We start from the raw sequence: 56,635 nt of genomic DNA, 5'->3' as shown, positions 1-56,635 counted from the left end.
GCGTCATGTTCGGCATCTATGTCGCAGGCCGGGTGACGGGTGCTCATCTGAACCCCGCAGTGACCTTCGCCTTTGCGATCTTCCGGGGATTCTCCTGGCGCAAGGTCCTGCCCTACACGCTGGCGCAGACCGCTGGAGCCTTTGTCGCGGCCCTGATCGTCCGGTGGAATTACAACGACATGCTCAATGCCATCGATCCCGGACACACAACGGTGACTCAGACGATCTTCTCGACGATGCCCGGAAACGGAACGCTCCCGGTCAGTCTGGGATCAGCGCTGATAGATCAGATCATCGGCACGGCGATCCTGTTGTTCCTCATCGTTGCGGTGACCGATACTCGGGGAACTCCGCCGCTCGCGAATCTTGCGCCCTTCGTCGTCGGTTTGATCGTGGTGGCAATCGGATTCGCATGGGCGACCAACGCGGGTTACGCCATCAATCCGGCCCGTGACTTCGGTCCGCGGCTGGCGTCGTATCTCACCGGTTACGGCAGCGCCTGGCGAGATCAGTACGGGAGCCTGTATTTCTGGGTGCCCATCGTGGGGCCGCTGATCGGCGCTCCGATCGGGGTGTTCCTCTACGACAAGCTGATTGGTCGATTCCTGCCTGACGAGTCGGTGGAGAAGGCAGCCGAGGAGCCGGCCACGATACCGGCCTGATGGCGAATCATCATCTCTGACAGTAAATCTTTCGCACTTTCTTCGACACCAAAGGGGTAGCACGATGGCGCAGTTCGTAGCCGCGATAGACCAGGGAACCACCTCCACGCGATGCATGATCTTCGATCACAGTGGGCACGTAGTCGCTGTCGAACAGCACGAGCACACACAGATCTTTCCGCAGGCAGGCTGGGTCGAACACGATCCGATCGAAATTTGGGACAACGTCCGCAACGTCACCGCGGGCGCCTTGGCCAACGCAGATCTGACCGCGGCCGACATCGCATCCGTCGGCATCACCAATCAGCGTGAGACGGCAGTGGTCTGGGAACGAGCAACCGGAAAGCCCGTTTACAACGCCATCGTCTGGCAGGACACACGCACCGATCGAATCTGTACTGCACTCGCCGGCGAAGACGGCCCCAGGAAGTACACCGAAGTCACCGGATTGCCGTTGGCCACGTACTTTTCGGGCCCCAAGGTCAAGTGGATTCTCGACAACGTCGAGGGCGCGCGTGAGAAGGCCGAAGCAGGCGAGTTGTGTTTCGGCACGATGGACACCTGGGTGCTGTGGAACATGACCGGCGGCGTCGACGGCGGAGTGCACGCTACCGACCCCACCAACGCGTCGCGCACTCTGTTGATGGATCTCGACACTCTCGCTTGGGATTCGGCGATCTGCGCCGACATGGGCATCCCCGAATCGATGCTCCCCGAGATTCGCAGCTCGTCCGAAACTTTCGGATTCGTGCGCGAACGCGGAACGTTGTCCGGCGTGCCGATCGCCGGAATCCTCGGCGATCAGCAAGCAGCGACTTTCGGTCAGGCCTGCCTCTCGCCCGGAGAAGCGAAGAACACCTACGGAACCGGCAACTTCGTGCTCCTCAACACCGGCACCGAAAAGGTGATGAGCAAGAACGGCTTGTTGACGACGGTCTGTTACAAGATCGGTGAGCAGCCAACGGTTTACGCACTGGAAGGATCGATCGCCGTGACCGGTTCGCTGGTCCAGTGGCTTCGGGACAACCTCGGCATGATCGACAACGCGGCCGACATCGAGGTGAACGCGCGCTCTGTGGACGACAACGGTGGCGCGTACTTCGTGCCCGCGTTCTCGGGCCTGTTTGCACCGCATTGGCGCGCGGATGCACGCGGTGCGATCGTCGGTCTGACAAGGTTCGTGAACAAGGGGCACCTTGCCCGGGCGGTGCTCGAAGCGACTGCGTACCAGAGTCGTGAGGTGATCGAGGCGATGAACCTCGACTCGGGTGTCGACTTGAAGGTTCTCAAGGTCGACGGCGGAATGGTCGCGAACGAACTCCTCATGCAATTCCAGGCCGATCTGCTCGACGTCGAGGTGATCCGCCCTGTCGTTGCGGAGACCACGGCATTGGGCGCTGCGTACGCCGCTGGTCTCGCGGTCGGGTACTGGGAGAGCGAGGACGACATTCGCAGCAACTGGGCGAAGGACAAGAGCTGGACGCCGTCGATGGATTCGGCCGAGCGTGAGCGCCTGTATGCAGGCTGGCAGAAAGCCGTCACTCGGACACTCGACTGGGTCGACGCAGACTGATCGCGGCGCCCCCATTTCTACCTATTTTCAAGTGAAGGAACAGTTTTCATGAGCACAGCACAAGCATTGAGTCCATCCTCGCGGGCGGAGTCGCTGAAGAAGTTGGAAGAAACCGAACTCGACGTCCTCGTTATCGGCGGTGGCGTGGTCGGAGCGGGTAGCGCGCTCGACGCCGCAACTCGCGGTCTGAAGGTCGGCTTGGTGGAGGCTCGTGACTTCGCGTCCGGAACCTCGAGCAGGTCGAGTAAGCTGTTCCACGGCGGACTGCGTTACCTCGAGCAGTTCAATTTTGCGCTCGTGTTCGAGGCACTGCGTGAGCGGTCGCTGGTTCTGAATTCGCTGTGCCCGCATCTCGCGAAGCCGGTGCCGTTCATCTACCCACTCGAGAAGTTGATCGACCGGCCGTACGTCGGTCTGGGCATCGGCGTCTACGACGTGATGGGCGCAGGCCGCGGGGTTCCCTCACACCACAAGCATGTGGGCAAGAAGAAGACTCTCGAATCGTTCCCTTCCGGAAAGCGCTCTGCTATCCGGGGTTCGGTCAAGTTCTACGAGGGTCAGGTAGATGACGCCCGCCACACGATGATGCTGGCGCGCACAGCAGCCGAATACGGCGCACTGTGCGTGAACAGCACCCGCGTAATCGGCTTTCTCCGTGAGGAGGACCGCGTAGTCGGGGTGAAGGCCGTGGATCTGGAAACGGGTCGCGCGTTCGAGATCCGTGCTCGTCAGGTCATCAACGCCGCCGGGGTCTGGACCGACGAGATCCAGGAAATGGTCGGTGGGCGAGGGCAATTCCAGGTTCGCGCTTCGAAAGGTGTGCACCTGGTCGTCCCGCGAAACCGCATCAACTCCTCTACCGGAATCATCACGCGGACCGAGAAGAGTCTGCTGTTCGTGATCCCGTGGGGAAGCCACTGGATCATCGGTACGACGGACACCGACTGGAACCTCGACCTCGCCCATCCGGCAGCGAGCCGAAGCGATATCGACTACATCCTCGGACATGTCAACAAGCTCCTTCAGGACGAGTTGACGCACGAGGACGTCGTCGGTGTGTACGCGGGGTTGCGTCCGTTGCTGTTCGGCGAATCGGATTCGACCAGCACTCTCTCGCGTGAGCATGCGGTGTCGAGTCCGGTCCGAGGTTTGACGGTGGTCGCCGGTGGCAAGTACACCACTTACCGCGTGATGGCCAAGGACGCTGTCGATTCCGCGGTGCACGGATTGGAACAGAAGGTGCCGAAGTCCTGCACCGAGCGTATCCAACTTGTGGGTGCCGACGGCTACTTTGCCGCGCACAACAATCGGCATCTCACCGCTGAGCGCACGGGACTGCACGTTTCGACCATCGAGCACCTACTGGGTCGGTACGGCACTCTGGCTGACGAGTTGTTCGAACTCGTCGAGGCGAGGCCGGAACTGGGGCAGCCGTTGGACTCCGCCCCCGAGTACCTCAAGGCGGAGATCCACTACGCTGCGAGCCATGAGGGTGCGCAGCATCTCGACGACATCCTCACCCGTCGTACCCGCATCTCCATCGAGGTTACCGATCGCGGCGATGCGGCAGCTGCCGAAGTGGCGGAACTGGTTGCGCCGGTGCTGGGTTGGACTCCCGAGCACATTGCCGAGGAGATCGAACACTACCGGTTGCGTGTTGCAGCCGAGCGGGAATCTCAGGAGCAGCCCGATGACCTGACCGCTGATGCGGCGCGCCTCGGTGCACCGGACGTTCGAACCGGAGTCACTGTCGGACAGGTTTGAGTCCGGGACACCAATGATCGGCCGGGACGCTGTGTCCCGGCCGATCGACCGAACTGCCTCGGTGTCAATCGAACTCGTCTGCCGAACATTCGGGGAGGTCGATCGTCACCACCGCGCCCCCGTTCGGATGGTTCGCGAAGTCGATACGAGCGCCGATGACCGCCGCTTGTCCCACTACGATCGTCAAGCCGAGACCCAGGCCTGAGTTCGGGCCGCGTTCGACGGAGTTGGTCTGAAATCTCCTCGGCCCCTGGCGAAGCCACTCTTCAGTGAACCCGATGCCCCGATCCCGCACCGTGACGCGGGAGTGGTCGACGTCGACATTGATCGGCGGCTTTCCGTGATTTCGAGCATTCAAGATCAGGTTGGCGATGATCCGCTCGAGCCGACGTGCGTCGGTGTGCGACACAGGGGTCCCGTGAACTCTCACTTCGCACTCCACCCCGGTGGTGGAAATCGCGTGACGCACCACCGGTGCCAGTTCCACCGATTGGATGTCAGCCTGCTCGGACGTGGTGTCGAGGCGGGCCACTTCGATGACGTCCTCGGCGAGCCTCCTGAGTTTATGGACGCCGTCGCGCACCAATTCGGTTGGCCTACCGGGTGGCAGGAGCTCTGCGGCGCCGACCAGTCCGGAGATGGGTGTTCTGAGATCATGCGCGATGTTGGCTGTCACGCGCTTCTCGGCGTCCAATTGTCCCCGTAGAGCATCGGACATCGCGTCGACCGCATCCGCCAGCTCGGTGATCTCGTCGTCGAAAAGCGACCAGGTGACCGAGCGGACGCGGATGTCCGCTCCGGTAGACACTTTGCGAGCCGCACGGGCGGCCGAGCGCAATCGATACGACATCGCGAGTCCAAGCAGCACACCCAGGACGGCACCCGCTGCGATCACTGCGATGGTGGCGTTGCGAAGTGTCCGATCGACGCTGGCGATCGATTCCCGCTGCGCGGTGTACGGGACGCGAATCGCCACCACCTGAGTGTTGACGTCGGCAGCAGCCCAGACAAATGGCTGGTCCCCGCTGTCGACAAGGTAGGTGGCACGTTTGCCGCCCACCACGGCCTGACGCAACTCTTCCGGAACGTCGAGACCATCTGTGGTGGCGCGGAACAGCGCACGCATGCTGCCCGTTTCGTCCTGCAGCACCAGTTGGAGATTGCGATCAGCTGCCGCCCGCGCTGCATCCTCTTGGTTGTGTGAAAAGGTTTGATGCATCACGGTACTGAGCGTGATCGAGGCGACGGCGATCACGAACGTGATGGCCGCCGCGATCTTCCACTGAAACGACAACCGCCTCCCGGTGGACGGGAGCTTGGCGGCGAGATCCCGCGATCTCACCGATGGTTGTCCATCGTGTAGCCGAACCCCCGGACGGTCCGGATCTGTTCGGAGCCGATCTTCGTGCGCAATCGCTGAACGTGAACGTCGACGATGCGCGTATCGCCGCCCCAGTCGTAATCCCAGACGTCCGAGAGCAGTTCGGAGCGAGACCAGACTTTGCGCGGCACACTCACCATGACCAGGAGCAGCTTCATTTCGGTGGGCGTGAGAGCCACTTCGGCGCCCGAACGCGTGACGGTCACCAACTCGCGATCGATCTCCAGATCGCCGAGAGTCACGATGTCTTTCTCCGTACCGGAATGGGATTCGACCCGCCGGAGCACACTTCGGATACGGGCCACCAGGACACCGCTGTCGAAGGGCTTGGTGACGTAGTCGTCGGCACCGGCTTCCAATCCGAGAACGATGTCGACCGGGTCGTCGCGCGCGGACAGCATGATGACCGGCACCGACAGTTCCTCACGAATGCGCCGACACAGGCTGATTCCGTTCAGGTCGGGAAGCATCACGTCGAGGACGGCGATATCCGGCTTGGCGTCGACCGCCATATCCATTCCGGTCAACCCACCCGATGCGGTGATCACCCGAAACCCGTTGCGTTCGAGATTCAATTGCGTTGCTTCGCGGATGACAGCGTCGTCTTCGACCAGCAAAATCAACGGATCGGTCATCGGCCTTCGCTTTCATGGGAACGGAACACTCTCAAACCCTTCACCGGTCCACTTGTATGCAGTCGACGATTGACAGAACTCCGGAATGCCGGGGTCTTTGCACAGGTCGACCATGACCGACAATCCTCCGGTCGAGCCGACGACGTAGCGTCCTGGGTCTTGCACTCCGAAGACTTTGTGAGCGCCCGATTCGTCGATCTGGTAGACGAATCCGGCGACCATGAAGCTGACCGGTGGGGCCGGTCGTCCCCAGATGCCGACAGACTCGCAGGTGAAGACATTGACGACGGCATCTTGCCAAACGGCGCCTGTCACGGGGGAGTACCGGATTTCGAAGGGGAAGTTCGCATCACCGCACAGTCGGAGACTGTCCTTGACCGCATCGGACACTTCCGGGTCTGCTCTGAGGAGGGCAACAGGATCGATGCTCAAGCCCTGTGAGAGATCCGAGGGGTCGAGTGATGCTGCGATATTCGGAGTAGGTTCTGATTCAGGCTCGGTGGAACAGGAGGCGAGAGCAAACGCGACCGGCAGGCAAACACCGGCGAGCATCGCGCGCCGACGGCGATCAATCACGGATGAACTCCATTCCATCCCAGTAGAACTCGGTCCGCAGCGGTGGACGGGGGCAACATTCGAACTCCGGTGGCCGCGGATCCGTTTCCAGGACAGACAAACTCGCGGCGCGTTGACCGCTGACGATGAACTTTCCGCGCTCTTCGACGGAGAACAGGCGCTCACCTAGTTCGGGATCGCCTTCACTCGAACCGGCCTTGCCGCTGCGGTAGACGTAGCCGGCAAGGTTGACCGAAATCGACACTCCGGTCCCGGGTTGGTGGGCCGGTTGGCACGGATACACATTCATGACGACGAGTTCGGTCTCCGGCACGATACGCGGTGCGCCTGGATCGAGAAGGATGGACCCGACCGAGATCGGATACCAGTCAGGGCACGACCGAAGTTCTGTCTTCACTCCCTCGGACACCCCAGGATCGTCGAGGAGCGCCCGGCCCAACCTCGAGTTTTCGGCAACCCGTCTGGCCAGGTCTGCAGGTTGTGTGACGGGCAACCCGGTGGAAGCGACATCGCCTTCGATCACAACGCCCTGGGTGGACGCGCAGCCGGTGATCACGGACGCTCCGAGGGTTGCTGCCGCGAGCACTGTACCGAACAGGCTGCGAGTACGGTCTGATCGACCGCCGCAGATGTCACTCCGATACAACACTTTCCCCTCCCCGGCCGCTGCGAACCCTCTCATCGGCATGTGCGTTTTCATACGATCACAGGTGATCTCGATATCGGAGTTTTGCCACCCACCGTTACGTAATCGTATGAATGTCAGGACCGTCGAGAGTTGGTACGCGACCGACGGAATTCCGTTACGAAACCGATGGAATCAGGCTCCTAGAGTGAGTCACGTCGGTGTTCACCGCTTGGGTGAAACGAGCTGATCCGCGTATCGAGGAGTGTGAGAGCAAATGCCTGAACTATTGCTGACCAACAAGACTCGGCGTCCGCGAGTGCTGCTCGCCGTACTGACGATCGGGGTGGTGTGCGCGATGACAGGGTGTTCGAGTGATGACAACAGCGCTCCAGGAGACGAACCGACGACTACATCGGTGGTTGCGGCGTCTACGACCCCACCGCCGCTGACCGCAGCGACCACTACGGAGACAGTCGAAGGCTCGAACTCGGTGGGCGGCGGTACGGACGCATCCACCCCCGGAGTCCCGGCGGGCGGAGCAGCGCCGGCCTGGACCCCGGTCTCGACCAGCGCGGTTGCCCCTGCGGCCCCTGGTCCGGCAACCGAGTCGACCAAGTGCACCGATCAGATCAACTATGTGGGTGACCCTCGTTCGAATGCGGAGATCAACAGCATCGGAGAGCGGATGGGTTCGTGCCCGGCGCCGCTCCCGCCCGATGCCGTCGAGCCCTCCGAGAAGTGCACCGACCAGATCAACTACGGCGCTGACCCTCGTTCCAACGCCGAGATCAACATCATCGGGGAACAAACCGGGATCTGCCCCGAGCCGATACGCCCCTAGCGACTTCAAAACCTGAGCATTAGTCGGGAATTCGACCAAGAGCCGAACCAGGGGGAGATCGGAATGACAAGCAGGGCAGGTGGACGTTCGATCGACAGTGTTGCCGACGATGCGTCCCGAGGGGATCGGGACGCGATTGCAGAACTCCTTCAACGCATCGTGCCTCTGGTGACGCGGCGCTGCCGTGCCGAACTGCGACCGCTCGACGCTGATCGTATTGCCGTCGGTATCTGCCGATCCGTCCTGTCCGACATTCGGCGACGTAGACGTGCCGGAGAAGCGTTCCTCGCGCATCTGTACGACGCGATCAGTCGCGAAATCGATTCGCTACCTGCCTCCAGTCGACTCACTCTGCCCTTCGGTGATCTGTCGGCCGCAGAACGCAACGTCTTGGTAGCTCGCATCGTTGTCGGCTTCGACGTGCGCGAGACGGCGCTGTCACTGAGAACGACAACGAGCGCCGTCGAACTCGCCCAACACCGCGCGCTGGCCAAGATCAGACGCGACAGCCTGAGCGGCGCCTGAATCAACGCTCGAAAGTCAACAGCTGCAACCCTTCGCAACTCCCGGCAACCTCACGCAACTCTTTCCCTTCGCCCGTGACCTACACGACACTGCATGGCGACGAGTGATCGAGAACGAGGAGTGTGACTGTGGTTCAACGGACGGCGCAGAAGCCGACAACCCCAGGATCGAAAAGGACCGGCGCCAAGCCTCATTCAGGGCTGGACCGGGATGCATTGCTGAAGGCGTACGAGAAGATGTCGCGCATCCGTGCGTTCGAGGATCGACTGCACGAAGAGAATGCAACCGGTGACATCCCCGGCTTCATTCACCTCTACTCGGGCCAGGAAGCCATCGCGGTGGGAGTGTGCGAGAACCTGAGCGACGCCGATTACATCGGATCCACTCACCGCGGTCACGGGCACTGCATCGCCAAGGGCTGTGATCTGAACGGCATGATGGCCGAGATCTTCGGCAAGGACGACGGCCTGTGTCGCGGTAAGGGCGGCTCGATGCACATCGCCGACCTGTCCGTGGGAATGCTCGGCGCCAACGCGATTGTCGGCGGAGCCCCGTCGTTGGCGATCGGCGCTGCACTGAGTGGTAAGACGCTTCGAAACGGTGTCATCGCAGCGTCGTTCACGGGTGACGGTGGATCCAACCAGGGAACCGTCTTCGAGGCGATGAACATGGCTGTGGTGCTGGACCTTCCGATCGTCTTCGTGATCGAGAACAACGGATTCGGTGAGGCCACCGGAACCGACTACGCAGTTGGTGCACCCGACATCGCCGCGCGCGCCGCATCCTTCGGCATGCCTGCCGTCAAGGTGGACGGCACCGACTTCTTCGCGGTCTACGACGCAATGGCGGAAGCATCCGAGCGCGCCAGGATCGGCGGCGGCCCCACCACGATCGAGGCGGCGGCATTCCGTTGGCACGGTCACTTCGAGGGTGACGCGCAGCTGTACCGCACGGCGGAACAGGTTGCGCAACTACGGGAAACCAAGGATCCGCTCAAGAATTTCCGTAGCAGCGTGGATGTGAAGAAGGTCAGCACCGCTGATCTGGACGCGGTGGACGAGCAGTCGCGAGTGCTGGTGGACGAGGCGGTAGCGAAGGCGCGTGCCGCGGCGTATCCACCCGTCGAGAATCTGCTGACCGATGTCTACGTGTCGTACTGAGGAGCCCGAGATGACAAGCGTGGAAGCCGAGAACGTGTCGAAGAAGACCTACCGCGAGGCCGTCAAAGAGGCCATCGCCCAAGAAATGCAACGCGACCCGAGCGTCGTTCTCATCGGTGAGGACGTACGGGGTGGGCATGCCGGTACCAATCCCGATCTGGAGACGAAGAAGATCGAGGCATTTGGCGGTGTCCTGGGTGTCACCAAGGGATTGTGGACGGAGTTCGGATCGGAGCGTGTAATCGATACCCCGATCACCGAATCCGCGATCATCGGAATGGCTGCCGGAGCCGCACTGACCGGACTGAGGCCGGTCGCCGAGCTGATGTTCATGGACTTCTTCGGAGTCTCCTACGACGCGCTCTACAACCAGGCTGCCAAGTTCCGCTACATGTTCGGTGGCAAGGCCAGAACCCCACTGGTGGTGCGAGGCATGATCGGCGCAGGCTTCTCCGCCGCTGCGCAGCACTCTCAGTCTCCGTACAACGTATTTGCCGCGGTGCCTGGCCTGAAAGTGGTCGCGCCGTCCAACGCCTACGACGCCAAAGGCCTACTCATCCAGGCCATCCGGGACGACGATCCCGTTGTGTTCTGCGAGCACAAGGTGCTCTACGACCTCAAGGGCGAGGTGCCGGACGAGCCGTACGCGATTCCGTTCGGCGTCGCCAACTACACCAGGCAGGGCGACGACGTCACGATCATCGCGTTGTCCGCAATGGTGAACCGCGCCAACGACGTAGCAGACAAGCTGGCCGCCGAGGGTATTTCGGTCGAGGTTGTCGATCCTCGTACCGTCTCACCATTGGACGAGGACGGCATCCTCGAATCCGTCGCATCGACCGGACGCGTCGTGATCGTCGACGAATCCGCCGCCCGCTGCGGTTTCGGGCACGACGTGGCCGCGCTGATCGCCACCAAGGGATTCAACTACCTGAAAGCGCCGATCGAACTGATCACGCCGCCGCACACGCCGGTTCCGTTCTCACCGACCCTCGAAACTGCCTGGCTGCCTGACGCGGCGCGCATCGAAGAGTCGGTTCGCAAGCTGGTGAGAGCCTGATCATGGCTGACATCAAAGCTATCGACATCCCCAAATGGGGGCTCTCCATGGAGGAGGGGTTGGTCAACGCGTGGCTCATCGAGGAAGGTGACTCGTTCACCAAGGGCCAGTTGATCTGTGAGATCGAGACCAGCAAGATCACCAACGAGCTGGAGGCGCCGTTCGACGGTGTTCTCCGCAAGATCGTCGGCACACCGGGGCAGACTCTGCCCGTCGGCGCCGTGATCGGTGTGTCCGCCGATGCGTCCGCGACGGATGCGGAGATCGAGCAGTTCCTCGCCGCCCGCGGCGCAACCGCGCCGGCGGAAGAGCCGGCACCGTCCCCAGCTGCTGCGCCGGCGGCTCCCGTGACACCTGCGGCTTCACCGGCTGCGAAGGTGGTTGTTGCACCGAAACCTGTACCAACCGGTTCCACCGTCGTACCGAGCGTTCTGCAAGGCACGACGCAGGACGATGTGTTTGCGAGTCCTCGCGCACTCCGACGTGCGGAATCGCTCGGAATCGATCTCGCCGCCGTAGTGGGTACCGGTCCCCTCGGGCGGATCAGTGTCCGCGACATCGACGACGCGATTCGTGACGCCGGTGGCACTGTTGCGCCGGTAGTGCCGGCCGCGAGATCCGGCCTCCCGCTGCGATCGACCGCCGACGACAGTGCCGTGCCTGCCACCCCGGTCGCACGCAGAACTGCCCGATCACTGGGCGTCAACCTGCATGACTGTCGTCCGACGGGTTCGCGGGGGCGCGTCTGTGTCGCCGACGTGCACGACGCCGCTCGTTCCGCGCAGCTCCTGCCCGAGGCGGCGGCTGAGACCGAATCTGTTGCGGCCGAACCCGAGTACGACACAATTCCTTTCACCCCCATGCGATCGGCAATCGCCGGTAGGTTGCAGGCGTCCAAGCAGCAGGCACCCCATTTCCGGCTCACCGCAGACCTCGAGCTCGATGCGCTTCTCGCTCTGCGCAAGGAGATCAATTCGACCGTCCCGGCGGTCAAGCTGTCGGTCAACGACTTCATCGTGAAGGCTTGCGCCGCTGCACTGATGAAGGTGCCGGACGTGAACGTCCAGTTCGATGCCGCGAACGAATCGGTTCTTCGATTCGCGTCGGCGGATGTCTCGGTGGCAGTTGCACTTCCGACCGGGCTGATCACGCCCATCGTGCGTAGCGCGAATACCAAGTCGTTGGCGGACATCTCGGGTGAGGTGCTCTCGTTGGCCACCAAGGCGAAGACCGGCAAACTTCGTCCCGAAGAATTCCAGGGCGGAACCTTCACGGTGTCCAACCTCGGCATGTTCGGGATCAAGGCATTCGACGCGATCATCAATCCGCCCCAGGGAGCGATCCTTGCCGTAGGTGCGGGGGAGAAGCGCGCGGTGGTGGTCGGTGACAGTGTTTCTGCCCGGACCGTGATGACCGTGACCCTCTCGTGCGATCACCGGGTTATCGACGGAGCCCTGGGTGCGACCTTCCTTCGGGAGCTCCAGCGCTTTGTCGCTTCTCCCGCGCTGATGTTGGTGTAAGGGGCTGTGGTGGAAAACAATACGTCGCATAAGTACGACGTTCTTGTCATCGGTGGCGGCCCCGGTGGTTACGTGGCGGCGATCCGGGCTGCCCAGTTGGGGTTGAGCGTCGCGCTGGTAGAACGTGATCGCCTCGGAGGTATCTGCCTCAACTGGGGTTGTATCCCCACCAAGGCGATGCTGCACGGCGCGGACGTCGCGCATACCTTGAGTGAACTCGACACATACGGATTCAGTTCGGCGTCTGTCCAGTTCGACATCTCGAAGTTGGTGTCGTTCAGCCGAGGGGTTTCGGAGAGGTTGTCCGGCGGTGTTGCCTATCTGATGAAGAAGAACGGCGTCGACGTCATCTCAGGCGCCGCGAAGTTGGTGGACAAAGGCGTCGTATCCGTGGGAGGACAGACGTATCGAGCCGACCACGTGGTCATTGCAACCGGTGCCCGGCCGCGTTCGATTCCCGGCGTTGCCCCCGACGGTGATCGGGTGTGGACCTACTTCGACGCGCTCGTCCCGAAGGAACTGCCGAAGTCGCTGCTCGTGATCGGGTCCGGCGCGATCGGAGTCGAATTCGCCAGCCTGTACCGCGATCTCGGAACCGAGGTGACCATCGTCGAGATGGCACCACACATCATGCCGGTCGAGGACGAAGAGATCTCGGCCTTCGTTCGCAAGCAGTTCGAGAAGCGTGGCATCACGATTCACACCGGAGCCTCGGTGTCGGCGGTGACCGTCGGCGACGACGCCGTCCAGGTGAATGTGCAGACGAGCGACGGTGTCGAGTCGTTGACCGTGGACCGGGTGTTGGTGGCGGCCGGAATCACCGGCAACGTCGAGGATCTGGGGTTGGAGGCTCTGGGCGTCGAGATCGAGCGCGGTGCGATCGTCACCGACCAGTGGTGCCGTACCAGCGCTTTCGGGATCTATGCGATCGGTGACGTCGCGGGCGCTCCATGTCTGGCGCACAAGGCAAGTCACGAAGCTGTCCTGTGCGTCGAAAAGTTGGCAGGCGTGCCCGACGTTCATCCGCTCGATCGCGCCTACGTTCCGGGATGCACGTATGCCCGCCCCCAGGTGGCGAGCCTGGGTCTGACGGAGAAGCAGTGCGCCGGTACTGGTCGCGCGCTGCGGGTCGGACACTTCGACCTGCAGGCGAACGGCAAGGCACTGGCGATCGGCGAGGCCGAAGGCTTCGTCAAGACGATCTTCGACGCCGATACCGGGGAACTTCTCGGCGCGCACATGGTCGGTCCGGATGTGACCGAGCAGATTCAGGGTTTCGGGATCGCTCGATCCCTCGAAGCCACCGGCGAGGATCTCGCCGAGGTCGTGTTTGCTCATCCGACGCTCTCGGAGGCAATGCACGAGTCTGTGCTCTCGGCGCTGGGGAGACCCCTCAACGCGTGAGTACCGTTCGCGTGCGTGAACGCCGTCCTTTCGTTCACGCACGCGAACAACTCTGCAACCGGGTGCAACGCTCGCTTTCGAAGACCCCGTCACATAGGACTGGAGTGTGATCGGCGAAACGAATCGACTCGAACCGGCCCTGGCCAGTGGTGAAGACCCGGCGCAGTACGCACGTGTTCTCGAATCCGTGTACGAAGCAACGATGTCGGGACGCAAGCCGCCTGCGCGTCCGCGCTCCGTCATCGCGAATTCGTGGTCGCGTTTGCGTGCGCTCGGACTCGATCCGGACCGGTGCTCGATCACCGAGACGGGCCGCGAATCCGAGATCGAAGAAGGCAGACGCGCAGCCGGCATGGCGGAGATCTTCGGCGAGGCGGTGCACGGTCTGGCACCACTCGTCGGCCCGGACGACGCGAATCTGATCGTGGTGGCGGACCGCTACGGACGTATCCTCTGGCGACACGGGTCCAGTCGAATGCTGGATCGGGCCGAACGGCTCGGGATGATCGAGGGTGCGTCGTGGACCGAGGAAGCTGTTGGTACCAACGGGATCGGCACTTCCTTGGCATCAGGTTCGGCAGTGCAGGTGTTCTCGGCCGAGCACTACTCGCGCTCGCAGCATCCGTGGACCTGCTCCGGGGCGACGGTTCGAGATCCGCGTAGTCGCCGGGCCATCGCCGTCGTGAACGTCGCCGGCGCAGCAGACACGGTCCACCCGTCGACTCTCGCTCTGGTGGACAGTGTGGCCAGGCTGGCGGAATCCGCACTGCGGGAGAAGCATCGAATCGGATTGGATCAGCTCCGGATGATCTCGGCATCGACGCTGGCTCGTGCGAGTCAGCCGACAGTGGTCGTGGACCGTAGTGGCTGGGTCGCGGCGGTGGACTCGATGGCGCCGATCTACAGAATCGCACTGCCGAAAGTGATGAGCAGCGGCGAGCATTGGCTCCCGTCGCTCGGACTATGTATGTGCGAGCCGCTTCCGGGTGGTTGGCTCATCCGCCCTCAGATGGATCCGGCGTCCGGAACGGTTTGTGCCGAAGTCGAATTGGATGTGCAAGATCCGAATGCGATGGAATTGCGGTACTCCTCGGCAATGGGGAGCTGGAGCATCGACCTCAGCCCGCGCCATTCGCAGATCCTCGTGGCTCTGACACAGGCGCCCGAGGGCCTCACGGCCTCGCAGCTCGCCTCACAGTTGTTCGGCGATCCGCGCAAGACGGTGACCGTCCGGGCCGAGATGTCGAGGTTGCGTAAGCGATTGGCCGGAATCCTGTTGGCTCAGCCCTATCGCTTCGACCCGGCGGTGAGGGTAAAAACCGCCCCTGCTGTGCGCCTTTATTAACCGCGGGGGGTTAATAAAGGCGCACAGCAGAGCGGCGCGAACGCCGCACCTGCGCGTACTCGTAGCCGTTCTGCCAGGTCACGGTGGCCACCAGAACCCAGATGATCCACGTGGCGCTCATGTGCGTGCCGACGATGCCCATGACGATGGGGACGGCGGTGCACGGGAGCGCCCAGCCGAGCAGCCACCGTCGGTCCGATCGCGCGAACAGCCCTGCCACCAGGCTGATTCCGAAATAGACTGCGATGCTTCCGCACAACAACCACCGCAGGTTCGCGGGCGTGTGCTCCGCACCGTGTTCGGTTGCCGCTCCGAGCCCCGCGACCAGAACCGCGATAGCGCCGGTGGTGAAACAGTGCAGCGCCATGTCGATGCGAGCGGGAAACTTCTCGGGCTGCAGGTGCGGAACACCGGCGTGGCCGTAGAGAAGCGAGAGTGCCCACATGCCCGAGAGCAGGACAAACGATCCGACTGCGAGGCTGACCACCGTCGAGTCCCAGGTGAGCTTCGAGGCCGCAGAAATCACGAGGATCACACCCTCGCCCAGCACGATGATGACGTACAGGCCCAAGCGCTCGGCAAGGTGAGCCCGATCGGAGTGCAGGGCTTCGAGTTCGGGCATCCGGTCGTCCTTGAACCCCCGAACCTTGATGATGCGGTCGAGCTTTTCCTGCGCGTCTTCCATGATCGCGCTGCCGGAGACGACGAACATGATCAGCAGGTCGATGGTCACACCGGCGGTCCAGAGCCAGAACCGAGTTTCGCCCTCGAACCAGAACGAGACGATCCACGGGATCACACCGAGAGACATCTGGGCGATCGGCCAGTCCACGACTATCTGGCCGTTGTGCCACACCCGACTCGCCAGCAGACGTACGGCCACGTAGGCGACAGCGAAGGCCAGCGCATGGTTGTCGTGGATGCCGGCCACGGCCGCCATCATGACGGCCAGTCCGAACATGGCGATCAGCATGCTCGGGATCCGGACACGGTCACCGGCAACGTTGCCGTACATCGTGAACGTCGCCCACGCGGTCCAGAACGCGAGATAGAGCAACGCGTAGAGCGCGACATCCGACCACGACGGCGAACCGTGGAGCAGGTGAGCCAGCTGACCGATACCGGCAACCACGACGAGGTCGAAGAACAATTCGATCCATGACGCGTGTCGCTCGAGCACCGCCTTCTGCTTCGAGTCTGGTTCATTTCCGAGTTCCGACATACAGCTCAGTATCGGCTATCGGCATCAACAGTGCTGGTAGGCGGCGAAGTTGTCCGTTTTCTCGAAGTAATGCATATGCTGTCCGATGAGTGATCTGGATCATAGTTCGGGTGAGGTGGTCGACGTGCACGGTAGCGGTGACGTCGCTCTGTCCGCTGCGGACTACGACCGTGTCTTCGCTGTCTTCGACTACTGCTCGGCCGCGAGAACGCTCGATCAGCTCAAGGATCTCCTCCTGGTCGCGCTCCATGATCACTACCGCTGTCCCAACACCACCTTCCTTGCCGGCCCGACCTTCACGACGGCGTTCGCCGATCCGGATCCGGTGACGACCGGGCGGATCACGCCGATCCTCGACGAGTACCAAGCGCACTGGTACCTCGACGACGTTTTTGCGACGGCGCAATCGCGGGCAACGCTGTTGGCATCTCCCGCCATCACGCACACTCAGTTGGCCGACGTCCCTTCACAGTCGGCGACGTACCTGCGAGATTTCCTCTATCGCAAACGCCTTCACAGCGCGTCGGTGATGCATCTCCAGTTGGCCCACGGCGGTCACGGTCTGGTGGGGATTTTCGATTCAGAAGGCAAGGATCTGTCGGGGCGCGACATCGTGGGCTTGGGCATTCTGGGCAAGCAATTGTCGCTGTTGTGTCAGACGCTGCCCGGGCAACGCGAGCCGGGATGGCGAGAGAAGCTGACGCCCCGGCAGATCGATCTCGCGGAGTTGTTGGCGGACGGCCATACCAACGACGAGATCGCGGTGATCCTGTCGCTGAGTCCGGACACGGTGAAGAAGTATGTAAGCCGCATCCTTGCTCTTCTGCGCGTTCGCAACCGTGCCGAGTTCGTGAAGTTGGTCTACGCGCAGAAACTTGCCGATCAACGCGCTTGAGATTGTCCACTTTCGTGCACTGTGACCGCGGTCACGGCACGGATAGCGTTTTCGGTGCACGGCCAGGAGTTGGCCCACAGCACTAGGAGAACTCATGAGTAGGCTTCGTTTCGGGTATTTCATGGCACCGTTCCACGTCCCCGGACGCAATCCCACCGCCGCACTGCAGCGTGATCTCGAACTGGTCGAGTACCTCGACCGGTTGGGCTACGACGAGGCGTGGTTCGGTGAGCATCACTCTGCCGGAAGCGAGATCATCGCGTCGCCGGAAATCATGATCGCTGCAGCCTCGCAGCGCGCACCTCGGATTCGTTTCGGCACGGGTGTCACGTCGTTGTCGTATCACAACCCGCTGTGGGCAGCGGATCGAATCATGCAGTTGGATCACCTGACTCAGGGGCGCACCATCTTCGGAGTCGGGCCCGGTTCGTTGCCCACCGACTCGGCGATGATCGGTCTGAACCCGACGGATACCCGAGAGTTGTTGCAGGAGAACCTCGACATCGTCGTGCGCCTTCTTCGTGGCGAGACGGTTTCCGCGAAGACACGAACCCACGAGCTGTACGACGCCAAGCTGCAGCTCGCTCCATACTCGGAGAACGGCATCGAAATCACCGTGGCCGCAGTGGCCTCCCCGACAGGACCTCGCCTGGCCGGTACGCACGGTCTCGGTCTGCTCTCCATCGGAGCAACCTTGTCCGCCGACGGTTTCGACGCCTTGGCGCACCACTGGAATGTGATGGAGGAACGCGCTGAGGTCAACGGGACGACGGTGGATCGTCGGCACTGGTCTCTTGCCGGACCTTTCCACATCGCCGAAACCGAGGCGGAAGCACGCAAGCAGGTCGAGTACGGCATCGAGGAGTGGTTCGACTATTTCCAGCACGTCGCGGCCTTCCCTCAGATGGCGGTCTCCGGTGCGCGTCTGAGCGAGATGATCGACTTCATCAACGAGGCCGGGATCGGTGTCATCGGCACACCGGAGCAGGCCAGACGTCAGGTACAACGGCTGTGGGACCAGTCCGGTGGTTTCGGCTGCATGCTGCAGATGGGTCACGATTGGGCGAACCCGCAGGACACCCGACGTTCGGCAGAGTTGTTCGCGCAGGAGGTCTTTCCGCACTTCCAAGGGCAGGCGCAGGCGACGCTCGACGCGGCAGCTCACGCGCGCGCTGTCAGGGAGGGGCATGCAAAGGCGCAACTCGACGCCGTCGACCACATGACGAAGAAGTACGCACAAGAGTTGGCAGACAAGGCCTGACATCGTGAATGTCCCACAGGGCAACCGGGCGTTGCGTTTTCGAGAAGCCATGGCGCACGTGTGCTAACCGGTCGCCGTCGTCACGGCAATGGACGGCGACCGGCCGCATGGCACGACGGTCAGTGCATTCATGTCGTTGTCGATGGACCCGCCGATGACCGCGGTGGCTCTGGATCGACAGTCGGAAGTTCTCGGCCTCATCGAAGGAACGCGGAGGTTCGCGATCAATGTCCTCGGGACCGCGCAAAGCTCACTGGCGGTTGCCTTTGCGAGGAAGGGCCGTGCGAAGTTCGACGGTGTCGAGTGGGCGGAGCATCTCGGTGTTCCGAGACTGCCGGACGTATCCATCTGGATCGCGTGCACCGTTGATGCCGTCGTGGACGGTGGTGATCACAAGATCGTGACAGGATCGGTGGACGAGGTCGAGCACCGCGAGTCGAATCCACTGACCTACCACCGGCGTGTATTCGGTACGCACGCACCGACGTCAGTGCTCTAGGAAGGAGAGCCATGTATGTACTGGTGGACGACGGCCGCGTCAGCATCCACGATGTGGACAACCTGAAGGCCTTTCACGTCGAGGTGAGTGCCGACATCTCCGAAGCCGAACTGGACGAACTCTTGCGCCTTCAGGATTACGGATACGTCAGCGGTGGTAGTGCATTCGTCTCGGTAGCCCGCGTTCGCGAGAGCACCACGGACGTCGAAGGTGTTGCCGCGATGGTCGACTACGCCCAGAGCAAAGGCTGGGTGGACGAGGACGGCGAAGCACTGCAGGCTCACGTCGTTCGCCAGAAGTAGCGGAACGGCTCAGACCATGTCGTTCTTCTGCAGCCATCGCAGCGTCGGCCAACCGCAGAACACCGGGAGCCAGCAGGTCAGCACTCGGTAGAGCAGGACCGACGGGACCGCGATGCTTGCCGGCAGTCCGAATGCGGACAGACCACCGATGAGGGCGGCCTCGACGGCTCCGACGCCACCCGGTGTCGGAGCCGCCGAGGCGAGCGTCCCACCGATCATCGTCACGATGGTGACGGTGATGAACGTCGTTCCGCCGCCGAATGCTTCGACGCTCGCCCACAGAGCCAGGGCGGCACCCAGAGTTGTTGCGGCGCTGCCGCCCACGATGATGAGGAAGCGGGTCGGGTTTCGCGCGAGTTGGCTCAGTTCACCCAACACCTCGGTGATCTGAGGACGCAGATCGTCGCGCAGCCACCCACGGAGTTTCGGAATGAACATGAATGCACCGAGAACTCCGAGCGCTACGCCGCCCGCCAGGTACAGAACAGTGGATCCCGGGATGAAGTGCGAGAGGTTCGTATCACGTCCGGCGACGATCGAGAAGAAGATCAGCAAGCCGACGTGGGTGACCACCTGAACCGTCTGTTGCAGCGCGACTGCGGCCGTTGCGCGGACGGTACCGAGCCCGCCCTTCTGCAGGAACCGCACGCTCAGCGCGAGCCCGCCGACTCCGGCCGGAGTTGTCGTCGCCGCAAAGGTGTTGGCCACCTGCATGATCAAGAGGTTGCGGTAACTGACCATCGACGACGCACAGGCCCACAGGGCCGCTGCCGCGCCGACGTACGTCAGTGCGGAGACGCCGAGGCCGAGCAGTGCCCACCACCAGTTGGCCGTCTTCAGTTCGGTGATGAACGCGGGGACCTGGCTGATGAAGGGGTAGGCGACGTAGACCAGACCGATGAGCAGAACGAGCTGGATCAGCTGGTTGCGACTGAATCGGGTGACCTGTGCGGGAGCGACCTTTTCGATCCCGTTCTTGGCACCGACCTCGTCTCGGATCTCGGTCATCAGTTTCGCGGAATCCGTGACCGTCCGCCGAATTCGGTTGGGCAATGCAGCGGTGGTCAATCGGCCGGAGGCGGCGAGAATCGTGTCTGCGCCTTGCGCTCGAATCGCGGCGTCCACCGCTGCATCGACCCCGAACAATGATGCGGTGGCGAAGAGAAGTTGTGCGTTGTCGGACTGCATCTGAACTTCGGTGGCGCCGAATTCGGAGTACGCGTACCCGCCGAAGAGGATGGTTCCGCCTTCGACACGAATTTCGGAAGCGCGCAGGTCGCCGTGCGCCATCTGGTGCACGTGAGCGGTATGCAGTGTTTGCCACAGCGCGTCGATCAGTTTGGTGGATTCTTCCTCGCCCGCCTGGTTCTCGACGGCGACGGCAAGGGGGATGCCACGAGGACTCGGGCGCGCGTACATCTCCCACCCGCGATCGAGTACCGAGATTGCGACGGCCTTGGAACTGGCCAGACCGATGTCGGCGAACGCGATACCCATGAGCGCTCGGTGTTCGACGGCGCGACGAAGTGATCCGTAGGGCGGCGGAGTTTCACGGTTCCGGAACGAGATCCAACGGAACGTCTGTCGAATTGCTCCGCTGCTTCGCTGGTTCTGTCCGTACAACTCGACGACGAGTTCGTCGAAAGGTTCGTCGTCCGGTGCTTGGTCGATGGCTGCGGACATGACAAGAGGCCCGATTCCCGAGGGACTCACGACGCGGAACGCGGTGACGCGGTAACCGCGCCGCGCGAGTACGCGTACCGCCGAGTCCAACGGCACTTCGAGGGCAGGGGTGCCGACGGCGAGAACGATCACCGCGCCGATCAGGTAACCGACGGCGAGACCCAGCATCGATCGTGCGGGAACGATCGAGCTGACGATCAGATGGATGGGAGCGAAGAGCAGAAGCAGCGTCCACCAGGCTCGTCGCCACTTCTTCGGAAGCCACGGGCCCGAGACGGTGAGCACCGCCGCGAGCATCGCGATCCATCGCGGATCGTCGAGGAATTGAGACAGGAAGGTGGCGTCGAGTCGGTCCGGCACGTCGAGGTGCCATTTCGGTGCCGCCAGGCCAGTTCCGGTGAAGGACAGCGCGACACCGGCGCACAGGCCGGCGGCGGCGTATCCGGCCAGCAACTTCCACCGGCGCCCGACGATCAGGCCGATCAGGATGGCGAACGGTAGCGCCAGAATTGCGATGCCGTAGAGCAGGTACACAGTGTCGGACAGGCTCGGCGAGAGAACACCGACGATGTTGGACACCGACGTTTCGAGGGCGTCCCACTGACTTCGAGTGATCAGAGATCCCGCGATCACGCCGCCGAGCAGCACAGCAGCGATCGCAACCCGCATGATGTCGCTCGTACGGCGGTGCAGTGGTGGCAGGAGGCTTCCCGTTACCGGGATCTCCCGTCCGTCTACTCGCATCTCGCCAGAACTCTCTTCTCTCGGGGTTACCGACCGTCTCAGTTACCTCGATCAAGGTACCGCGTGAGGGTTCGGCGACTGGGAAGCCGGACCTGTCGTTACCTCCTCGATGCCAAGCAACATTCTCTTCGGACCCGCGGGAGCGGGCTTCGGCGCGTAAAATTCACTTTCCGGACGTTCGTTCATTTCGACGACAGGGAGTGCGTATTCATGAGCCCCGACGCCAGCGGTGTGGACGGTCGGGTTCCTGACCTGCCGACCCCGTCGACCAGAATTTCCGTCACCGAGGATTACGCGGCCGAGATCGACGAGCTGTCGAGTCTCAAGCACAAGCTCGGCGTGCTGGAGCCTTCGGAGTTCGCGGATGCCTGGAAGCAGGGTTACCCCTACGAGAAGAAGATGTCGCGCCGCGAGTACGAGCGGAAGAAGCGGCGTCTGCAGATCGAGCTGCTCAAGCTGCAGTTGTGGGTCAAGGAAACCGGTCAGAAGGTGCTCATCATCTTCGAAGGTCGCGATGCTGCCGGTAAGGGCGGGTCGATCAAGAGATTCACCGAGCATCTCAATCCCCGTGGAGCCCGCGTGGTCGCGCTCGAGAAGCCCACCGACATCGAGCGGACGCAGTGGTATTTCCAACGCTATGTCGCACACCTACCCAGCGGCGGCGAGATAGTGATGATGGACCGGTCCTGGTACAACCGCGCCGGCGTCGAACGAGTGATGGGTTACTGCACGCCGACGCAGTATCTCGAGTTCATGAGAGAGACCCCGGACTTCGAGCGGATGCTCGTCAACTCCGGGATTCATCTGCACAAGCTGTGGTTCTCGGTCAGCCGCGAAGAGCAGTTGGCGCGGTTCGCGGCCCGCCGAACGGACCCGGTGCGTCAGTGGAAGCTCTCACCGACCGATCTGGCTTCGCTCGACAAGTGGGACGACTACACCCAGGCCAAGGAAGCCATGTTCTTCTACACCGATACCGGGGATGCGCCCTGGACGGTGATCAAGAGCAACGACAAGAAGCGCGCTCGCCTCGAGGCGATGCGTCACGTGCTCGCCAGCTTCGACTATCCCAACAAGGATCACCGGGCTGTCGGTACTCCGGATCCCTTGATCGTCGGGCCGGCGTCGGCCGTATTCGAAGAGGGCGAGCACGTGAACGTGGAGTTGCCTCAGCTCTAGCGCAGGTGATCGCTCAGATCGAACTGGCCTCTGCCCACAGATTGATGCCGCTGTCCTTGGCGTGCTGATCTATGGAGGCCAGTTCGGCTGCGCTGAATTCGAGATTGTCGAGCGCGCCGACGTTGGCTTCGAGTTGGGCGACACTGGACGCACCGATCAGTACCGAGGTGACCCGCGAATCGCGGAGTGCCCAGCTCAGTGCCAGCTGAGCCAGCGACTGGCCGCGGTCTGCCGCGATGTCGTTGAGCGCGCGGATGTGGGTGAGAGCGTCGTCGGTCAACCACGACGGATCCAGTGACTTACCTTGAGCTGCACGGGAATCCTCGGGGACGCCGTTCAGATAGCGATCGGTGAGCATGCCTTGAGCGAGTGGTGAGAACGCGATGACGCCGACGCCGAGATCGTCGACAGCCGACAGCAGGTCCTGCTCTATCCAGCGGTTCAGCATCGAATAGCTCGGCTGGTGGATCAAGAGCGGAACCCCCGCAGCGGCGAGCAGTGCGGCGATTTCACGGGTGCGCTCCGGCGAGTACGAACTGATACCCGCGTACAGGGCCTTGCCCTGCTGGACAGCGCTGATCAGGGCGCCTGCGGTCTCGTCGATCGGAGTTTCGGCGTCAGGGCGATGGCTGTAGAAGATGTCGACATAGTCGACGCCGAGTCGTCCGAGCGACTGATCGAGGGACGACAGCAAATACTTGCGGGAACCACCGAATCCGTAGGGGCCGGGCCACATGTCCCAGCCGGCTTTGGACGAGATGACCAATTCCTCGCGGTACGAAGAGAAATCCTCACGCAGGATCCTGCCGAAGTTCGTCTCGGCGCTTCCGTACGGGGGACCGTAGTTGTTCGCAAGATCGAAGTGGGTGATTCCGAGATCGAATGCCCGCCGCAGAACTGCGCGCTGGTTCTCGATCGGTACGTCGTCGCCGAAGTTGTGCCAGAGGCCCAGCGAGATGGCCGGGAGTTTGAGACCGCTCCGACCGGTTCGGCGGTACGGCATGGCTTCGTAGCGGTCCTGCGCGGCGACGTACTGATCGGACATGGTGCCTGCCTTCACATCGTTGTGTTTGCGGTTGAGCGTTCACTCCCGACCATTATCGCCGACGGCGCTCAGGTGTGCCGGCCGCTGGAGGTGTGTCAGTCAAAATGCTTGCGGTTTAAAGCAATTCGATCGATCTTTTGGACCGATGTTCAGGTTCGAGTCACAGTGCCGGGCGGCGGTGACGTCGACCACGTCTGGGCTCGCATCTAAGGGAACGGTAAGGAATCGCGGTTACCATGGTCACAGTCGATCGGCGATACCGATCGCCGATTCGCTTCGAACATGTTGCCCAGCAGCCGGATCCGGGGTCCGGCGAGGAGATCTATGTCGACGCAGTCCGTAGTGCACGCACAATCATCCGCAGACGAGAGCGTCGTGGGGGATTCGTCTCCGCCGGGTGGTGGAAGCCGGCGATATCTCGAGCAACTGATCAGATACGACGTGCCGGCGTCGCTGGTCGTATTCCTGGTGGCGCTTCCCCTGTCATTGGGAATTGCGATCGCCTCCGGGGCGCCGATCATGGCAGGTCTGATCGCCGCAATCGTCGGCGGAGTGGTGGCCGGAGCTGTGGGAGGTTCACCGCTGCAAGTCAGTGGTCCCGCAGCCGGCCTGACCGTGGTGGTCGCCGAACTGATCGGCAAGTTCGGCTGGAAAGTCACCTGCCTGATCACCGTCGGCGCCGGAATTCTGCAGATCGTGTTCGGGCTCAGCCGAATTGCCCGTGCGGCGCTGGCTATTGCTCCAGTGGTGGTGCATGCGATGCTCGCCGGTATCGGCATCACCATTGCGCTACAACAGGTTCACGTGTTGTTGGGTGGAAGCTCGGCCAGCTCGGCGCTGGACAATCTACGGCAGTTGCCCGCACAGATCGGTGCCTTGCATGTCGAGGACCTGATGATCGGACTCGTCGTCATCGCCACCCTTCTCGGGTGGCGCTATCTCCCTGCCGGTGTCCGCAAGGTTCCGGCGGCGTTGGTGGGCATCGTATTGGCAACTCTCGCTTCGCTGGCGCTGCCGATCGACGTCGAGCGTATTGCTCTCGACGGATCTTTGCTGGACTCGATCGGACTCCCCGCTCTGCCCGACGGCCAGTGGCTCGGCGTCGCAACCGGCATCCTCACCATCGCCCTGATCGCCAGTGTGGAGAGTCTGCTCTCGGCCGTGGCCGTGGACAAGATGCACTCGGGCCCGCGGTCGAACTTCGATCGCGAGATGCTCGGCCAGGGCACCGCGAACATGGTGTCCGGGGCCATCGGCGGCCTTCCGGTCACCGGGGTGATCGTGCGCAGTGCGACCAATGTCGAGGCCGGGGCGAAGTCCCGCGCGTCGTCGATCATGCACGGCCTGTGGATTCTGCTGTTCTCGGCTGCGCTCGCCGGGTTGGTCCAGCAGATTCCGAAGTCTGCACTGGCCGGACTGTTGATTGTCATCGGTATTCAACTGGTCAAGCTGGCGCACATTCGGTTGGCGCGACGGACCGGTGATCTGTGGGTGTACGGCATCACGGTGGTCGGCGTCGTGTTCTTGAATCTGCTCGAGGGCGTCCTGATCGGGTTGGCGCTGGCCATCGCCCTCCTGGTGTGGCGTGTCATCCGCGCAACTGTCACCGCAGAAGAGTTGGGCGACAACGATTCCGGGAAGTGGCGCGTCCTGGTCGAAGGCTCGTGCACCTTCCTGGTGCTGCCCAAGCTGACGTCGGTGCTCGCCGGACTCCCACCGCGGTCGGACGTCACCGTCGAGCTGTCTGTCGACTTCCTCGACCATGCCGTCTTCGACGTCATCGAAGAGTGGGCGAGGCAGTACGAGTTGGCAGGTGGTTCGGTGGTCATCGACGAAGTCGGCTCGGTGAGTATGGAGAGCGCGACCACCGGTCCGCCGAAGCGCGGCGCCGCAGTCACCGACCTGCGCGGCTTGCTCGCGCCGTGGGGCAGTTGGCAACCACAGGCTTCGGGGAGGAATCTGAGCAGCCCGCCGGCCTTGCGGCCCATTCTCGACGGGGTGTCCAACTATCATCGCCATCGCGCCGAAGCTATACGGCCGCACATGGATCAGTTGCGCGACGGGCAGAACCCCGACTCTCTTTTCCTTACCTGCGCAGATTCGCGAGTGGTGCCGAACATCATCACGAGCAGTGGCCCCGGCGACCTGTTCACCGTGCGCAATGTCGGAAACCTGGTTCCTGCCGGCGGCCGCGATACGTCGGTGGAAGCGGCACTGGCCTTCGGGATCGACGAGTTGGGTGTCAGTTCGGTGGTCGTGTGCGGACATTCGGGCTGCGGCGCGATGCAAGCACTCCTGACGAACGGTTCGTCGGAATCGGGAGTCGTCGGGGAATGGCTGCGGCATGCGGAGACGAGCTTGCAGGCCTATACGAGTGGCCATCCGGTCGCGCGTGCTGCGGCCGAGGCAGGTTTCTCGGAGGTCGATCAGCTCGGAATGGTCAATGTCGCAGTCCAATTGCAGACTCTCGAACGCCATCCTCTCGTCGGTCAGGCCCGTGTGGATGGTCGCCTGCGTATCGCCGGACTGTTCTTCGACATCGGCTCGGCTCGGGTCATCGAAGTGACAGCGTCGGGGATCGGCCAGTTGATCGAGACCTGAAGGGGCTATTCGGGTCCGGGCTGATCCCTGAGTTCGACCAGCAGGCGAGCCCCGCCGAGTGGACTGTCGTGAAATGTCGTCCGTCCGCCGTGCAGGGCCGCTTGCTGCGCCACCAGCGCCAGGCCCAAACCGGAGCCTGTCTTGCCTGCCGTCGATCCGCGAGTGAAGCGCTCGAACACGCTCGAGCGTTCCTCGGCCGGTATTCCGCAACCGTTGTCGTCGATCGTGATCGTGACGGTGTCCGGTGAATCTGCCGGGCGAGCGAGGGTGATGCGCACCGCGCTCGCGCCGCCGTGGCGGACTGCATTGGTGATCGCGTTGTCGAGGATCAACCGGATTCCGCCGGGAAGGGCCCGGATGCAATAGGGGAGTGGGGAATCCACCGTGACGACGCCGACGTCCAGCCCAGGATGATGTCGGCGTGCGTCGTCGGCGGCGATGTCGCAGACCTCGGTCAAATCGGTGTCCTTGAAATCCTCGGCCGTCGAGAGTTCACCCTTCGCCAGGCGCTCGAGGTCTCTCAGAGTTGACTCGACGCGGCCCTGCGCGCGGGCCAGATCTGTGAGGATCTCGCGTCTTTGTTCGTGATCGAGGTCGTGAATGGACAACACTTCGATGTCGGTTCGCATTGCTGTCAACGGAGTTCGGAGTTCGTGAGCCGAGGCGGACGCAAAATCTCGGGCTGCGGCGAGGGCGGAGTTGGTTGCGGCTTGCGCTCGAGCGACGTCGCTGAGCATCGATTCTGCTGCTGCGGCAAGCTCGTCCGCTTCACGGATTCCGGAAACCTCGGTGGCGAGATCGGGATCGCGCCTGGCGATCCGGCGGGTCAACTCCACGAGGGGGCGCACCGCCGGGCCACCGAACAACCATCCCAACGCAGCTGCGGCCGCTACGGCCCCGACGCCGAAGAACGCGACCTGTCGCTGTTGGTCGACTGTGATGTCTCGCGCTTCGGCATAGGGAACCGCCAGCGAGACAAGGGCATTGATCCCGTCGGCCTCGGCGGTATATGCCCGGTACTTCGTACCGTCCACGTCGACGGTCGCCGAGCCGACCGGTAGTTCGGGCAGTCGCGTCGGGGTACTGGATTTGACGGTTCCGTCGGTGTCGGAGCGGATGGTCACGGAAAAGGCGCCGCCGTCTCCGAACGCGCCGAGAAAAGGTCCCGCTGTTGCAGCATTGGCCACGATGACCGTCGATGCCGTCTCGAGTCGGCGGTCCAATTGCGCTAGATTATTTCGTGCGATAGCCAGTGCAACGACCACACCGAGTGCGATGACGATGAACGTCGCCCCCAGTGCCGCGGCCGCGGCAACGCGAGTTCGTAGTGAGAAGCGGCGACGCTTCACGGGTTCTCCCGAAGCACGAACCCGACGCCGCGAACGGTATGCAGCAGACGAGGTGAACCACCGGATTCGAACTTTCGACGCAGATAGCCGATGAAGACGTCCACGACGTTCGTGTCGGCGACGAAGTCGTAGCCCCACACCAGTTCGAGGAGACGTTCGCGAGTGAGCACGATGCCGGAATTGTGTGCGAGCACTTCGAGTAGCTCGAATTCGCGTTTGGTGAGTGGTACTTCCTTGCCGTCGACACGAACTCTGCGACCGGAGAGATCGATGTCGAGGTTTCCGACGCGCAGGGTATTCGTACCCTCGGAGTGATCGCCGGCCGGAGTGTTGCTGCGCCGGAGCATTGCGCGGATCCGGGCAACGAGTTCGGCAAGAACAAACGGTTTGACCATGTAGTCGTCTGCACCGGATTCGAGCCCGGCGATGCGATCGTCGACCGAGTTGCGCGCACTGAGCACGCAGATCGGGATTTCGTTGCCGGCGGCACGAAGCGCCGTCACCACACCGGTGCCGTCGAGAACAGGCATGTTGATGTCGAGGACTACCGCGTCCGGTCGTTTGTCGGAGATCACTCGGAGCGCGTCGGCTCCGTCCACCGCCGTCAGTACGGTGAATCCCGAGAGCCGCAATCCGCGTTCGAGTGAGGTCAGGACGTCTGCGTCGTCGTCGACTACGAGGATTTTCGGTATCTCGGTCACAGCCCCATTGTGCCTTGCCTGGTACGTCGGGTTTCGCTGATCAGACCGGCAAGTCGGTACCGTCCGGACGCAGACCGGCCATGAACACCGCGACCAACCGCGGGACCAGGTTCGGCATGGCTTCGTCGGACAACTCGATTTGCGGGCGCGTCAGTTTGGCCAGAGCCATGACGAATTCGAGCGGTTGCAGATCGGCGCGGACCAGTCCGGCGCTCTGAGCGGCGCCGATCGTCGCGGTCATCTTCGTTTTCGTCACCTCACGCACCGCGAGAACTTCGGGCGCCAGCTCGGTGAAACTGTGTTCCACCAGTGCAGGAATGAGCGCACCCAGGCGCAGTTCCACGAGGCGGTCCACCAGCGTGTGCCACGCGTTTGTCGGATCGGTGGACATTGCCGTGAGTGCGATGTCGGCAGCCTCGCGGACATCGGTCAGTGTTGCGACGGCGACGGCGGTCACGAGGTCCTCGCGCGTCGGAAAGTTTCGATACAGCGTGGCGATGCCCACTTTCGCGAGTTCTGCGACTGCGTCGAGCGGCGCGTCGTGCCCGCGCTCGGTGAACACCGCTCGTGCGGCGTCGACTATTGCGTTTCTGCGTTCACGTGCATCGGCTCGCACATTCACCTCCGGTATTGACAGTTCATCATAACCGGAGGAATATCTTCCACAAATAGTGGAGGAAAAACTTCCACTTAGGGAAGGTAGTTATGAACGCCGAAGTTGAAGCACAGGACCGCAAGAAGTTGGTGGCTGTGGTGTTGGGCTTGTCCGCCGTGATCGGGCTGATGCTGCTTGCCTTCGTACTGCCCTCGGTCAACAGTGGCCCGCACGAACTGAAGTTGGGCATCACCGGTCCAGCTGCGGCAACCGAACAGATCAGCACCTCGCTCGAGGCGAGTAAGCAAGGCGCCTTCGATACTCGAGAATTCGCCGACGCCGACGCCCTGCGTGACGCGATTCGGAATCGCGACGTGGTCGGCGGAATCGCCGTTGATGCCAACGGTCCTCACGTGTTGATCGCGACTGCAGGCGGAACCCCGATCGCCCAGACCCTGACCGGGGTGGCCAACGGCCTCTCGGAGGCCTTGGGGGCAAAGGTGCCCGTCGAAGACGTTGTGCCGCTGACTGCGGACGACCCGACCGGTGCTGGGCTCACGGCATTGGCCTTGCCCTTGGTGTTCGGCGGAATCATGCCCGCTGTTGTTCTCGTGCAACTGTTTCCGCGCAGCATCGTCAAGCGAGTGTTGGGTGCTGCCGGCGTCGCGGTGGTCGCGGGTTTTGCACTGACTGCCATTCTGCAGTTCGGCACCAACAGTCTTGACGGAAACTACCTGCTCACCGCGCTCGCACTCACCATTGGCATGTCGGCCATCTCGCTTCCCATTTTGGGGCTCGAATCCCTGCTCGGGATGAAGGGGTTCGCGTTGGGCGCCGTCACGATGATGTTCATCGGAAACCCACTCTCGGGGATGGCGACAACTGCCGCGTGGTTGCCCGCGGGTTGGGGCGCTTTGGGGCAGCTGCTCCCACCTGGCGCCGCAGGAGCATCCGTCCGTTCGATGGCGTTCTTCGACGGCCATGGCGCCACCACGCCACTTCTGGTGCTGGTGTGCTGGATTGCCGTCGGGATCGCGCTGTGCGTGGCTGCCGGTCGGAAGAAGGCGTCGACCCCCGTGGTCGAACCCGAGGCTGCGCTGGTCTAGTCGGTGCGGCTTGCGTACGGGGTCAGGTCGGGAATCGGCCAGACCCCGTCAACGCGTTCCATGGCCAGTTCGGCGACCACGGTGTCCTCGTCCATCGGTAGAGGTCGGAGGATTCGGGGCTTTCCCGCCTCCCATTCGACGTCGATGCCTGCGGAGGTCAGGGCGTCCTGATCGATGACGGCGACGACCAGCGGCAATGTGAGGTCGCCGAACACCAGATCGAGCACCGAAGCGAGTGCGTCCGGGGTCGTTGCGCGAATGAATCCTGCCTCGTCGTAACTGATTCCGCGCGTCGAGACCTCGTACTCACCGAAACGCTTGCATGCTTCCCAGTCGTCGGCGATAGCGACGTGGACGAGTCGTTGTCCGGTCATGCAGTGCTCCTGTAGTATTCGAATTAATGAAACGTCAACGTAGCATTAATTCACCGGCACGGTAACAGGGGACTTGATGGAGCAACCGCGCAGACGTGGGAGAACCAGTGACGCCGAGCGCGCCGAACGACGCAACGAGATTCTCGACGTCGCTGTCGCCTCGTTTCGAGATGTCGGGTTCGCCCGAACTACCATCGAGGGCATTGCCACGGTGGCCGGCGTCGCCAAGCGCACCGTGTACAGCTACTTCGGCGACAAGTCTGCGGTCTTTGCAGCTGCGGTTGCGCGTCAGCACGCGTACGTCGACGATGCCGGCGAGGGCCAGTCCGACCTGCTCGCCGCTGCAGTGGACATCGTCATCGCCCTGCACAGCGACAACTCGATTGCGCTGCACCGCATGATGATCGGCGAGGCCGTGCAGTTCCCTGAATTGGCCGCAGCGTTCTACGAATCCGGCCCGGCCAAGTCGATTGCCTTTCTGGAGAAGATTTTGATCGATCAGCACGGCCAGAAGGCTGCGCTGTGCGCGGATCAGTTGTACACCTTGCTGCTCGGGGAGGAGCACCGGCGGCGACTGCTCGGGCTCACCTCCGAACCGACAGCCGAAAGAGCGGCGCAACTGGCGGCCCGCGCGGTGGGATGCGTTCTGAGATCTGATCGGTAGGCTCGACTGGGTGAGTAACTCTGTGATCTGGTTTCGACGCGATCTGAGGGTCGGTGATCTTCCGACTCTGACTGCAGCGGCGGATGCCGGCGGACAGACGTTGGGTTTGTTCGTCCTCGACGAGAAGTTGCTCGGACCGGCAGGCTCACCCCGCCAGAATCAACTGTTCGCCAACTTGTCGGCACTCGACAACCAGCTCGACGGACGATTGATGGTTGTTCGAGGTGATCCGGCAGACGTGGTGCCCCGCGTGGCGGAATCCGTTGGCGCCGAAGAAGTTCACATCAGTGGCGACTACGGGCCCTACGGCCGACGGCGCGACGCGGCCGTGGCCGAGAAGGTGGAGTTGATCGCCACCGGGTCACCATATGCCGTGGCGCCCGGACGCGTCACCAAGGCGGACGGTGATCCGTACAAGGTGTTCACGCCGTACTTCCGTCAGTGGATGGAACATGGTTGGCGGGGCCCCGCGTCGACCGATGCGGGGACGGTCCGTTGGTTCGATCCGAGCGAGAAGGACGGTGGCCCGCGCCGGGTGAGTATCCCCGCGCCGTCCGGCACCGTCAGCGATGTCGTCGGTGAGACCGGTGCGCTCGAACAGTGGAAAGAATACTGCGAGAACGATCTTGACCGGTACGATGACGAACGAAATCGCCCCGACCTCGACACCACGAGTCGGATGTCGATCCCGCTCAAGTACGGCACGATTCATCCGAGAACCATGTTGGCAGATCTCTCCAAGCGACTCGGAGACGGCGCTCAGGCGTACCGTCGCCAGCTTGCTTGGCGAGACTTCTACGCAGACATCCTGTTTCAGCGCCCCGACAGCGCGCGGAAGAACTACGACGACAAGTTCGACCGTTTACGTCACGACGGGGGAGACGACGCAGACGCCGCCTTCACGGCCTGGTGTGAAGGCAAGACCGGCTTCCCGATCGTGGATGCCGGCATGCGGCAACTCGCCGCCGAGAACTGGATGCACAATCGGGTCCGAATGATCGTCGCGTCATTCCTGGTGAAGGACCTGCACATTCCGTGGTGGCGCGGCGCACGGTACTTCATGTCGCAACTGGTGGACGGTGACTTGGCCTCCAATCAGCACGGGTGGCAGTGGACTGCCGGGTCGGGTACGGATGCTTCGCCCTTCTTCCGCGTCTTCAACCCGATCACGCAAGGGGAGAAGTTCGATCCCGACGGCACATACGTCCGTCGGTGGGTCCCCGAACTTCGCGATGTTCCCGGGAAGGCCGTCCACTCGTTGAAGGCGATGCGCCCAGTCGACTACCCGGACCCGATCGTCGATCACGCGCACGAGCGTGAGGAAGCCTTGCGCCGGTACGGCGAGATCAAAGGCTGAGTGCTCAGTGATCTGCGGGCGCTACGCGGACGCGGTTTCCGTCCAGATCTGAAATGACGAACGTCAGACCGAAGACATCTTCGTTGGGTTCTTCGACGACCTCGACTCCCTTGGCCACCCACTCGTCGTGGATCGCCCGAATTTCGTTGCTCCCGCCGTCGACCAAGATGCCGACTTCGAAATTGCGCGGTGTCGCGGGATCGAGGTCGCGGGACTTGCCGCTCCACAGTGCAAGGACCACACCGCCGCCGAGGTCGAAGGTCATGTACCGAGGGCTGAGGACCTCAGGCTTCGCGTCGAACAATTCGCCGTAGAACGCTGCTGCGGAGGCGGCATCGCTGACGTAGATCAGAAACTGGTTGGGTAGTCGCACTGTGGTTTTCCCTCTCCCGTTGATTTTCGGGCCACCGGCAACGGGGCGTGTGCCTGGTCGTGCGGGGCTGCGTTCAACAATTCCCGCGCGCCGGACGAATGTCCAAGAACAAGTGCGTCTGAGAGGCAGATGGATTACTTATGACGACTGCTGCAGTCACACCGCACTGAGGTGGTACCCGACGCTCAGGTTCGGGTAGTAGCCGTCGATGTAGCTCGAGATGAAGTAGTGATCAGGGTCGGTGGTGCGAGTTCCGTCGGTGTCGAACTGCGGATAGTCGTTGACCATGAAGACGGCTTGTCCGCCGTCGGGAGTGGAATAGACGACGTCGACCGTCAGGCCGCGCGGGTCCTGGTTGTATGCCGTGACGATCTCAGTCTCGTGAGGCGCGAGCGACTGGCGTGGGCTCTGCATCCACTGTCCGTAGGGGTTGTCGGCGCCTTCGAGATGAATTGTCTGTTCGGTGTCGTTGCTGATCGTCATCGTGATGCTGTTGCCGGTTGTGGGAAGGGTTCCGGCACTGGCGATTCCGCTCAATCCCAAAGTGAGGGCGCCGGCGGCCAGAGCTGTGATTGCGGCAACTACGTAGCGTGGGTTCGTCATCGTCGGTGTCCTTTGTCCGGGTGAGCGTTCGGTTGGCTCTCTCGAAGACAACTATGTCGGAGCAGATCGATGTCGTATGTCCACTCCCCGGACCCTGTGCAGGCGGAACGGTGTGTCCACCGATCGGGGGACACCTACTCCGACACCGAGACGGCTTCGACCTTTCGCTCGCCGGTGACCAGCAGTCCGATCAGTGCGGCCGCCGCGAGCACCATGACGAGTGCTCCGTAGCCACGCGTCGTATCCACCAATCCGACCTTGCCGACCAGGTAGCCGGCCAGCAAGGCGGGAAGACTGTTGGCCAGATATGCGATGACGTAGACGGTGGACAACAAACCCGCGCGTTCGTGGTTCTCGGCCAGCGGCATGACGGTGAGGATAGTTCCTTGGAATCCTGCTCCGAAGCCGATACCTGCAACAGCCGTACCGACCAGAATCAATACGGCAGAGGATGTTTCAGCACCGATGAGTGTGACGGCCACCCCGAGCACCAAGGCGGTGGTTCCGATCAGCATCACGGTCCGGCCGCCGAGTTTGCGGAAGGTGAGTACTGCTGCCGCTCCGAATCCTGTCAGTGTTGCGACCATGATGGCACCGATGAGGGAGCTGTGAACGTCAAGTGCGTTGCGCGCCAATGCAGGTCCGAGTGAGAGGTAGAAACCTCCCAGCGCCCAGACCGCGATCAGGCACGGTGCGGTCAGGGCAATCATCGTGCGCGCCTGACGAGGAACGGCCAGTGTGGGGCGCAGGGACTGCCAGGCTCCGGGGCGTCCGCCCGAAGTCTCGGGAGCGGCCCATACTCCGAAGATCTCGAGAATGACAAGCACGAGAAGGACCAGGTAGACAGTGCTGGTGGGCCGGGGCAGGTGCTCGCTGATGAGGCTCGAACCCACTGCTCCGACTGCAAGCCCCATCGTCGGAGCGACGCTGTTGATGATCGATCCTCGGCCCGGAGTGCGTTCGAGGTCGATCAATGCCGAACCCAGAGCACTGATTGCAGCGCCGGTGGCAACACCCTGTACGACCCGGGCGATGAGCAGGATGGTCAAACCGTCGGCCGAGGCGAACAGCGCGAGCGAGACTGCCTCGAGCGCGAGTGCTCCGAGCAGGACCGGGCGCCTGCCGATGTGATCGGACAGGGATCCGGCGGTCAGGAGCGTGGCGAGCAATGCGAGAGCGTAGATGCCGAACACGAGCGTCGACGCCAGCGAGGAGAATCCCCACAACTGTTGATAGTGCTCGTACAACGGTGTCGGGGTCGCGGATGCGCCCAGGAACGTGGCGATGATGACGGCGATGAGTGTGAAAGCGACGCCTCGCCCAAGGCGTGGGCGTGAAGTGCTCTCGGTCTGAGGTGAAACGGTCGTTGTCATTGTCGTAGCGCTTCCCGTGCGGGTGGTGAAGACTTCAAACGCAAATACTTTGCGTTTGGGACGCTACGCCTGGCCGTAGCCTAATGCAACATCTTTGCGTTAGTATTGGATTTATGAGTCCGTCCGCAGGTCCGCGCCCCGGTGGCCGTAGTGCGCGCATCCAACAGGCCGTGCATGCGTCGGCGCGCAAGTTGTTGGAACAGCGTGATCGAGCCGAGATCACGGTGCCGATGATCGCGACCGATGCGGGAGTGACCCCGTCGACCATCTATCGGCGGTGGGGTGACATCAACGAAGTCTTTGCCGACGTCTCGATCGAGAGATTGCGCCCGGACGCCGACCCGCGTGAAACGGGCTCGCTCCGAGGGGATCTGACGGTTTGGGCGCAGGAGTACCTCGAGGAGATGTCTGCGCCTGTCGGTCGTGCTTCGTTGCGTGACGTGTTGATGAGCGACGATCAGACGCATGCACCGGATGGTACGAAGAAGTTCAAGTGTGCCTTCTTCTGTCGGACGCAGATCGACGTGATCCTCGCGCGTTGGCCGGAAGCTGCCGGCGTGGATGGTGATTCGGTCGTCGACCATGTGGTGGCGCCGATCATCTACCGAATTCTGTTCGACCTCGAACCGGTCGCGCCGCAGCGAGTTGCGGAATTGGTGGATCAGACACTTGCGCTCGCGGCGCGGGTCGGTGCCGAAGGCTGATCGCTACGTAGTCGGGCGTGGACATGCATGTCGTGCCAGCCGTCGGCGTGCCTGGCGGAGCCTCGTCGAACACCTTCTTCGCTGAACCCTGCTTTGGTGGCGACTCGGCACGATCGTGGGTTGTGGATCGAGTGTGCGAGTTCCAATCGATGAAACCCTACTTCGCGGAATGCCCACTCGGACAGTGCGGTTACAGCCTAGGTGCACAGTCCGCGGCCGCGCGCCGCTGGGGTCACCCAATACGCGAGCTCGGCAGTGCCGTCCCACAAATTCACCCCCTTTGCTGCGATTCGGCCGAGGAGTTCATTTGTCTCGGGAGCGGCGATCGCCCAATGGCATTCGGATTCGCTTGCCCACCCGTCTCTCCACTGGGTGAGCCAACCCCGTGCTTCGTCGATCGAGTCGGCGCGGCGGATGTGCCAACGCTGAATCGACGGATCGCGAAAGGCTTCCATGACGGCCGGTGCGTCGTCGCGGGTCCAGGGTCGGAGAATCGCGGAAGTCCCGACGTGGATCGAGGGTTGGTCCATTCCCCGGAGATATCCAGCGGCGATAGCGGGCGTGGTCAACTTGGGCACGTGAAGCATCATCGCCTACCCGCCTGATGGCGGGCAATGGCGTGAGCTTTCCGGTCATTATCCCTGCCACTCTGCGTTCAGTCGGCGCGCAGATTCCAGAGTTGCGATGGCCTCTTCGGTGTCAACTCGTGCGAGTACCAATGCACTTACCGTGCAGGAGAGAAGGATTCGAGTGCGGTCTGAGAGCGTGGCGTCTGTCTCGGTTGGAAACGCGGCGTGTAATCCACTGTTGATCGCGTCGGCGAGCTCTCGGTGGTAAGCGCGGATCACTGCGGCCACCGCATCGTCGTGCGCGCCGAGTCCGGCAGCCGTATTGAGAAGTAGGCAACCGCGCCGAGGCGAGTCGGCGGTCATGGTGCCGATCGCGTGCGCAAGCGAGGAAAGGTAGTCGTCGACGGCGTCTGCCCCGGGATTTGTCGTGAGGCTGCGCAGACGTGGCCGGATGACATGGTCGAGGTACAGCTGCACGGCGGCGTCGAACAATCCGCGCTTGTTGGTGAACGAGTTGTAGAGACTCGACCGACTCAGCCCCGTCGCGGATTCGAGGTCGCCGAGTGAGGCACCTTCGTATCCACGTGCCCAGAAAACGTCCAAAGCGGCAGCGACCACGGCTGTTGTGTCGAATTCTTGTGATCTGCCCATCAAAGCCTCGCTCTTTCTGTATCGTTCGGTCCAGTATATATTGGACCGAACGATACAGAATTCACTCGAAGCAACAGGAGTTCACCGATGAACGTCGCCGGCTACATCTTCGCGGGACTGGCCGCAGCAGTGCACGTGTACATTTTTGTCCTCGAATCGATTCTCTGGACGGCCCCGAAGACCCGCGCCACGTTCGGCGTGAAGTCCGAGGAAGAGGCGATCACCACGCAGCCGCTCGCCTTCAACCAGGGCTTTTACAACCTTTTCTTGGCGATCGTATCGGCGGTCGGCATCGTGATTGCGGCGACCGGCTCCGCGTCGGTCGGAATTGCCCTCGTCCTGGCAGGCACAGGATCGATGGTTGCCGCGGGATTGGTGCTGATTCTCTCGTCTCCCGACAAAGCCCGCGCAGCCGTCGTACAGATGCTTTTCCCAGCTATTGCCGTTGTTCTGCTCGTAATCCACCTGCTTTGAGTGGTCTCTATCCGCCGCCGAGCACCAGTGATTCGATCAACGTAAAAGCACCGTTGAGTGCTCCGCAATCGAAGGCTTCGGCCAGGGCGTAACCGATGACAAGTTCGTCGGTGCTCGGCGTGCTCGACCAGACTGCGTCGGTCTGTCTGGGATCGGATTCCTCGTTCTTGGAGAAGTGCCCGATCCGCAATCCGTCGCGGGTGAATGCACTGTTCGCGTCGTCGACTGGGGCGAAGTTCAAACTCACGCCGTCGACGAGTGCCGAGACAGAGTACGAGCGACGGGACAGAAACCCTTTGCCGACAGCGAGTTCGACTTCGTCGCCACCGACAGTGAAGAACAAGTCGGCGGCGGCGCGCGTTCCGATGGGTGTGCCTTCACGGCGCGGGGCATCGACTCGACGCGTCAACAGAGCGTGTGAGTTGCCGTTTCGGACGTCGACGACCCCCGTGTCGACATCGAACGAGATCTCGACTTTTCCGTGAATCGGGTCCATTACGGCGTATTTGACCGTCACTGTGCCTGCCCCCTGTAAGTGTGAACTCGGGTCCATAATACGTGGTGGGAGCGTTGTCCAGTATGCCCGAATCCAAAAAAATAGTGCCGAATGACGCGCGTTTGCGGCCAAATGCTTCTACGCTGGGTCTTGGGTTTGTTGCGCATCCCACAACGGTTTTTCCCACGCCAGACGAGGAGCGCCTATGAGGTTGTCGACTACTTGTTCTGTTGCTACGAAGGCTTGATCAAGCCGGAATTGCCTCTGCCGGATGGTGCTCGAGACCCATCCGGCAGAGGCAATTCTGCATCAGTTCGGGCCTTCAGCCGCCGGCGAATTTTTCCGAGGTGCCGAGATCGATCGGCAACGCGATGCCGGTGATCCCGCGCCCGGCCGGCCCCACCAGATAGAACACCGCATCCGCAATCACTTCGGGGTCGACCCACGGGTGGGGCAGCAGATTCAGCTTCGACATGATCGGAGCGGTATCGGCGAGGACAGGATTCTCCAAGTCTGGACGGAACGCACGAACCATCGGTTCGTTGTCGATCATCGTCGTACGCACATTGCCCGGGTGTACGGAGTTGACTCGGATGTCTGCCCAGCCGAGTTCGTTGGCCAGAGACTTCGCCAACCCCCGAACGGCGTGCTTGGACGCGGAGTAATGGGCAATCCCCGGCACGCCTCGAAGCCCGGCCATCGAGCTGATCAACACAATGGATCCACCTCGATTGCCGTTCATGATGTGCGGAATCGACACCTTGGTCGTCAACCAGACGCCGGTGACGTTGATGTCCATCAGCTCGCGGAACTCTTCGGCGCTCAGGTCCCAGGACAATTTCGCCGACGCCGCGATTCCCGCGTTGGCGATCACGATGTCCAGTCGGCCGAGTTTCTCGACTCCGGCGTCGACCGCTGATTTCAGGGCATCAAGGTCGCGAGTGTCCGCGACGGACGCGACGATGCGCCGGCCCTGAGCTTCGACCAGGGCGACGGTCTGGGCGAGGTCGGCTTCGGTGGCCATGTCGTACCCCGCCGTTGCGACCGGCGCGCAGAGATCCACCGCGATGATGTCCGCGCCCTCGGACGCGAGCTTGACGGCATGCGCGCGCCCTTGACCACGCGCCGCTCCGGTGATGAATGCGACCTGACCGTCCAAATTGCCCATCGAACTTCCCCTGCCCGTGTGAATCGCCGAAACTGGAACGTGTTCATACTGCTACGTCCGGAGGCAGACAGACAGGGGAATTCGCTGAATCCTTATCCGCGAAGGAGTTTGGACAACTCGTCCAATACGCTCGCGTCCTCGATGGTCGACGGGACCGTGTACTCCTCGTTGTCGGCGATCTGCCGCATGGTCTTGCGGAGGATCTTGCCGGAACGAGTCTTCGGTAGTGCCGCGACGACGGTGACGTCCCGGAACGTGGCGACGGCACCGATCTGGTCTCGCACCCGGGCGACCAGTTCCTGTCGGAGCGTTTCGGGATCGATGTCGACGCCGGACTTGAGCACGACGTAGCCGCTCGGCCGTTGCCCCTTGAGTTCGTCGTGAATGCCGATGACCGCGCATTCGGCGACAGCCGGGTGGCCGGCGACGACGGCCTCCATGCTTCCGGTCGAAAGGCGATGTCCGGCAACGTTGATCACGTCGTCACTTCGTCCGAGCACGAAGACGTAGTTGTCCTCGTCGATGTACCCGGAGTCGCCGGTGAGGTAATAGCCTTCGAAAGTCGACAGGTAGGACTTCACGTACCGGTCCTCGTCACGCCACAGTCCGGCGAGTGTTCCGGGAGGAAGCGGCAGGCCGATCACGATGTTGCCCTCGGTGCCCGGACCCACGAGTTCGCCCTTGCCGTCGACGATTTCGACGCGGTATCCGGGGCAGGCGACGGTGGGTGAGCCCGCTTTGATCTCCATGGGTTCGAGGCCGCGCAGATTCGCGCAGATGGCCCAACCGGTTTCTGTCTGCCACCAGTGATCGACCACCGGGCGATCGAGAATCCGAGTAGCCCACTCGTAGGTGTCGGGATCCAAGCGCTCGCCGGCCGCGAACAGTGTGTCGAGCGACGAGATGTCGTACTTGGCAAGCTCTTTTGCGTCCGGGTCGGCCTTGCGAACCGCGCGGATCGCTGTCGGAGCGGTGAAGAGTGCCGACACGTTGTATTCGGAAATGATGCGCCAGAACGCACCGGCGTCGGGGGTGCCGACGGGCTTGCCTTCGTACATGACCGTCGTAGCTCCGGCGAGCAACGGTCCGTAGACGATGTAGGAGTGGCCGACCACCCAGCCGACGTCGGAGGCGGTCCACCACACCTGTCCTGGGCTGATGTCGTAGAGATTCTTCATGGTCCACGTCAGCGCAACGGCATGGCCACCGTTGTCCCGGACGACGCCCTTGGGCTTACCGGTCGTTCCCGAGGTGTAGAGGATGTAGAGCGGATCCGTCGCGGCGACCGACACCGGGTCGGCCGGGGTGGCGTCGGCGATCAGCTCGTCCCAGTCGAACCAGGCTGCGGCACTTGACTTGTAGTCGGAAGCTGCACCGGGAATCTGCTCGCGATTCTTCACGATCACGGTGTGCGCGGGAGTGGCGGACAGTTGCAGAGCCTTCTCGACCATCGGCAGGTACTCGATTGTTCGTCCGGGTTCGAGGCCGCCGGACGCCGTCACGAGCACCACTGGACCGGCGTCGTCGATACGGGTTGCGAGCTCCTTGGCCGCAAAGCCGCCGAACACCACCGAATGCACCGCGCCGATTCGCGCACACGCGAGCATCGCGATCGCAGCCTCGGGGATCATCGGCATGTAGATGATCACGCGGTCGCCCGCCACCACACCCTGATCTTTCAAGACGCCGGCGAAGAGTGAGACCTGCTCGAGCAATTCGGCGTAGGTGTACGTGGCCTTGGTGGGGACCATCGCGGAGTCGAAGATCAACGCGGTCTGATCGCCGCGGCCGTCGCGGACGTGCCGATCGAGGGCATTGAAGCTGGTGTTGAGCGAAGCATCCGGGAACCAGCGATAGATCGGCGCGGCAGAGTCGTCGAGAGCCTTGGTGGGGGCGACATCCCAGTCGACGGCCCGCGCAGCGTCGAGCCAGAACTTCTCCGGCTGATCCATGCTCTCGCGATATGCGTCGGCATACGTGGTGTGGGACGCCTGCTCGGAAGAGCTCATCGACGTGTGTCCTCTCGTGAACTTCGCTTACCGGTGACCTGAAACACCTTAGGTCACCGTCAGTGCGGTGCGCCTCAGTAGCGGTGCGGGTACCGTCCCTTTGCGCCGGGCGGGCCTGTCCCGTCGGCCAGTGGCGCGCAGGGGTGGGATAGGCCAGAGACTGAAAGGGGGATCGATGTGACAGGTGCAGCGCAACGCGCAGGCTTCTGGGGAGTCCTCGCTCTGCGTGACTTCCGACTTCTGTGGACCGGCGACGCAGTCAGCGGTATCGGAAACGGTGTCACGACCGTCGTACTGCCGCTGATCGCGCTTCGCGAACTGGACGCGAGTAGCTTCCAGATCGGTGTGCTGGCATCAGCAGTGTGGTTGCCGTGGTTGATCGTCGGACTACCAGCCGGTGCCTGGATCGACCGGCTGCCTCGGCGCCCGATCATGATGATCGCGAACGCTGCGTGCGCGCTGTTCTTCGCGAGCCTCGCGATCGCCGGCTTCCTGGGGGCGATGACATACGGCCACCTGCTCCTGGTCGCGCTGCTCACCGGTACAGCCACCGTCTTCTTCCAGGCGGCCTATCACTCGTATCTCCCCACGGTGCTCGCCGAAGCGGATCTTGTCGAAGGGAACTCGAAGATTCAGGGCGCTGAGGCCGCAACTCGGGTGATCGGCCCAAGCGTCGGTGGGCTGGTGGTTGCAACTGTCGGGCTCGCGGCCGGTCTGGTTGTCGACGCGTTCACGTTCGCCTTCTGCTTTGTATGCATCTGGCTGATTCGTGTGCAGGAGACCGTCCATCGCGGACAGAATCAGCGAGAACCGTTGCGACGCCAGATTGCGCTCGGACTGCGATTCGTCGCCGGTGATCCGTATCTGCGGTCGATCGTCGTCTACGGCACTCTGCTCAATTTCGGTCTCACCGGGTACTCCACGATCCAGATCGTGTTCCTGGAAAAGACGCTTGGCGTGGGGGAGTTCGGACTCGGGCTTCTCTTGGCGATTGCCGGGGTGGGCGGAATTGTCGGATCGATGATCGCGCGCCCGCTCGGCCGCAGATTCGGCACTGCCCGAAGCGTTCTCATCTGTCAGTTGGTGACGGGACCGTTCATCCTGTTAGCACCTCTGACGACGTACGGTGCCGGCCTGTTCTGGTTCTGCATCGGCGGCATGGTGATGGTTGCGGGCGTCGTGTCGTGCAACGTGGTGCTCGGCAGTTTCCGTCAAAGTTACTGTCCGCCGGACCGCCTCGGACGAGTGGTGGCAACGAGTATGTTCCTGCTGCACAGCAGCATTCCGCTCGGTGCGCTGACGGCAGGCTACCTCGGCGACGCAGTGGATCCGCGCGGGACGATGTGGATCATGGCCTGCCTGATCGCGCCGTGCGGATTGGTCCTGCTCTTCAGCCCGCTCCGCGGGATCCGCGATCTACCGAGTCGGCCTGCGGTCCCACTGCGGTAGAGGATTACTGCGGTAGAGCTGCGGCGGACTCTTCGCTTCGAATCGCGATGCGGAGAGTCGCGAGCATGAACAGTGACACCGCGAATCCGAAAAGCGCGCCGAACTGGTCCTGCGTGAACAGATAGACCTGCGTCACCAGGAGGCTCACGATGAGGGATGCACGCAGGAGCCTTAATGCTCGCAGGTACGGACCTCGGAAGAGGAACCACACTCCCAGAACCACAAGAACTCCGGTTGCGACGGTGGAGATCTGGACCACCAGGTCGGAGACGTCGTCGGCCTCGACGACGTTCTCGGAAACCAACGCGTAGATCACCTGGACAATCGCCAGAAGAGCCTGCAGTACGAACAGGGTCAGTACCAGTCGGCGGACGACCCGGTGCCGGAGCAGTTCCTCGGCACGGTGGAAGAACGCGTTGCGGCCACGAGTGATCTTCGATTCGATACCGCCGGTCGGCGGAGTCTGTGAATGCAGGCCGGCTTTGATCGAATCGACGAGGTCGGTGAGGCTGCGGTCTTCGACGCCGTCGAGTACGCGGAGGGCGTGGTTGTACTGGATCTCGTCGAGCTGACCGAGAGCGAGGTCCGAGAGCGCTCGCGCCCCGATGGCGAGCCGATGACGATCATTCATTCCGCGCCGAATCACCACCTCGCGCGCGGCAAGATAGAAGAGAACGAAGACGACGTACATGATCGCGATGGCAGGCTGGTAGAAGTAATCGACGTCGGCGGTGACGAATTTTCCGACCTCGTCAATGAAGAGACCGAACCCGATTCCGCCGACGAGCGTGGCCAGGTCACGCGTGCGAGAGCCTTCGGTGATGGCGGTCGCCACGATGGCTACGGCCATCAGCAATCCGCCCCAGAGAACGTGTGCGATGTGGAGGGCGCCGCCCCCGATCTGGGGATAGCCCGTTGCCGCCAGATATGCGCGGGTGATCAGCACGGTGGCGATGCCCGCGAACAGGAACAATTCGAAACGAGCCAGTGCCGCGCGGTCGTAACTGTGCGGCAGCGTCAGCGCATTCCGGTCCTTCGTCGTCATTGCGGAACTCCCAGGTTTCGATAGCGCGCGATACGGGAGGACTGGCGATCGGTGTCCGACTCTTCGGCAAGCACGAAGAGTTCGTGCGCTATCGCAGCCCCTACCCTCTTGGAGAATTCCACGGGTTCGTCGGCCGCGTCAGGCGTTTCGGGAATGATCGCGTCGATCACGCCGTCTCGAAGCAGATCCAACGAACGAATGCCCTGCGCTGCCGCCATCTCCGGTGCGTGACTGATGTCGCGATGGACGATCGCGCTTGCGCCTTCCGGTGGCAGGGGAGCGAGCCACCCGTTCTGTGCCGCGAGTACCCGATCGGCGGGCAGCAGCGCGAGCGCCCCACCGCCTGTTCCCTGGCCGAGCAACACCGACACTGTCGGGGTCTTCAGCGTCACGAGGTCGGCGATGCAACGGGCGATCTCAGGGGCCAGTCCACGTTCTTCAGCTTCTTTGGACAGCGACGCGCCCAAAGTGTCGATCACGAGGACAAGCGGGAGTTGTAGTTCTTCGGCAAGTTTCATGCCCCGTCGCGCTTCCCTGAGCGCGGCCGGTCCCATCGTGGTGAGCGCGGATTGGCCACTGCGGTCCTGGCCGAGCAGGATGCACGGAAAGCCTCGGAAGCGGGCGAGCGAGAGCAAGATCGTCTTGTCGGTTTCACCCTGCCCGGTGCCGCTGAGCGGTACCTGTTCAGTTGCGGCATGGCGGAGCAACTGCCGGATGCCGGGTCGATCGGCCCGGCGCGAGAGCATCACCGACTGCCAGGCGGGAACATCGGGAATCTCGGGTGAGGGAATCGGGTCCGTGGCCGCCGGGGCCGGGGGATCGGTGAGCACGCACAACGCTCGGTTGACCAGCAGACGGAGGCGGTCGACGGGGACGACGCCGTCGATAACGCCGTTGCGATACAAGTTTTCGGACGTCTGGATACCGTCGGGAAACTTTTCGCCGTACAGGGATTCGTAGACACGGGGTCCGAGGAATCCCACCAGAGCACCGGGTTCCGCGACGGTGATGTGGCCGAGGGATCCCCACGAGGCGAAGACCCCGCCGGTGGTGGGATTGCGCAGGTAAACCAGGTAGGGCAGGTGTGCCGCTTTGTGAACAGCCACTGCCGCAGCGATCTTCACCATCTGAACGAACGCCACGGTGCCCTCCTGCATCCGCGTTCCGCCGGAGGTGGGCGAGGCCAGCAGCGGGAGTTGTTCTGCCGTAGCACGTTCGACAGCGGTCACGATCCGCTCGGCTGCAGCAACTCCGATCGAACCGGCGAGAAAGCTGAATTCACAGGCAATTACCGCGACCCGACGTCCCCGAACCGTACCTACGCCGGTGACGACGGACTCGTCAACTCCGCTCTTCTCGCGGGCCTTCGCCAGGTCTTCCGCGTATTTCGCGCCAGGTCCGACGTCGACGGGCGGGGAGTCCCAAGAGACGAAGCTCTCGGGATCGAGTACCGCAGTGAGTAGTTCTTCGGCCGAGATTCGCACAACGTCCTCCAAGTAAGCAGCACCCCGTCCAGGATGAACCTACCTGGACGGGGTGCTGCCGGGATCGTGTGGCGTCAGTTGTGTGCCGGATAAATCAGCGTCCGAACGCCTCTTTCCACGAAACGACCTTGCCGATGCGAAGGATGGAGCGCTGGTAGATCTTTGCCGCGATCATCGACAGCGCAGCAGTCACGACCAGCATCAGCAGAATCGTTCCCACGATCTGGAACGGAGAAGCAACACCGGCGGAAATGCGCAGGGGCATGAGGATTGCCGAGAACGGCGGAATCCAACTCAACACGTTGCTCAGGGTTCCTTCTGGATTGCTCACCGAAACGAAAGCCACGCTGACCATTGCCATGACGAGCAGCGCGAGAGGCATCGCGGTGGCGTTGACGTCCTCCTGTCGCGAGACCATGGACCCGGCCGCGGCGTACAGCACGGCGAAGAAGAGGAAGCCGAGAATGAACCACCCGAGAGTGCCGAACAGAACGCCGATTGCGGTGCCCGTCACGGTCAGGACACCCGTCGCCAGTCCGGTGGCGACGCCCGCGACGGCATAGGCAGCCATCTGCATCAGGCCGACAGCACCGATTCCGAGAACCTTGCCCCACAACAACTGCAGTGGACGGAGAGTGGAGAGCAGCAACTCGACGACACGGCTGGACTTCTCCTCGACGACGCCCATCGCCACGTACGTTCCGAACAACAGGATCTGCATGTACAGGAGCACCACAGCAGCGATCGACATCGCTATACGTTGGCCCTGTTCGGGATCCGGGGGATCGATGGCATCGATGGTGACCACTGCGGTGGACGTGGCTTCGGCGAGCTGAGCCGGGTCGATCCCCGCAGCGGAAAGCGCATTCGATTGTGCCTGCTGTGCAACGGAACTCTCGATGACGGCCCGCAGATTCGTGGCTACTTCCTTCTTGGTCACGACAGTGACGCCGCCGCCCGATCCAGCGATCACGGCCACGTCGAGGTCGCCGTCCTTGACTTGATCACGCGCGGTGCCGTCGTCGGAAACCTCCGTTACCGTCACCGGATTTCCGAGGGTGTCGCCGATGGACACCATCGTGGCACTGAGTGATTGGTTGCCGACCAAGCCGATCTTCGACTTGTCCTCGTCGCCGCCGGAGAAGAGCGAGAAGGCGATGATGCCGCCGATGATCGCGACCAGAATGATGACGTTGCTGATCACAAAACTCTTCTTCGAGATCTGCGTCATGAATTCGCGTCGGGCGACCAACCCGATGGCTCGACCTCCGCTCAACTGGTTGCTCATGCGGCTACTACCTCTCGGAACAGATCGGTCAGTGACGGACGTCGTAGCGTGAACTCGTGCACCGGTCCGGTTTTCAATGCTGCGTGCAGGATCTGCTGATCGTCGGCGGTTCCGTCGACGATCAGGAGCGTTCGACCGTCGAGGTGGCTCAGTGTGGTGACACCGATCAGATGGTGTGCCCAACCGACCGGCGCGTCAGGGGCGAAGACTTCGATTCGGCCGTCACCCTTGCCTCGTAGCTCGTCGACGGTTCCGATCTCTCGCATGCTGCCGCGGCTGATGATGCCCACGCGATCGCACAAGCGCTCCACCAGATCCAGCTGATGGCTGGAGAAGATTACGGGAACACCGGTGCGAGCCTTCTCGACCAACACGTCACTCATGACATCGACCGCTACGGGGTCGAGGCCCGAAAACGGTTCGTCCAGAACGAGTACCGATGGGTCGTGAACCAGCGCCGCCGCGAGCTGCACACGTTGCTGATTGCCGAGGGACAGGGAATCGACGGTGTCCTTGACGCGTTCGGCGATGCCCAGACGTTCGGTCCACCGCTCAGTGGCCGCGTGCGCGTCGGCCTTCGACAGTCCGTGTAGCTCGGCCAGATAGGAAAGTTGCGCTCCCACCTTCATCTTGGGGTAGAGGCCGCGTTCCTCCGGCATGTATCCGATAGTGCGACGCACGTCGAGGTCGACGGGTTTGCCGCCGAGGCGAACTTCTCCCGAATCTGCTCCGAGCACACCCAGCGCAATGCGCATCGTGGTCGTCTTGCCGGCGCCGTTGCTGCCGACGAATCCGAAGATCTCGCCTGGGCGCACTTCGAAACTCAGGTTGTCGAGTGCGACGACGTCGCCGTAGCGTTTCGAGATGCCGTCGATCGTGAGGGTGGCTGACATGGGTCCTTCCCATCGGTCGAGTGGTGCGCTTCGGTAATACGGGTCAGAGATCGAACTCTTCCGAATCAATCGGATCCGGGTCTGGATTGGTCCACGAGAGAATCATCGCGGGCGTGCACGCGCCGATCAGCATTGCAGTCAGTGCCAATAAACCTCCCGTGTAAGGCAGCCTCTCTACATTCCACTGCACCGACGAGGTGAAAATGAGGAAAATGGCGACAATGAAGACCAACGTTTGGGTCACGCTGAGCCCGACGGAGCGAGCGTCGTTGCGTTGCTGGATCTCCCATTCGTCCAACGCCTGCCGCGGAGCATCCCCTTGCCGGCCCGACACGATTTGAAGTGAGGACCACGTCGGCAGGAACAGCAGGGTGAGGACCGGCCATGCCACGGCGAAGAGCGGATTGAACAGGCATGCTGTGCTGACGGCAACCATCGTGGTGAACAGGACCGCCAGGGCGACGACGAGTACGCGCCGACGTCGACGGGTTCGCCAATTCGGGAGCCAATGTCGGAACGTCTCCTCGTTCTGCAGGAACCGCCGAGTGCGGTGGGCCTGGTAGCGGTCGATCAGATTTGATTCAGGCACTTGGCTTTTCACTCCCCTCGGTAGTGCGGTCAGATCGGTAGACCTCCGTCGACGGTGCATTCCGGTAGACCTCCGTCGACAGCGGCCCGAACTCCGTCCGGGAGAACACCGCCTCCACCGGGAGGTCGAACACCCAGCAGATTCGGAATGCAAGATCCAGGCTGGGGTAGTGGTCACCGCGTTCGAGTGCCCCCACCGTCTGCGGATTCACGTCGACGAGTTGCGCAAGCTGTGCCCGGCTCATCTTCCGCTCGGCGCGAAGCACTCCGATGCGATTGAAGATGGGGAGCGCGTCTCCCCGCCGGACTGGGCTCATGCATCAAAGTGTTGTAAAAACCCAACAGTTTGTCAACACGAACCGCGATTGTTCCGCTTCTGGGGCGTGCCGGCGGATAAGGTTCGGGCAACGGAAGGGGCTTGGCATAGTGGTCGAACAGTTGGTGCTCGAAGAGTCCGGCCTGGTCGTGCAGGTGCGCGAGGATGGTAGCTACTGCGTGGGACCGCAAGGGCGCGAAGCGGTCTGGCGCGATCCGATGGAGAAGGGTGCAGTCATCGGTATCGGGCAGCACACTCCGGGGGATGTGGAAGGCGAATCGTGGTGGGTCGTGTACGGCCAGTCGGACATCGGGGCGGACGTCACCGTTCGACTCGAGGACGGGTCGCACGTGCCGGTTTCGCGCCTCGGTGAGATCTTCGCCAGTGAATGGGTGAGTACCCCGCAGCAGGCGTTGCTGTACCGGTCCGATCGCCCGGTGGAGTCGCAGCCCACTAAACTGTCTGTGCTGTTCGCCAGGCCGAAGTTCATGCCCAAGGCGGCGTTTCCGGAGAATGATCGCTTGTAGTTGAAGCGAGCTGCCGTCGGGAGGCTGGCAGCCATTTTCTCGAAACATTACGGTACGTACTGTACTGTTTTGGAATGACAACTTGGCCGAACGACCTCGCAGTAGTGCAAGTGCGCGTAGCGCGACCCACCGACAGGCTCGACGACGTGATTGCGTTCTATCGCGACTGTCTGGGATTGCCAGAGCTCTACCGGTTCTCCGGTCATGCCGGGTACGACGGAATCATGCTGGGTCTGCCGGATTCGAACTATCACCTCGAATTCACGACCCACGAAGACGGAAGCCCGTGCCCGGCGCCGACGCAGGACAACCTGTTGGTGCTCTACTTCGCCGGCGAGTCGGCGATGTACGAGGTAGTTCAGAGGTTGGGGGAAGCAGGGCACGAACCCGTTGGCGCCGAGAATCCGTACTGGGAGGAGAATGCGGGGATGACTTTCGAAGATCCCGACGGCTGGCGTCTGGTGCTCATGCCGCGGCCGGTGCTGTAGATGGTGCGCGCCCGCGACGAGCGGATCGACGCCGCCGTTCTGGCGGCAACCCTGGAGTTGTTGGGGGAGAACGGATATGCGGAGCTGTCGATCGGTTCGGTGGCGACGAGAGCGGGCGTGCATCGACCCGCCATCTACCGGAGATGGCCGTCGAAGCGGCATCTGGTGGTGGACGTCGTCGTGGCGCACATCGGCACTGATCCAACGCCGGACACCGGCGATCTCAGGGCAGACCTCGTCGCCGGCATCACGACATTGGTTGTGGGGCTGAGCGAAACGGTAGTCGGGCGGATCCTGCCCGCGTTGGTCGCGGATCTGGCGGCGGACCCGGAATTGGCGCGGGATTTCCAGTCGGCATTCTTTCAGCCTCGACGCGATTCCACTGCGGCAGTGCTGGAATCGGCGCGCCTACGCGGCGACATACGGAGCGACTTCGACCTGGACTTCGTCCTGGACGCGCTGGCGTCGCCGATCTATTACCGAGCGTTGTTCCGTCACTTACCGCTGGACGCGCTCCTGGCCGAGCAGTCCGTCGATTCTGTGCTGCTGACGTTGACTCCCCACGAAAATTCTTGAAGCCGTTTCGATTCAGTTCAATTCGACTGGATCAGGCCCGACACGGCTGTCGGTGTTCAGCGCTGCGATGGCCGCTGACTCGTCGGCATCGAGTGCGAAGTCGAAGATTGCGGCGTTGTCGCGCATGCGTGCAGGCGTGACCGACTTCGACAGAACGGTGTGGCCCTGTTCGAGATGCCAACGCAGAATGATCTGTGCAGGGCTCTTGCCGTGTGCTGCAGCAATTTTCCCGATGGCCGGGTCGTCGAGGATAGTTCCCTGTCCCAATGGGCTCCAAGCCTCGATTTCGATGCTGCGACTCTGGGCGTACTCCCGAGAAGTGTGCTGTTGCAGTCTGGGGTGCAATTCGATCTGGTTGACGGCCGGGGTGGTCGCGCTGTGCTGGGCCAGCAGTTCGAGGTGCTCGGGCAGGAAGTTGGACACGCCGATCGCACGGGTGCGGCCGGAGGCGAGAATTTGCTCGAATGCCGCCCAGGTCTCGACGAACAGGCCCTTTGCCGGCGCGGGCCAGTGAATCAGATAGAGGTCGACGTAGTCGAGTCCGAGCTTGTCGAGGCTGGTGTCGAAAGCGGCGAGTGTTCGGTCGTGGCCCTGATCGTCATTCCACAGCTTGGTGGTGACGAACAGCTCTGACCTAGGGATATCCGAACCTGCGATGGCGCGGCCGACTCCGGCTTCATTTCCGTAGATCGCGGCCGTGTCGATGTGGCGGTAGCCGATCTCGAGAGCTGCGGCAGTGACCTCTTCGGTCTGTGCGTCCGGTACCTGGAAAACGCCGTACCCGAGTTGCGGGATGGTGATCGGCTCGCCGGTGGTTCCGTGAGTCAGTGTGCGGTCGGGGATCGACAACATTGAAGAGTGCCTTTCGGGACTGGGATGTGGCAGCTCGACGGGGGATCATGTCATCCGCGGGCCACCTATGCCGCGCATGCAACTATTGCGTGCGCCTGATAAATAGTTGCACACGCGGGTTGTCTGCGCAAGCAGAGTCGATCGGCTACTCCTCGAAGAGCTGTCCGTTCTCCATTCGCCACCGGCGCGTGCTTCGGGTGGACTGCAGCATGCGTCGATCGTGAGTGACCAGAAGGAGGGTTCCCTCGAACGACTCCATTGCCTGCTCGAGCTGTTCGATCGCCGGAAGGTCGAGATGGTTCGTCGGCTCGTCCAGTACCAGTAGGTTCACGCCGCGAGCCTGGAGCAAAGCAAGTGCAGCCCTTGTTCTCTCGCCGGGGGACAGGGAAGCGGCAGATCTGAGTACGTGGTGTCCGCGCAGGCCGAACTTGGCGAGGAGAGTGCGGACATCGGCATCGGGCCAGTCCGGAACCTGCGCACCGAAGGCCTCCACGACTGGTTGATCACCTTCGAACAATCCACGCGCCTGATCGATCTCACCGATCGCGACACCGGAACCCAGCGACGCGATGCCCTCGTCCGGGACGAGTTTGCCGAGCAGGACGTTCAGGAGGGTGGTCTTGCCTGCCCCGTTCGCGCCCGTGACGAGAATCCGATCGCCCCAGTCGATCTGCGTCGTGACCGGACCGAACGTGAACTGACCGCGAGTTACCTTGGCGCCGTTCGTGGTTGCGACAACGGAACCGGACCGCGGCGCCGCCGCGATCTCCATGCGAAGTTCCCACTCCTTGCGCGGTTCCTCGACGACTTCGAGTCGCTCGATGCGGCGTTGAGTCTGGCGGGCCTTCGCGGCTTGCTTCTCCGTCGACTCGGTCCGCAATCCGCGTCCGATTTTGTCGTTGTCCTTGGCTTTACGACGCGCGTTGCGGACGCCGTGTTCCATCCAGTTGCGCTGCATCTGTGCGCGATCTTCGAGATCGGAGCGGGTGCCTGCGTATTCCTCGAACGCCTCGCGTGCGTGCTGGCGGGCGATCTCGCGTTCGGCGAGGTACGACTCGTAGCCGCCGTCGTACACGGCGATGTCCTGTTGTGCCAGATCGAGTTCCACGATTCCGGTGACGGTGCGCGAGAGGAACTCGCGATCGTGGCTCACGACAACCAGTGCTGCGCGCGTCTCGGCGACAAATCGCTCCAACTGCTCGAGACCGCGTAGGTCGAGATCGTTGGTGGGCTCGTCCAACAAGAGAATGTCGTAGCGCGAAAGCAACAGTGACGCGAGGCCGGCGCGCGCGGCCTGACCGCCGGACAATGCCGTCATATGTGCATCGAGTGGAACTCCGAGACCGAGTTCTTCGACCACCTTCTCGGCGCGCTCGAGCAGGTCGGCGCCGCCGAGAGCGAGCCAGCGTTCCAGTGCCGGGGAGTACAGATCCTCTTCGGCTTCGGCCAGGGTTTCGGCTGCGGCGTTCATGACTTCCTCGGCGTGGGCGACGCCGGTGCGGCGGCCGAGGAACTCGAGGACGGTCTCACCCTCGATGCGATCGGGTTCCTGCGCGAGGTAACCGACCGCAGCATCCGGCGGGCTGAGGATGATCGAACCTTCGACGTCGGCAGTTCCGATTCCGGCCAGTGCGGTGAGAAGCGTCGACTTGCCGGCGCCGTTCGCGCCGACGAGGCCGATGACGTCGCCGGGGGCAACGGTGAGGTCGAGGTCGGAGAACAGGGTGCGTTCTCCCCGGGAAGCAGAGAGGCCGCTGATGCGCAGTGTTGCAGTCACCTGAGAAGTATCCCCGGTGCTGTGCGCCTTTATTAACCGCGGGCGGTTAATAAAGGCGCACAGCAGTCAGCCACGGACCAGGTGATACCAGCACGGATGTGCCGCACGGACCGGAAGTGGCGATTCACTCACGTCCGCGGCCATGCTCGAGGCCATCGACCAACCGTCGAATGCACGCATGACGTCCTCCTCCGAGACGCCGTGTGGCATCGGCCAACGGTGCCCCGGTCCGAATGCGAACATCACCATGGACGCTCCCGGTGCGGTGATCGCATTTACGGATCTCCCGTAGTCCCGCCGTTGATGATCGGTGAGCCCGTGAAAACAGCCGATGTCGAGCACCAGCAGGTGCCCGCCGTCGACAGCAATGTGCAGGTCTGCCGCGTCCTCGTGGAGGAACCGGACGTCGACGTGTGCTTCACGCGCGTGTATGCGCGCTTTGTCCAGCGGTTCCTGTTCGGCGTCGACGCCGGTGACGTGCCACCCGCGTTGCGCCAGCTCGATGGAATGGCGTCCGGTGCCGCAACCGATATCGAGTGCACGGCCACCTTCCGGGACGGGAATCGCATCCAGAAGGCCGGACAGTTGAGCGTCGAACCCGTGCCCGGTGTGCTCCCACGGAGTGACACCGACCTTGTAGGCGAGACGATATGAAAGATTCATCGCTCTCTCTTTTCTCGAGGCGATTCCAATACTTGTCTTCCAAGGTAGACCGGCATTTCGGGCGGTACAAGGGCACTGCCCGGAGGTTCGGCGGGGAATGCCTCCCGGCCCTCGCGCGTTGGATCCATATATGACCGAGACCAACGATGTGACCTCTGTACCGACCATTGTTCTGAACGACGGTAAGACGATCCCCGCACTCGGATTCGGTGTGTTCCAGGTTCCGGACGACGAGACGCAGGAAGCCGTCTCCACAGCCCTGAAGACCGGCTACCGCAGTATCGACACCGCCAAGATCTACGGCAACGAGGTGGGCGTCGGCCGCGCGATCGCCGAATCCGGCATCGCCCGCGAAGACCTCTACATCACGACAAAACTGTGGAACGACGACCAAGGCTACGACTCGACGCTTGCGGCATTCGACGCCAGCCTCGACAAGTTGGGTCTCGAGTACCTCGACCTGTACCTCATCCACTGGCCGGTTCCGTCCAAGGACCTGTACGTCGAGACGTTCAAGGCATTCCAGAAGCTCAAGGCCGACGGACGGGTTCGATCCATCGGCGTCTCCAACTTCACCATCGAGAACCTCGAGCGTGTCATCGGTGAAACCGGTGAGGTGCCGGTCCTCAACCAGATCGAGCTTCACCCCAAGTTCAACCAAGCCGAACTGCGCGCCTTCCACACCGGCAAGGGAATCGCGACGGAAGCGTGGAGCCCGCTCGGACAGGGAACCGTTCTCGGCGACCCCGTCATCACCGCTATCGCCGACGCTCATGGCGTCACCGCGGCTCAGGTGATCATTCGCTGGCACCTGCAGATCGGAAACGTGGTGATTCCGAAGTCGGTGACCCCCGAACGTATCGCCGCCAACTTCGATGTCTTCGGATTCGAACTGACACCGGAACAGATCAACGCGATCGGTGCTCTCGACGACCCGGCCGGCCGCATCGGCCCCGACCCGGTCACGCTCGGCAGCTAGTACTTCCGGCAGACCCACAAACGGCACTCCCACAATTGCGGGAGTGCCGTTTTGTCGTGCGAGGTCAGTTCAGGTGCGTGCGATGTTCTGCGGTGAATGCGATGTGCTCGTCCGCGCGTCCGGTGCGGAGTTTCTCGACCCACTCGGGATCGGCGAGCAGCGCGCGCCCGATGGCAACCATGTCGAATTCACCCCTCTCGTACTGAGCTTCGAGACGCTCCAGCCCGGTGACAGCAGATGCAGCTTCGCCGGTGAATGCCGTCGTGAACACGGAATCGAGTCCGACCGAACCGACGGTGATGGTCGGCAACCCGGTCAGCTTCTTCGTCCAACCGGCGAGGCCGAGTGTGCCGTCTTCACCGTCGAGTTCAGCGAATGCCGGTTCCCAATGACGCCTCGTGGACGGATGCAGAACGTCGACGCCGGCGTCGACCAGTGGAGTGAGGATGCGGCCGAGTTCTGCCGGGCTCTGGGCGATACGAGCGTCGTAATGGCCGGACTTCCACTGCGAGAATCGGTAGACGATCGCGAACTCGTCCCCGACGGCCTCTCGGATTGCGGCGACGACCTCGGCCGGGAAACGGGTGCGGGCCTCGAGTGATCCGCCGTATCCGTCGGTTCGGACATTGGTTCCCGCCCAGAGGAATTCGTCGAGCAGGTAGCCATGTGCTCCGTGCAACTCGAGACCGTCGAAGCCGGTGTTCTTCGCGTTGAGTGCGGCGTCGACCCACGACTGCTTCAAGTCGTCGAGGTCAGAGGTGGTGAATTCTCGTCCCAGGCGGGTGCCGTCCAGTGCCAGGCCGGAGGGGCTGACGGTTTCGACCTCGGGGTTCAGGCGCGAGTTCTCGCCGCGTTCGACCCCGAGGTGCCACAGCTGAGGAATGATCGATCCGCCTTCGGCGTGGACGGCGTCGACGACCGACTTCCAGCCGCCCAGGCTCGAATCGCCGTAGATGCGCGGTACGCGGGTGTGCGGGCCGGCTGCCGGGTCCGGGATGTACGTGCCTTCGGTGATGATCAAGCCGACACCACCTGCTGCGCGACGACGGTAGTACTCGGCTACGTCGGCGCCGGGGATTCCGTCCGGCGAGAAGGCGCGCGTCATCGGGGCCATGGCGAAACGGTTACGCAACGAGAGTGATTTGACCTCGAAAGGCTCGAAGAGGCCGCGCAACGCGGAGGCCTCGGGTGCTGTCGATGTGTCGGGAAGAGTCACGGGTTTGTTCAACGCGGCGGACCCTCGACCTATTCCGCCGCCTGACTTTATCTCACCGAAATCTGCAAAAGGTTGCTTACGTTCGGTTTTCGATAGATGCTCACGTCGACCACACTTAGTTTGTGCATTAACTATTAACATGCGATATGGTCGTGCGGAAAGTTCTTGAGGCGGTATCGAGCACGAAAGAGGACGCGCGAGCATGACGACAACGGTGCCGGACGAGCGGACCGGAGAGTTGGAGCCGATTCCGGAGCGGCCGTACCCGAAGCGCCGTGATCCCAAGGGGTCGTGGATGTTCGACATGATCAAGACCACCGATCACAAGAAGATCGGGATCATGTACATGATCACGGCTTTCGTGTTCTTCCTGATCGGCGGCCTGATGGCCCTGTTCATGCGTGCGGAACTGGCTGTCCCCGGGATGCAGTTCCTCTCGAACGAGCAGTTCAACCAGTTGTTCACCATGCACGGCACGATCATGTTGCTGCTGTACGCGACGCCCGTCGTTTTCGGCTTCGCGAACTACATACTTCCGCTGCAGATCGGTGCCCCGGACGTGGCGTTTCCGCGTCTGAACGCATTCGGGTTCTGGCTCTTCACTTTTGGTGGTCTCATCGTTCTCGGCGGATTCCTCACGCCGGGCGGCGCTGCCGACTTCGGTTGGACCGCGTACACCCCGTTGTCGGGTGCGGTGCACAGTCCTGGCGTCGGCGCCGACCTGTGGGTCTTCGGTCTGACGGTCGGTGGCCTCGGCACCATTCTCGGTGCGGTCAACATGATCACCACCGTGATCTGCCTGCGCGCACCAGGTATGACGATGTTTCGGATGTCCATCTTCACGTGGAACATCTTCATCACCAGCATTCTGATCTTGATGGCGTTCCCGCTGCTGACCGCTGCGTTCATGGGTCTGTTCGTCGACCGTCACCTCGGTGGACACATCTTCGACCCGGCGTCGGGTGGAGTTCTGTTGTGGCAGCACCTGTTCTGGTTCTTCGGTCACCCCGAGGTGTACATCATCGCGCTGCCGTTCTTCGGTATCGTCTCGGAGATCTTCCCGGTCTTCAGCCGTAAGCCGATCTTCGGTTACACCGGATTGGTCTATGCGACACTGGCGATTTCAGCTCTGTCGATCGCGGTGTGGGCTCACCACATGTACGCGACGGGTGCTGTTCTCCTGCCGTACTTCTCGTTCATGACGTTCCTGATCGCCGTGCCGACAGGCGTGAAGATCTTCAACTGGATCGGCACGATGTGGAAGGGGCAATTGACCTTCGAATCACCGATGCTGTTCTCGATCGGCTTCCTGATCACCTTCCTGTTCGGTGGTCTGTCGGGTGTCATCCTCGCGAGCCCGCCGATCGACTTCCACGTCACCGACACGTATTTTGTCGTCGCCCACTTCCATTACGTGGTCTTCGGT

General features: G+C 62.5%; 55 protein-coding genes and 1 pseudogene (1 of these 56 cut by a window edge). 27 read left to right on the top strand and 29 right to left on the bottom strand.

All coding sequences use genetic code 11. The features are described 5' to 3' along the window. The 3 genes from ACYP01_RS01885 to ACYP01_RS01875 all read left to right on the top strand — a co-directional run. Positions 1-662, top strand: partial view of an MIP/aquaporin family protein gene (locus ACYP01_RS01885; RefSeq protein ID WP_459678786.1) — the 3' portion only. The gene continues 166 nt to the left of window position 1, outside the view; only the last 662 of its 828 coding nucleotides appear in the window; the start codon falls outside the window, past its left edge; the stop codon is at positions 660-662. A gap of 64 nt (positions 663-726) precedes the next feature. Next, entirely contained in the window at positions 727-2,235 is a 1,509-nt protein-coding gene (gene glpK, locus ACYP01_RS01880; protein ID WP_003939742.1) for a glycerol kinase GlpK, read from the top strand. 48 nt (positions 2,236-2,283) lie between these two features. Then, entirely contained in the window at positions 2,284-3,999 is a 1,716-nt protein-coding gene (locus tag ACYP01_RS01875; RefSeq protein WP_047270936.1) for a glycerol-3-phosphate dehydrogenase/oxidase, read from the top strand. 64 nt (positions 4,000-4,063) lie between these two features. On the opposite strand, the gene ACYP01_RS01870 is transcribed toward ACYP01_RS01875, so the two are convergent. The 4 genes from ACYP01_RS01870 to ACYP01_RS01855 are packed head-to-tail and all read right to left on the bottom strand — an operon-like array spanning position 4,064 to position 7,240. Further along, the gene (locus ACYP01_RS01870) at positions 4,064-5,341 is read right to left on the bottom strand and encodes a sensor histidine kinase (protein ID WP_459678401.1); all 1,278 of its coding nucleotides are present in this window, start codon (positions 5,339-5,341) and stop codon (positions 4,064-4,066) included. After that, positions 5,338-6,015 carry a response regulator transcription factor gene (locus ACYP01_RS01865; protein ID WP_003939990.1) on the bottom strand — a complete coding sequence of 226 codons (678 nt, stop codon included), beginning with the start codon at positions 6,013-6,015 and terminating at the stop codon, positions 5,338-5,340. The genes ACYP01_RS01870 and ACYP01_RS01865 overlap by 4 nt, the downstream gene beginning before the upstream one ends. A 12-nt stretch (positions 6,016-6,027) precedes the next feature. Then, positions 6,028-6,591, bottom strand: coding sequence for a hypothetical protein (locus ACYP01_RS01860; protein WP_007733471.1), 564 nt, complete (start codon positions 6,589-6,591; stop codon positions 6,028-6,030). Continuing rightward, positions 6,584-7,240, bottom strand: a complete 657-nt coding sequence (locus ACYP01_RS01855; RefSeq protein WP_459678398.1) for a hypothetical protein — start codon at positions 7,238-7,240, stop codon at positions 6,584-6,586. The genes ACYP01_RS01860 and ACYP01_RS01855 overlap by 8 nt, the downstream gene beginning before the upstream one ends. A gap of 253 nt (positions 7,241-7,493) precedes the next feature. Between ACYP01_RS01855 and ACYP01_RS01850 the strand changes: the two genes are divergently transcribed. The 7 genes from ACYP01_RS01850 to ACYP01_RS01820 all read left to right on the top strand — a co-directional run bounded on the left by ACYP01_RS01850 (position 7,494) and on the right by ACYP01_RS01820 (position 15,074). Continuing rightward, on the top strand, positions 7,494-8,060 hold the full coding sequence (locus tag ACYP01_RS01850; protein ID WP_459678396.1) for a hypothetical protein: 567 nt from the start codon (positions 7,494-7,496) through the stop codon (positions 8,058-8,060). A 63-nt stretch (positions 8,061-8,123) separates the two neighbouring features. After that, the gene (locus ACYP01_RS01845) at positions 8,124-8,585 is read left to right on the top strand and encodes an RNA polymerase sigma factor SigD (protein ID WP_007733468.1); all 462 of its coding nucleotides are present in this window, start codon (positions 8,124-8,126) and stop codon (positions 8,583-8,585) included. Positions 8,586-8,821: 236 nt separating this feature from the next. Beyond that, complete coding sequence (locus ACYP01_RS01840) at positions 8,822-9,745, top strand: thiamine pyrophosphate-dependent dehydrogenase E1 component subunit alpha (protein WP_042451488.1); 924 nt, start codon at positions 8,822-8,824, stop codon at positions 9,743-9,745. 10 nt (positions 9,746-9,755) lie between these two features. Further along, positions 9,756-10,805 carry an alpha-ketoacid dehydrogenase subunit beta gene (locus ACYP01_RS01835; protein ID WP_070385568.1) on the top strand — a complete coding sequence of 350 codons (1,050 nt, stop codon included), beginning with the start codon at positions 9,756-9,758 and terminating at the stop codon, positions 10,803-10,805. 2 nt (positions 10,806-10,807) lie between these two features. Continuing rightward, positions 10,808-12,325, top strand: a complete 1,518-nt coding sequence (locus ACYP01_RS01830) for a 2-oxo acid dehydrogenase subunit E2 (protein WP_277377492.1) — start codon at positions 10,808-10,810, stop codon at positions 12,323-12,325. A gap of 6 nt (positions 12,326-12,331) precedes the next feature. Then, entirely contained in the window at positions 12,332-13,729 is a 1,398-nt protein-coding gene (lpdA, locus tag ACYP01_RS01825) for a dihydrolipoyl dehydrogenase (RefSeq protein WP_007733464.1), read from the top strand. Positions 13,730-13,835: 106 nt separating this feature from the next. Beyond that, positions 13,836-15,074, top strand: a complete 1,239-nt coding sequence (locus tag ACYP01_RS01820; protein WP_459678392.1) for a helix-turn-helix domain-containing protein — start codon at positions 13,836-13,838, stop codon at positions 15,072-15,074. Positions 15,075-15,084: 10 nt separating this feature from the next. Here the strand turns inward: ACYP01_RS01820 and ACYP01_RS01815 are convergent, their stop codons facing one another. Continuing rightward, entirely contained in the window at positions 15,085-16,296 is a 1,212-nt protein-coding gene (locus tag ACYP01_RS01815; protein WP_030535378.1) for a low temperature requirement protein A, read from the bottom strand. Positions 16,297-16,381: 85 nt separating this feature from the next. Between ACYP01_RS01815 and ACYP01_RS01810 the strand changes: the two genes are divergently transcribed. From ACYP01_RS01810 to ACYP01_RS01795, 4 genes are all read left to right on the top strand, one after another. Beyond that, positions 16,382-17,191: a helix-turn-helix transcriptional regulator gene (locus tag ACYP01_RS01810; protein WP_459678389.1), complete on the top strand. Its 810-nt coding sequence runs from the start codon at positions 16,382-16,384 to the stop codon at positions 17,189-17,191. Between the two features lie 94 nt (positions 17,192-17,285). Beyond that, a complete protein-coding gene (locus ACYP01_RS01805) occupies positions 17,286-18,452 on the top strand; it encodes an LLM class flavin-dependent oxidoreductase (protein ID WP_459678386.1) in 1,167 nt (388 codons plus the stop codon). Positions 18,453-18,540: 88 nt separating this feature from the next. Continuing rightward, positions 18,541-18,951 carry a flavin reductase family protein gene (locus ACYP01_RS01800; protein ID WP_459678384.1) on the top strand — a complete coding sequence of 137 codons (411 nt, stop codon included), beginning with the start codon at positions 18,541-18,543 and terminating at the stop codon, positions 18,949-18,951. An 11-nt stretch (positions 18,952-18,962) separates the two neighbouring features. Continuing rightward, a complete protein-coding gene (locus ACYP01_RS01795) occupies positions 18,963-19,253 on the top strand; it encodes a hypothetical protein (RefSeq protein WP_373937908.1) in 291 nt (96 codons plus the stop codon). 9 nt (positions 19,254-19,262) lie between these two features. Here ACYP01_RS01795 and ACYP01_RS01790 read toward each other — a convergent pair whose 3' ends face one another. After that, positions 19,263-21,680 carry a lysylphosphatidylglycerol synthase transmembrane domain-containing protein gene (locus ACYP01_RS01790; protein WP_007733454.1) on the bottom strand — a complete coding sequence of 806 codons (2,418 nt, stop codon included), beginning with the start codon at positions 21,678-21,680 and terminating at the stop codon, positions 19,263-19,265. Between the two features lie 210 nt (positions 21,681-21,890). On the opposite strand from ACYP01_RS01790, the gene ppk2 reads away from it, so the two are divergent. Then, the gene (gene ppk2 / locus ACYP01_RS01785; RefSeq protein WP_003940295.1) at positions 21,891-22,856 is read left to right on the top strand and encodes a polyphosphate kinase 2; all 966 of its coding nucleotides are present in this window, start codon (positions 21,891-21,893) and stop codon (positions 22,854-22,856) included. A gap of 13 nt (positions 22,857-22,869) precedes the next feature. On the opposite strand, the gene mgrA is transcribed toward ppk2, so the two are convergent. Next, positions 22,870-23,901, bottom strand: a complete 1,032-nt coding sequence (gene mgrA / locus ACYP01_RS01780) for an L-glyceraldehyde 3-phosphate reductase (RefSeq protein ID WP_007733451.1) — start codon at positions 23,899-23,901, stop codon at positions 22,870-22,872. A gap of 324 nt (positions 23,902-24,225) precedes the next feature. On the opposite strand from mgrA, the gene ACYP01_RS01775 reads away from it, so the two are divergent. Next, on the top strand, positions 24,226-26,502 hold the full coding sequence (locus ACYP01_RS01775; RefSeq protein WP_042451182.1) for a SulP family inorganic anion transporter: 2,277 nt from the start codon (positions 24,226-24,228) through the stop codon (positions 26,500-26,502). Positions 26,503-26,507: 5 nt separating this feature from the next. On the opposite strand, the gene ACYP01_RS01770 is transcribed toward ACYP01_RS01775, so the two are convergent. From ACYP01_RS01770 to ACYP01_RS01760, 3 genes are read right to left on the bottom strand one after another with little or no spacing between them, the layout of a single operon-like run. Then, a complete protein-coding gene (locus ACYP01_RS01770) occupies positions 26,508-27,851 on the bottom strand; it encodes a sensor histidine kinase (RefSeq protein WP_003939972.1) in 1,344 nt (447 codons plus the stop codon). Then, complete coding sequence (locus tag ACYP01_RS01765) at positions 27,848-28,552, bottom strand: response regulator transcription factor (protein ID WP_003939853.1); 705 nt, start codon at positions 28,550-28,552, stop codon at positions 27,848-27,850. Before ACYP01_RS01765 ends, ACYP01_RS01770 begins: the two co-directional genes overlap by 4 nt. 40 nt (positions 28,553-28,592) lie before the next feature. Next, positions 28,593-29,168 carry a TetR/AcrR family transcriptional regulator gene (locus ACYP01_RS01760; protein ID WP_054825295.1) on the bottom strand — a complete coding sequence of 192 codons (576 nt, stop codon included), beginning with the start codon at positions 29,166-29,168 and terminating at the stop codon, positions 28,593-28,595. 89 nt (positions 29,169-29,257) lie between these two features. Between ACYP01_RS01760 and ACYP01_RS01755 the strand changes: the two genes are divergently transcribed. Continuing rightward, positions 29,258-30,253, top strand: coding sequence for an ABC transporter permease (locus ACYP01_RS01755; protein WP_459678378.1), 996 nt, complete (start codon positions 29,258-29,260; stop codon positions 30,251-30,253). Here the strand turns inward: ACYP01_RS01755 and ACYP01_RS01750 are convergent. Further along, positions 30,250-30,627, bottom strand: coding sequence for a DUF952 domain-containing protein (locus ACYP01_RS01750; RefSeq protein WP_007733447.1), 378 nt, complete (start codon positions 30,625-30,627; stop codon positions 30,250-30,252). The genes ACYP01_RS01755 and ACYP01_RS01750 overlap by 4 nt on opposite strands. Positions 30,628-30,703: 76 nt before the next feature. Here ACYP01_RS01750 and ACYP01_RS01745 point away from each other — a divergent pair, with 76 nt between their 5' ends. After that, the gene (locus tag ACYP01_RS01745; protein ID WP_459678376.1) at positions 30,704-31,291 is read left to right on the top strand and encodes a TetR/AcrR family transcriptional regulator; all 588 of its coding nucleotides are present in this window, start codon (positions 30,704-30,706) and stop codon (positions 31,289-31,291) included. 10 nt (positions 31,292-31,301) lie between these two features. After that, positions 31,302-32,648: a cryptochrome/photolyase family protein gene (locus ACYP01_RS01740; protein WP_459678374.1), complete on the top strand. Its 1,347-nt coding sequence runs from the start codon at positions 31,302-31,304 to the stop codon at positions 32,646-32,648. 4 nt (positions 32,649-32,652) lie between these two features. Here the strand turns inward: ACYP01_RS01740 and ACYP01_RS01735 are convergent, their stop codons facing one another. The 3 genes from ACYP01_RS01735 to ACYP01_RS01725 all read right to left on the bottom strand — a co-directional run bounded on the left by ACYP01_RS01735 (position 32,653) and on the right by ACYP01_RS01725 (position 34,997). Further along, complete coding sequence (locus ACYP01_RS01735; RefSeq protein ID WP_003939994.1) at positions 32,653-33,021, bottom strand: VOC family protein; 369 nt, start codon at positions 33,019-33,021, stop codon at positions 32,653-32,655. Positions 33,022-33,177: 156 nt separating this feature from the next. Continuing rightward, positions 33,178-33,624: a hypothetical protein gene (locus tag ACYP01_RS01730; RefSeq protein WP_459678371.1), complete on the bottom strand. Its 447-nt coding sequence runs from the start codon at positions 33,622-33,624 to the stop codon at positions 33,178-33,180. A gap of 134 nt (positions 33,625-33,758) precedes the next feature. Continuing rightward, positions 33,759-34,997, bottom strand: a complete 1,239-nt coding sequence (locus ACYP01_RS01725; protein WP_003940229.1) for an MFS transporter — start codon at positions 34,995-34,997, stop codon at positions 33,759-33,761. A gap of 113 nt (positions 34,998-35,110) precedes the next feature. Between ACYP01_RS01725 and ACYP01_RS01720 the strand changes: the two genes are divergently transcribed. Then, on the top strand, positions 35,111-35,701 hold the full coding sequence (locus tag ACYP01_RS01720) for a TetR/AcrR family transcriptional regulator (RefSeq protein ID WP_037128509.1): 591 nt from the start codon (positions 35,111-35,113) through the stop codon (positions 35,699-35,701). Here the strand turns inward: ACYP01_RS01720 and ACYP01_RS01715 are convergent. Continuing rightward, positions 35,659-36,231 (bottom strand): annotated as a pseudogene (locus tag ACYP01_RS01715) (GNAT family N-acetyltransferase). The gene ACYP01_RS01720 and the pseudogene ACYP01_RS01715 sit on opposite strands and share 43 nt — an antisense overlap. Positions 36,232-36,336: 105 nt before the next feature. Next, the gene (locus ACYP01_RS01710; protein WP_003940117.1) at positions 36,337-36,921 is read right to left on the bottom strand and encodes a TetR/AcrR family transcriptional regulator; all 585 of its coding nucleotides are present in this window, start codon (positions 36,919-36,921) and stop codon (positions 36,337-36,339) included. A gap of 87 nt (positions 36,922-37,008) precedes the next feature. On the opposite strand from ACYP01_RS01710, the gene ACYP01_RS01705 reads away from it, so the two are divergent. Further along, positions 37,009-37,395, top strand: coding sequence for a DUF1304 domain-containing protein (locus tag ACYP01_RS01705; RefSeq protein ID WP_003939752.1), 387 nt, complete (start codon positions 37,009-37,011; stop codon positions 37,393-37,395). A 7-nt stretch (positions 37,396-37,402) separates the two neighbouring features. On the opposite strand, the gene ACYP01_RS01700 is transcribed toward ACYP01_RS01705, so the two are convergent. The 3 genes from ACYP01_RS01700 to ACYP01_RS01690 form a co-directional block, all read right to left on the bottom strand. Further along, positions 37,403-37,912, bottom strand: coding sequence for a hypothetical protein (locus tag ACYP01_RS01700; protein ID WP_459678367.1), 510 nt, complete (start codon positions 37,910-37,912; stop codon positions 37,403-37,405). Positions 37,913-38,213: 301 nt separating this feature from the next. Continuing rightward, positions 38,214-39,059 carry a mycofactocin-coupled SDR family oxidoreductase gene (locus ACYP01_RS01695; RefSeq protein WP_020970454.1) on the bottom strand — a complete coding sequence of 282 codons (846 nt, stop codon included), beginning with the start codon at positions 39,057-39,059 and terminating at the stop codon, positions 38,214-38,216. 92 nt (positions 39,060-39,151) lie between these two features. Then, positions 39,152-41,068, bottom strand: a complete 1,917-nt coding sequence (locus ACYP01_RS01690; RefSeq protein WP_003940009.1) for a propionyl-CoA synthetase — start codon at positions 41,066-41,068, stop codon at positions 39,152-39,154. 177 nt (positions 41,069-41,245) lie between these two features. Between ACYP01_RS01690 and ACYP01_RS01685 the strand changes: the two genes are divergently transcribed. Further along, entirely contained in the window at positions 41,246-42,517 is a 1,272-nt protein-coding gene (locus ACYP01_RS01685; protein WP_459678364.1) for an MFS transporter, read from the top strand. A 4-nt stretch (positions 42,518-42,521) separates the two neighbouring features. Here the strand turns inward: ACYP01_RS01685 and ACYP01_RS01680 are convergent, their stop codons facing one another. From ACYP01_RS01680 to ACYP01_RS01655, 6 genes are all read right to left on the bottom strand, one after another. Beyond that, on the bottom strand, positions 42,522-43,562 hold the full coding sequence (locus ACYP01_RS01680; protein ID WP_007733419.1) for a hypothetical protein: 1,041 nt from the start codon (positions 43,560-43,562) through the stop codon (positions 42,522-42,524). After that, the gene (locus ACYP01_RS01675; protein WP_003940141.1) at positions 43,559-45,046 is read right to left on the bottom strand and encodes an acetyl-coenzyme A carboxylase carboxyl transferase subunits beta/alpha; all 1,488 of its coding nucleotides are present in this window, start codon (positions 45,044-45,046) and stop codon (positions 43,559-43,561) included. Before ACYP01_RS01675 ends, ACYP01_RS01680 begins: the two co-directional genes overlap by 4 nt. Before the next feature lie 94 nt (positions 45,047-45,140). After that, positions 45,141-46,334 carry an ABC transporter permease gene (locus tag ACYP01_RS01670; RefSeq protein WP_007733417.1) on the bottom strand — a complete coding sequence of 398 codons (1,194 nt, stop codon included), beginning with the start codon at positions 46,332-46,334 and terminating at the stop codon, positions 45,141-45,143. Then, positions 46,331-47,227: an ABC transporter ATP-binding protein gene (locus ACYP01_RS01665; protein ID WP_270008137.1), complete on the bottom strand. Its 897-nt coding sequence runs from the start codon at positions 47,225-47,227 to the stop codon at positions 46,331-46,333. Before ACYP01_RS01665 ends, ACYP01_RS01670 begins: the two co-directional genes overlap by 4 nt. Before the next feature lie 43 nt (positions 47,228-47,270). Next, positions 47,271-47,816 carry a hypothetical protein gene (locus tag ACYP01_RS01660; protein WP_003939943.1) on the bottom strand — a complete coding sequence of 182 codons (546 nt, stop codon included), beginning with the start codon at positions 47,814-47,816 and terminating at the stop codon, positions 47,271-47,273. Continuing rightward, complete coding sequence (locus tag ACYP01_RS01655) at positions 47,809-48,132, bottom strand: helix-turn-helix transcriptional regulator (protein ID WP_003940147.1); 324 nt, start codon at positions 48,130-48,132, stop codon at positions 47,809-47,811. The genes ACYP01_RS01660 and ACYP01_RS01655 overlap by 8 nt, the downstream gene beginning before the upstream one ends. A gap of 109 nt (positions 48,133-48,241) precedes the next feature. Between ACYP01_RS01655 and ACYP01_RS01650 the strand changes: the two genes are divergently transcribed. The 3 genes from ACYP01_RS01650 to ACYP01_RS01640 all read left to right on the top strand — a co-directional run bounded on the left by ACYP01_RS01650 (position 48,242) and on the right by ACYP01_RS01640 (position 49,722). Further along, positions 48,242-48,658: a hypothetical protein gene (locus ACYP01_RS01650; protein WP_003940252.1), complete on the top strand. Its 417-nt coding sequence runs from the start codon at positions 48,242-48,244 to the stop codon at positions 48,656-48,658. 74 nt (positions 48,659-48,732) lie between these two features. Next, positions 48,733-49,146, top strand: coding sequence for a VOC family protein (locus ACYP01_RS01645; protein ID WP_021332241.1), 414 nt, complete (start codon positions 48,733-48,735; stop codon positions 49,144-49,146). Continuing rightward, entirely contained in the window at positions 49,147-49,722 is a 576-nt protein-coding gene (locus ACYP01_RS01640; RefSeq protein ID WP_047270901.1) for a TetR/AcrR family transcriptional regulator, read from the top strand. Positions 49,723-49,734: 12 nt separating this feature from the next. Here the strand turns inward: ACYP01_RS01640 and ACYP01_RS01635 are convergent, their stop codons facing one another. The 3 genes from ACYP01_RS01635 to ACYP01_RS01625 all read right to left on the bottom strand — a co-directional run bounded on the left by ACYP01_RS01635 (position 49,735) and on the right by ACYP01_RS01625 (position 53,014). Next, positions 49,735-50,574: an aldo/keto reductase gene (locus ACYP01_RS01635; RefSeq protein WP_003940402.1), complete on the bottom strand. Its 840-nt coding sequence runs from the start codon at positions 50,572-50,574 to the stop codon at positions 49,735-49,737. 145 nt (positions 50,575-50,719) lie between these two features. After that, positions 50,720-52,351, bottom strand: coding sequence for an ABC-F family ATP-binding cassette domain-containing protein (locus ACYP01_RS01630; protein WP_030535395.1), 1,632 nt, complete (start codon positions 52,349-52,351; stop codon positions 50,720-50,722). Between the two features lie 66 nt (positions 52,352-52,417). Continuing rightward, complete coding sequence (locus ACYP01_RS01625) at positions 52,418-53,014, bottom strand: class I SAM-dependent methyltransferase (protein ID WP_054188857.1); 597 nt, start codon at positions 53,012-53,014, stop codon at positions 52,418-52,420. A 130-nt stretch (positions 53,015-53,144) separates the two neighbouring features. On the opposite strand from ACYP01_RS01625, the gene ACYP01_RS01620 reads away from it, so the two are divergent. Continuing rightward, complete coding sequence (locus ACYP01_RS01620) at positions 53,145-53,993, top strand: aldo/keto reductase (RefSeq protein ID WP_037128502.1); 849 nt, start codon at positions 53,145-53,147, stop codon at positions 53,991-53,993. Between the two features lie 64 nt (positions 53,994-54,057). Here the strand turns inward: ACYP01_RS01620 and ACYP01_RS01615 are convergent, their stop codons facing one another. Next, on the bottom strand, positions 54,058-55,209 hold the full coding sequence (locus ACYP01_RS01615) for an NADH:flavin oxidoreductase (RefSeq protein WP_007733403.1): 1,152 nt from the start codon (positions 55,207-55,209) through the stop codon (positions 54,058-54,060). 202 nt (positions 55,210-55,411) lie between these two features. Here ACYP01_RS01615 and ACYP01_RS01610 point away from each other — a divergent pair. After that, positions 55,412-56,635 (top strand): cbb3-type cytochrome c oxidase subunit I (locus ACYP01_RS01610; RefSeq protein WP_459678353.1); only part of this gene is annotated, 1,224 nt, incomplete at its 3' end.

The sequence above is a fragment of the Rhodococcus sp. no. 34 genome, assembly GCF_054589475.1.
Note: the sequence above shows the minus strand (reverse complement) of the source record. Positions and strands in the feature narration are given on the sequence as shown.

Excerpts from the sequence above, each read along its gene's own strand:
- ACYP01_RS01850 (WP_459678396.1), top strand. The coding sequence starts at position 7,494 with ATGCCTGAACTATTGCTGACCAACAAGACTCGGCGTCCGCGAGTGCTG.
- glpK (WP_003939742.1), top strand. The coding sequence starts at position 727 with ATGGCGCAGTTCGTAGCCGCGATAGACCAGGGAACCACCTCCACGCGA.
- ACYP01_RS01690 (WP_003940009.1), bottom strand. The coding sequence starts at position 41,068 with ATGAGCTCTTCCGAGCAGGCGTCCCACACCACGTATGCCGACGCATAT.
- ACYP01_RS01865 (WP_003939990.1), bottom strand. The coding sequence starts at position 6,015 with ATGACCGATCCGTTGATTTTGCTGGTCGAAGACGACGCTGTCATCCGC.
- ACYP01_RS01745 (WP_459678376.1), top strand. The coding sequence starts at position 30,704 with ATGGAGCAACCGCGCAGACGTGGGAGAACCAGTGACGCCGAGCGCGCC.
- ACYP01_RS01800 (WP_459678384.1), top strand. The coding sequence starts at position 18,541 with ATGGACGGCGACCGGCCGCATGGCACGACGGTCAGTGCATTCATGTCG.
- ACYP01_RS01725 (WP_003940229.1), bottom strand. The coding sequence starts at position 34,997 with ATGACAACGACCGTTTCACCTCAGACCGAGAGCACTTCACGCCCACGC.
- ACYP01_RS01705 (WP_003939752.1), top strand. The coding sequence starts at position 37,009 with ATGAACGTCGCCGGCTACATCTTCGCGGGACTGGCCGCAGCAGTGCAC.
- ACYP01_RS01710 (WP_003940117.1), bottom strand. The coding sequence starts at position 36,921 with ATGGGCAGATCACAAGAATTCGACACAACAGCCGTGGTCGCTGCCGCT.
- ACYP01_RS01810 (WP_459678389.1), top strand. The coding sequence starts at position 16,382 with ATGAGTGATCTGGATCATAGTTCGGGTGAGGTGGTCGACGTGCACGGT.
- ACYP01_RS01720 (WP_037128509.1), top strand. The coding sequence starts at position 35,111 with ATGAGTCCGTCCGCAGGTCCGCGCCCCGGTGGCCGTAGTGCGCGCATC.
- ACYP01_RS01665 (WP_270008137.1), bottom strand. The coding sequence starts at position 47,227 with ATGTCAGCCACCCTCACGATCGACGGCATCTCGAAACGCTACGGCGAC.
- ACYP01_RS01830 (WP_277377492.1), top strand. The coding sequence starts at position 10,808 with ATGGCTGACATCAAAGCTATCGACATCCCCAAATGGGGGCTCTCCATG.
- ACYP01_RS01790 (WP_007733454.1), bottom strand. The coding sequence starts at position 21,680 with ATGCGAGTAGACGGACGGGAGATCCCGGTAACGGGAAGCCTCCTGCCA.
- ACYP01_RS01805 (WP_459678386.1), top strand. The coding sequence starts at position 17,286 with ATGAGTAGGCTTCGTTTCGGGTATTTCATGGCACCGTTCCACGTCCCC.
- ACYP01_RS01655 (WP_003940147.1), bottom strand. The coding sequence starts at position 48,132 with ATGAGCCCAGTCCGGCGGGGAGACGCGCTCCCCATCTTCAATCGCATC.
- ACYP01_RS01640 (WP_047270901.1), top strand. The coding sequence starts at position 49,147 with ATGGTGCGCGCCCGCGACGAGCGGATCGACGCCGCCGTTCTGGCGGCA.
- ACYP01_RS01635 (WP_003940402.1), bottom strand. The coding sequence starts at position 50,574 with ATGTTGTCGATCCCCGACCGCACACTGACTCACGGAACCACCGGCGAG.
- ACYP01_RS01625 (WP_054188857.1), bottom strand. The coding sequence starts at position 53,014 with ATGAATCTTTCATATCGTCTCGCCTACAAGGTCGGTGTCACTCCGTGG.
- ACYP01_RS01750 (WP_007733447.1), bottom strand. The coding sequence starts at position 30,627 with ATGACCGGACAACGACTCGTCCACGTCGCTATCGCCGACGACTGGGAA.
- ACYP01_RS01755 (WP_459678378.1), top strand. The coding sequence starts at position 29,258 with ATGAACGCCGAAGTTGAAGCACAGGACCGCAAGAAGTTGGTGGCTGTG.
- ppk2 (WP_003940295.1), top strand. The coding sequence starts at position 21,891 with ATGAGCCCCGACGCCAGCGGTGTGGACGGTCGGGTTCCTGACCTGCCG.
- ACYP01_RS01620 (WP_037128502.1), top strand. The coding sequence starts at position 53,145 with ATGACCGAGACCAACGATGTGACCTCTGTACCGACCATTGTTCTGAAC.
- ACYP01_RS01795 (WP_373937908.1), top strand. The coding sequence starts at position 18,963 with ATGTATGTACTGGTGGACGACGGCCGCGTCAGCATCCACGATGTGGAC.
- ACYP01_RS01680 (WP_007733419.1), bottom strand. The coding sequence starts at position 43,562 with ATGACGACGAAGGACCGGAATGCGCTGACGCTGCCGCACAGTTACGAC.
- ACYP01_RS01670 (WP_007733417.1), bottom strand. The coding sequence starts at position 46,334 with ATGAGCAACCAGTTGAGCGGAGGTCGAGCCATCGGGTTGGTCGCCCGA.
- ACYP01_RS01840 (WP_042451488.1), top strand. The coding sequence starts at position 8,822 with ATGTCGCGCATCCGTGCGTTCGAGGATCGACTGCACGAAGAGAATGCA.
- ACYP01_RS01815 (WP_030535378.1), bottom strand. The coding sequence starts at position 16,296 with ATGTCGGAACTCGGAAATGAACCAGACTCGAAGCAGAAGGCGGTGCTC.
- ACYP01_RS01845 (WP_007733468.1), top strand. The coding sequence starts at position 8,124 with ATGACAAGCAGGGCAGGTGGACGTTCGATCGACAGTGTTGCCGACGAT.
- ACYP01_RS01835 (WP_070385568.1), top strand. The coding sequence starts at position 9,756 with ATGACAAGCGTGGAAGCCGAGAACGTGTCGAAGAAGACCTACCGCGAG.
- ACYP01_RS01775 (WP_042451182.1), top strand. The coding sequence starts at position 24,226 with ATGTCGACGCAGTCCGTAGTGCACGCACAATCATCCGCAGACGAGAGC.
- ACYP01_RS01695 (WP_020970454.1), bottom strand. The coding sequence starts at position 39,059 with ATGGGCAATTTGGACGGTCAGGTCGCATTCATCACCGGAGCGGCGCGT.
- ACYP01_RS01730 (WP_459678371.1), bottom strand. The coding sequence starts at position 33,624 with ATGACGAACCCACGCTACGTAGTTGCCGCAATCACAGCTCTGGCCGCC.
- ACYP01_RS01875 (WP_047270936.1), top strand. The coding sequence starts at position 2,284 with ATGAGCACAGCACAAGCATTGAGTCCATCCTCGCGGGCGGAGTCGCTG.
- mgrA (WP_007733451.1), bottom strand. The coding sequence starts at position 23,901 with ATGTCCGATCAGTACGTCGCCGCGCAGGACCGCTACGAAGCCATGCCG.
- ACYP01_RS01645 (WP_021332241.1), top strand. The coding sequence starts at position 48,733 with ATGACAACTTGGCCGAACGACCTCGCAGTAGTGCAAGTGCGCGTAGCG.